The sequence below is a fragment of the Undibacterium sp. genome, assembly GCF_030683615.1.
GTDB classification, from domain to species: domain Bacteria; phylum Pseudomonadota; class Gammaproteobacteria; order Burkholderiales; family Burkholderiaceae_D; genus Undibacterium; species Undibacterium umbellatum.
In genome coordinates this window covers 170906-228576 of record NZ_JAUXQE010000005.1, presented here as the reverse complement: position 1 = coordinate 228576, position 57671 = coordinate 170906, and the positions used below count along the sequence as shown (strand labels likewise).

Below are 57671 nucleotides of genomic sequence, written 5' to 3'. Positions count from 1 at the left end.
AACCGGATCTACCGCCTCATCAAACGGTGCCAAATCAACAATATGCAAGAGCAAACCTGTGCGTTGCAAATGCTTCAAAAACTGTATGCCCAAGCCAGCACCGTCCGCGGCCCCCTCGATCAAGCCAGGAATATCGGCGATGACGAAGCTTTTTTCGTGGCTGACACGAACCATACCCAGGTTAGGGTGCAGGGTTGTGAAAGGATAATCAGCGATTTTCGGGCGCGCATTGGATACCGCAGTAATGAAAGTTGATTTACCGGCATTTGGCAAACCCAGCAGGCCCACGTCGGCCAACACTTTCAATTCCAGGCGCAATTCGCGGCGTTCGCCTTCTTTACCATCAGAGCGTTGACGTGGCGCACGATTGGTGGACGTTTTGAAGTGGATATTGCCCCAGCCGCCCTCGCCGCCTTTGACCAGTTCAACTTCCTGGCCATGTTCGGTCAGGTCAGCAATGACTTCATCGGTATTTCTGTCGCAAATCTGCGTACCAACTGGCATGCGCAGACGGATATCGTCAGCACCTTTGCCATAACAGTCTGCACCACGGCCATTTTCACCATCTTTGGCTTTGTGCAATTTGGAATAGCGATAATCAACCAGGGTGTTGATATTACGGTCAGCTACAGCCCAGATACTGCCGCCACGGCCACCATCACCACCATCGGGGCCGCCGAATGGGCGGAATTTTTCACGACAAAAAGACGCCACACCATTGCCACCGTCACCGGCGATTACTTCAATTCTGGCTTCATCAATAAATTTCATTTTTACCACCTAAAAAAGCTTGTATAAATTTTTGTAGCCTGATGGAACAATAAATTTATACAGGATTTCTTCAAATTAAAAGGGCTAACGCCAAACTGTTTACACAGGGTGTGTTGACTGAGAGGTGAGCTTACGGCAAGATAGTGCCGCAATAAGCTGGAACGGAGACTGATCCAACTAAAAAGGCCCTACCGATGGCAGAGCCTTTTTATCATACTGGCTTGCGCCCTGCTTTGAATTACTTCAATGCATTACGCCGCTGCTGCGTCTGCAACAACAATAGCGAACTGGTGACGTGCTGCACCTTTGATCGCGAATTGTACTTTGCCATTAACCAGAGCGAACAAAGTGTGATCTTTGCCCATACCAACGTTTTCACCAGCGTGTACGCGAGTACCGCGTTGACGAATGATGATACCGCCGGCGTTGATAGCCTGGCCGCCGTAGACTTTAACGCCAAGGCGTTTTGATTCTGAGTCACGACCATTGCGCGTGGTGCCGCCGCCTTTTTTGTGTGCCATTTTTAATTAGCTCCTTAAATACAGGTAGATTGATTGCTGATCTACAGATTAGCCGTTGATAGAAACGATTTGCAATTCAGTGTAGTTTTGGCGATGGCCTTGACGTTTCTGATAGTGCTTACGACGACGCATTTTGAAAATGCGCACTTTGTCGTGACGACCGTGATCTATAACCTTAGCCAGCACCGTAGCACCTGCGACCAATGGAGCACCAAACTTAATGGTCTCACCAGCGCCCAAAGCGAGCACTTGATCAATGGTGATTTCGGAGCCAATGTCTGCAGGTATCTGTTCTACTTTAAGTTTTTCACCAGCGACAACTTTGTATTGTTTGCCTCCGGTTTTTATGACCGCGTACATGTGAAACCTCATCAAATAAATATTAGGGATTTTCTCCCCGCCAGACAAAACTCACCTGGGAAGTCGGGAAAACCCCAAATTGTACATAATCCTGCCAAAAGCGTCAAAGACTATTTGCATATTTTTTCAGCACACCCATGGTAAACAGGGAATTGACCGATAATAACCGGTAATAAATAGAGGAAGCACAAGAGAACTGGTGCATTTCAAGCAAATACCAGCACTGCATCGTATAATCGCGGTCATCCCGGATTCTTATGCAGGTTCTCCCTTGTCTGCCACAAACAACCAAAACCCCATCACCGAACTGATCGCCGTCGATATGGACGCAGTGAATCAGGTAATCCGCAACAAATTGCATTCTGAAGTTGCTCTGGTCAATCAGATCGCCGAATACATTATCAGCGCTGGCGGCAAACGAATACGTCCAGTGCTGGTCTTGCTGGTAGCGAATGCCTTTCAATACCAGGGCAAGCACCATCATGAGCTTGCCGCCATCGTCGAATTCATCCATACAGCTACCCTGCTGCATGACGATGTGGTGGATGAATCGTCCATGCGCCGTGGCCGCAAGACTGCCAATGCCTTGTTTGGCAATGCTGCCTCAGTTCTGGTAGGTGACTTCCTGTATTCACGCGCCTTTCAGATGATGGTTTCCATCAATAGCATGCAAATCATGCAAATTCTGGCCGACGCCACCAATGTTATTGCTGAAGGCGAAGTCTTGCAATTGCTGAATATGCATGATCCTGACGTGACCGAGGAGCGTTATCTGCAAGTAATACGTTCCAAAACAGCCAAACTGTTTGAAGCCGCAGCAGAGATTGGTGCGCTTATCGCTGGTGCCAATCAGGCAGAAATCGAGGCTGCAGGCGAATATGGGCGCTCTTTGGGCACTGCTTTTCAGTTGATTGACGATGTGCTGGATTATTCCGGGAATGCCGAAGACATAGGTAAAAACGTCGGTGATGATTTGCGCGAAGGCAAACCTACCCTGCCGCTGATTTATCTGATGAAAAATGGCAGTGCGGAAGAACGCGATCTGGTACGGGCCTGCATAGAAAACGGCGACGAATCCAAATTTGATGCCATACTGGACGCGATCACCAAGTCCGGCGCACTGGCTTATACGCAAAGTGAAGCTGTCAAGGCAGCCGAGCGTGCGGCAACAGCCATCGCGGACTGGCCGGATAATCAGTACAAACAGGCCATGGTCAAACTGTGCGCCTTTGCCGTAGGCAGGAATCATTAAGTCACGAAATTCGTAGAATTAACAGACTGTTACAAAATCGGGCAGACAGGTAGTCTGCTCAAAATCTGCGCTCTGGCCAGCAAAAAAATGCCTGAAAAAAAATGGCATGGCTATTTGGCGGAAAACGATCTATACAGAGTAAAGAAGTAATGAATCAGTGTCGAAAATGACGGAAATGATTCATTGCCGGATGGCGGTGTAGCCGCAATGCAAATTTTGCCAGATCCAGTGTGGCTACACTATGGAACGACTTTACAAATAACAGGCTTAGTTGCATTATCACAAGGCAACTGATTGTATTGGCAAATTTACTCAAAAGATCCTATGTCCGCAGTCCTACCAAATTCAGCGCCCCAAATGGCAACTCCTGGCTTGGCGCGAGCCTTGATGCAAGCCAATTTATTGACGCCCGCTCAGGTTGAAACTGTGAGCAAAAAAGCACAGGCGGAAAAGATCGGCTTCATTGATGCACTGACGCAAAGTGGCACTGTCAGCGCACGTGATCTGGCGACTTTTTGCTCCGATGCTTTCGGCTACCCCTTACTGGATTTATCGGTCATCAATGAGTCACTGATCCCGGACAAACTGGTTGATCAAAAGCTCATGCAGGCCCAACGCCTGCTGGCGGTAGCGAAAAAAGGTAATAAAGTTTCTTTGGCGATTTCCGATCCGACCAATAATTCAGCTCTGGATCAGGTCAAATTTCAAACCGGTCTTGGTATAGACATTATTGTAGTGCAGCATGATGCCCTGGTTAAGCTGCTGGACAAGCTGGGCAAATCCTCTGAACAAAGCCTGAATGAAATTGGCGGCGATGACTTTGATCTCGAGTTCAAGGAAGATGATCTCGGTGCCGGTGCCGCTGCCGAAGCTCAGGCCACAGAGATTGATGATGCGCCAGTCGTCAAATTCCTGCAAAAAATGCTGATTGATGCCATCAATATGGGGGCATCCGATTTGCATTTTGAACCGTTTGAAAAATTCTACCGCATACGCTTTCGTGTCGATGGTGAACTCAGAGAGATTGCCCAGCCACCGCTGGCCATCAAGGACAAATTATCCTCGCGTATCAAGGTTATCTCCAAACTGGATATTTCTGAAAAACGCGTACCGCAAGACGGTCGCATGAAATTACAGTTATCGGCGAGTAAGTCCATCGATTTTCGTGTGAGCACTTTGCCTACTCTGTTTGGTGAAAAGATCGTTATGCGTATTCTGGATGGCTCTCAGGCGCAAATGGGTATTGATGCCTTGGGCTATGACCCTGATCACAAAGCCATCTTGATGGAAGCCATTCAACGACCTTATGGCATGGTACTGGTTACCGGGCCTACGGGTTCTGGTAAAACGGTGTCACTGTACACTTGCCTCAACGTCATTAATAAACCTGGCATCAATATATCTACGGCCGAAGATCCGGCTGAGATCAACTTGCCAGGTGTCAACCAGGTCAATGTCAATGACAAAGCGGGCCTGACCTTTGCTGCCGCGCTGAAGTCTTTCTTGCGTCAAGATCCTGACGTCATCATGGTGGGTGAAATTCGTGACCTGGAAACTGCCGATATTGCCATCAAGGCTGCGCAAACTGGTCACATGGTGTTTTCCACCCTGCATACCAATGATGCACCTGCTACCTTGACCCGTTTGATGAACATGGGTGTGGCACCTTTCAATATTGCCTCATCTGTCATTTTGATTACGGCACAAAGGCTGGCACGTCGCCTGTGCACCTGTAAAAAACCTGTCGAGATCCTCGACGAGGTCTTGCTGCAAGCCGGTTTCAAGGATGAAGACCTGGACGGCACCTGGAAACCTTACGGCCCTGTCGGTTGTGACCGTTGCAACGGTGGCGGCTATAAGGGTCGTGTCGGCATCTATCAATTGATGCCTATATCTGAAGCGCTGGAGCGCCTCATACTTGCCAGCGCCAGTGCACTGGATCTGGAAGAGCAGGCGCAAAAAGAAGGAATCAGAAATTTACGTCAATCCGGATTGATGAAGGTCAGACAGGGAATGACCAGCCTCGAGGAAGTCCTCGGATGTACCAACGAATAATAAGAGAATAATGATATGGCAACTAATCTGTCAAAATCCGCAAAATCAGGACAAATCAAAGAACATCTGTACGCCTGGGAAGGCAAAGACAAATACGGCAAAGTAGTCAGGGGGGAAACACGCGCCGGTGGTGAAGCGATCGTCAACGCCACCTTGCGTAGACAAGGCATCCTGGTTACCAAGTTAAAGAAGAAAAACTATACCTCTGGCCAAAAAATTACGGACAAGGATATCACCTTGTTTACCCGTCAACTGGCAACCATGATGAAGGCCGGTGTGCCTTTGTTGCAATCCTTTGATATCGTTTCCAAAGGCCACAGCAATCCGTCTGTTTCAAAATTATTGCAGGATATCCGTGGAGATGTCGAAACTGGTACCAGTCTGAATGCGGCTTTCCGTAAATTTCCACTGTATTTCGACCCGCTATTCTGCAACCTGGTGGGTGCTGGTGAACAAGCGGGTATTCTGGAAGAGTTGCTGACCCGCCTCGCCATTTACAAGGAAAAAACGCAGGCGATCAAGGCCAAGATCAAATCGGCATTGACTTATCCTATTGCCATTCTGTCCATCGCTTTTCTCGTTACCGCCGTCATCATGATTTGGGTGGTTCCTGCATTCAAGCAGGCTTTCAGCAGTTTTGGTGCAGAATTGCCAGGACCTACCCTTTTTGTCATGGCCATCTCAGACTTTTTCGTTGAATACTGGTATCTCATCTTTGGTATCACGTTTGGTAGTGTTTACTTCTTTTTCCAGACATGGAGGCGCTCATTAAGTATGCAGCGGGCCATGGATAGATTGTTATTACAAGCGCCTATTTTTGGTGCTGTGATTAGAAAAGCAACGATTGCCCGATGGACTCGTACACTCGCCACCATGTTTGCTGCTGGTGTCCCCCTGGTTGAGTCCCTGGATTCTGTAGGCGGCGCATCTGGTAATGCTGTCTACCTTGATGCCACCATCAAAATTCAAACAGAAGTCAGTACTGGTACGAGTTTGACTGTGGCAATGCAGAATGCCAATGTGTTTCCTCCCATGGTCACCCAGATGGTCGCCATTGGTGAAGAATCTGGTGCGCTTGATTCCATGCTAGGCAAAGTAGCTGATTTTTATGAAGACGAAGTTGATGAAGCAGTAGCGGCCATGTCCAGCCTGATGGAACCTATCATCATGGTGATCCTGGGTGTGGTCATTGGTGGCCTGGTGGTTGCCATGTACTTGCCTATCTTCAAAATGGGTTCGGTTGCGGGATGATGGACGTACTGCTTTTTGCAATGCCGCATGATTATTTGTCCACAATAGCCTTCGGGCTATTGGGACTTCTCATAGGCAGTTTTTTGAATGTAGTGATTTATCGTTTGCCCAAAATCTACTTGCGCGAAGTAGATAATTTTGTTGCTGAGCAACGTAAGGAAACATTGCCGCATCAGGATAAATTCAACCTCATGCTACCCAGATCTGCCTGTCCGCATTGCGGCCATCAGATCACGGCGATGGAAAACATTCCAGTCATCAGCTACCTCGTGATTGGTGGTAAATGCACGGGTTGCAAGGCAAAAATATCCATCCGCTATCCCCTTGTCGAAGCGCTGACTGCCCTGCTGTCAGCAGCCATGATCTGGCATTTTGGCAGTGGTGTGGCTGGCATGGGTGCCGTAATATTTGTCTGGCTCCTGATCGCCATGACCTTTATTGACCTGGATCACAAATTATTACTTGACGACCTGACCCTGAGTTTGCTGTGGATAGGTTTACTGCTCAATCTAAATGGTAACTTCGTCCCACTCAAGGATGCGGTTTTGGGTGCTTGCGCAGGCTACCTGTCGCTATGGTCGATATTTTGGGCTTATAAACTGTTGACGGGCAAAGAAGGATTTGGCTACGGCGATTTCAAATTACTGGCAGCCTTGGGTGCATGGATGGGCTGGACGGTGCTACCTGTCATTATTATGCTGTCTTGCTGCGTTGGTGCAGCCATAGGGATTACACAAATCGTGTTTTCGAAGATGGGTTGGGGCAAAGAAACGGGTTGGAGCTCAGAAATGTCTTTTGGCCCTTATTTGACAGGTGCGGGCCTGATTGCGCTGATTTGGGGCAAGGACATTGTGAATATTTATTTAAGCTCAAATCAATGGCTGGCAATTTCTCACTAGGCCTGACAGGCGGCATAGGCAGTGGAAAAACCACTATCGCCAATATGTTTGCCGAGCTGGGTGCGACGCTAATTGATACAGATCTGATTGCCCATCAACTGACAATACCAGGTGGATTGGCCATACCCGCAATCCGTGAGCTATTTGGTCCTAAATTTATCACTACACAAGGTGCAATGGACAGGGCCGCTATCCGTCAACTGGTGTTTGCCGACACTGAGCAAAAACATAAACTGGAAGCCATACTGCACCCGCTGATACGCACAGAAACCGAACGCGAAGCTGCACAGGCCAAAGGTGATTACCGTATTTTCGTGGTTCCACTTCTAGTTGAATCTGGCAACTGGAAACAACGGGTTGACCGCATTCTGGTGGTTGATTGCGATGAAGAGACGCAGATCAGTCGCGTCATGTCGCGCAATCAGTTAAACAGGGAAGAAGTAATAGCCATCATGCGCAATCAGGCCAGCAGGCAAGACAGACTGACAGCTGCCGACGATGTCATTAACAATGATGGTGATCTGAAAAAGATACAGGACGAGGTTTTGCGTCTGCATCAACGGTATCTGCAGCTTGCTGATTTCAGTAAATAAGTATTTGCGTGCCGAAAGCAACAATTCCCTACAAAAAAAATAATGGAAATCTGCACGCGGTGTTTGTATTTTCACACAGTATGGTTCAGAATCATGTGCAGCTTTGATTAGCACCAAATTTTGACAGGGAAACTATTTTGATTGTTTACGAATACCCTTTTAACGAGCGTATTCGCACGTTATTGCGGCTGGAAGACTTATACGAAAAATTCACGTTTTTCTTACATCAGTCTGACCCCATGCAGCATCACGTTGCCCTTGCCACCATTTTCGAAATGTTGGAAGTCGCTGGTCGTGCCGACCTCAAATCCGATCTCTTGCAAGAACTCGAAAGACAAAGACATACACTCATCAGTTTCAAATCCAATCCCAATGTGCAGGCAGAGATGCTTGACAAAGTATTGGACGATGTAGATCGCGCCAGCAGCGCCCTGGTTGCCAGCACAGGCAAGACTGGACAGAACGTGCGTGACAATGAATGGCTGATGAGTATACGCGGCCGCACCATCATCCCCGGTGGGGCCTGTGAATTTGATCTGCCTAGTTATCACGCCTGGCAAAAAAATACGGCAGAAAAACGCTTCGCCGATATCAGTGCCTGGTTTGCCCCTATCGCCCCCTTGTTTGATGCCATTAATGTAGTATTGCGCCTGTTGCGCGAATCTGGCTCGACATCGAAAGTCATTGCCCAGGCTGGCAGTTACCAGCAGATGCTGCAAGGCAAGGTTTATCAGTTGCTGCGCGTCAACGTCTTGCAAGAACTTGGTGCCATACCTGAAATCTCTGCGAATAAATATATGCTGTGGATACGTTTTATGTCCCAGGATGGCGACATGAAGCCAAAGGCCTATGAAAACGATATCCCGTTTGACCTGACTCTCTGTAATTTCTGAACATGGCTACTTTTGTTGATTGTCCCACCTGCAAAACCAAGGTGGAATGGAAAGAAGCGAACCGCTGGCGTCCTTTTTGCTCTGAACGCTGCAAGCAAATTGACTTGGGTGCCTGGGCTGAAGAGAAATACACTATTCCTGCAGTCAATTTACCTGAAGACCCAGAAGCACTGGTTGAATAAGCCAATTACTTTGGGGGAGTTGACTTGACTCAGCGTTTCTGCGGGATACCGTATTTGCGCAGCTTGGTGGCAATCATCGAGTGAGAAGTTGCCAGGCGCGTTGCCAGTTTGCGGCTGGACGGATATTGCGGATACAGGCTTTCCAGCAAACTGCGCTCGAAAGCGTTCACCGATATTTCCCAACTCTCGGTGGTATCGCTCTTCACCACCTCTGCCGTGATACTACCCTCTGCCCAATCAAGGTCGACAGCATCCAAAATCCGCTGGTCCGACATGGTAATGGCGCGAAACACCACATTCTGCAATTGCCTGACATTGCCAGGCCAATGGTTAGACACCAAAGCCGCACAGGCTGATGAATTCAAACGACACACTGGCTTTTGCGCCTGGGTACAGGCGCGTTCTATGAAATGCCTGGCCAGCGGCAGAATATCGTCAGGCCGCTCGCGCAGGGCTGGCATTTCCAGATGCAAGACATTCAGGCGGTAAAACAGGTCTTCGCGAAAACTGCCTTCCTGCACCATCTTGCGCAAGTTCCTGTGAGTGGCGCTAATGATGCGCACATTCACCTTGACCTCTTTATCACTACCGATGCGACGGAACTTGCCATCATTCAGGAAGCGCAGGAGCTTGGCTTGCAGGTACAGCGACATCTCGCCTATCTCATCGAGAAAGACTGTGCCACCATCCGCCATTTCAAACAGGCCAGGTTTGCCGCCCCGCTGAGCACCTGTGAAGGCACCGGACATATAACCGAATAACTCGCTCTCTGCCAGGCTCTCTGGTAAAGCTGCACAATTCAGCTCCAGGAAGGCGGCAGTGCTGCGGCCACTTACACCGTGGCAGGCCTGTGCCAGCAATTCCTTGCCGGTGCCGGTTTCGCCAGTGATCAACAAAGGGGCATCGACCACGGCCACACGCGCTGCCCTGGTTTTCAGACTGCGGATTTGTTCTGATTCACCGATGATGAAATGAAAGCCACTGCCTTCCGAATGTTGCAGGGCATGCAGGCGCCCACCTATGCGGGTGGGCGCATGAAAGGTCAACACAGCACCTACCGAGCGGCCATGTGCAATATCGACGCCCTGAGGCTCTGATACCGGCGTCACATCCATGAAATAAGGCTCGCCGTTCAGGCTGACTTCACGACTGGGCAGGCGGAAACCGCAACTGACCAGTTCTTCCTGTATTCCGGCATCATCAAGCACCTGATTCAGGCTGCGCTGGCACAGGCTGGCTTCGCTCATGCGGGCTGCCGTAGCAGCCGCGAAATTGGCAATCACGATATGACCGCTGGCATCTATCGCCAGCACCGGGTCTTCCATGACGGCCATCATGGTGTCGAGATTGAGACGCCTGCGTATGCCGGGCAAGACATCCAGCACCTTGATTTCACCCACCCCACGCACAGACTGGCAATCTGCCTGCAATGAGGGGAGCATGAACTCCAGCAGTTCAGGGCTGTCGATATAGATATTGGGTGGATCAACTTCAACCGCCACCACATTGAGCCCTCGACGCGCCAATACTGCCAGTATTTCGTGGGCAATACCTACTCTGTCCTTGAACTGGATATTGATGCGCATGCGTTGCTTTGTGATGAAACGATGAAAGTCTGACTAGACCGAATTAAGCCTGATTAATACGGTTCCGGGATATAACCACGTGGGCGGGCATGCTGGCGACGGAAGGCACTATTGGAAGCCAGGCCACGCAAACGGCCAAGGTCAAATTGCTCCAGTTGCTGCAAGACTGCACGATTGAGCGTCATTTTAACTTGCATCATCAACAAGTCCACGCTTTGCTGGCTGGAAGTACGGGTATTGCGTCTTTCCTGTTGCACTTCTGTCTCTTCTTCCTGAACCGCTTTTTCGATTGCCTTGGCGGCAGCGCGTTCTTCTGCATTCACGAAGCAGCGATAAACATCTGCCAGGGTGATGATGCCATTGCAGTCGCGGCAGTGCCAGGCGTCTTTTTCCTTGCTGTCGCGGCTGACCAGGGCGTCCTTGCTCAGGGTTGCCAATATCGAGCGTATCAGACGTGGGGTCTTGCCTGTGGCCTGTGCCAGCGTGGTGATATTCGCAGTACGCGGCATCACCATCATAATTTGCGCCAGTAATTCTATGGCGGTGTAAAACCGCGCATTCAGGTTGGCATCAGAAAAGACCTGGGTTGATGACAGTAATTCTTCAATTGGATTCATGCCAACTCCTTATGGATAAAAATTGGACTGTTGACGCTGCCGTAACGGTCCATGAATAAACCTTCAGTAGAAATAGCCGGGCGCTTGCCAGAAACCACATCAGCAATGAACTGACCAGAACCACAAGCCATGGTCCAGCCCAGCGTGCCGTGGCCAGTGTTCAGGTACAGGTTGCGATAAGGTGTAGGGCCAATGACAGGGGTGCCGTCCGGCGTCATTGGACGCAGACCAGTCCAGAATTCGGCTTTGCTGACGTCGCCACCACCAGGGAACAAATCCGTCACGGAATGTTCCAGTGTGGCACGTCGGTCTGCACGCAAGTCGAGGTTATAGCCGGTGATTTCGGCCGTACCACCGACACGTATGCGGTCGCCCAGGCGGGTAATTGCGACTTTATAGGTCTCATCCATGACCGTCGATTCCGGCGCTTTTTGTGCGTCGGTAATCGGGACGGTGATTGAATAGCCCTTGATAGGGTAAACAGGAATCTTGATGCCCAATTCTTTCAAGAGAATCGGGGAATAACTGCCAAGTGCCAATACGAAACAGTCTGCCTTGATCTCACCTTCCGAGGTGATGACAGAAGTGATCGTATCGCCGCTCTTGACCAATCTTTGTATAGTGACGCCGTACTTGAACTGAACACCCAGCTCTTGCGCGAATTTGGACAGGCTTTGGGTGAACTTGAAGCAGTCGCCGGTTTCATCACCCGGCAGGCGCAAGGCACCGACAAATTTTTCCTGCACGTTGATCAGTGCGGGCTCCACTTTCAGGCAACCAGCTTTATCGAGCTTCTCAAACGGCACATCATAACGCTTGAGGATGGCGATATCTGCCTCGGCGCCATCCAGTTGTTGCTGATTGCGGAAGAGTTGCAGCGTACCCTGGGTACGCTCGTCATAGCTGATACCTGTATCGCTGCGCAATTGTTGCAAGACATCGCGACTGTATTCAGCCATACGCAACATGCGACCCTTATTGATTTCATAGCGCGTGCTGGTACAGTTCATCAGCATTTGCGTAACCCAGCGCCACATGCTTGGATCAAAGCTGGGCCGGATTGCCAGCGGGCTGTGCTGCATCATCAACCATTTGATGGCCTTCATCGGCACACCTGGGCCTGCCCATGGAGCAGAATAACCAGGCGAAACTTCGCCTGCATTGGCATAACTGGTTTCCAGGCCAGCGGCAGGCTGACGCTCAATAACGGTTACTTCATGGCCTGCTTTGGCGAGGTAATACGCTGACGCTGTTCCGATAACACCTGCACCCAATATAACTATTTTCATTTTTTTCTCCCGGCTTACTGCTGGCTCACTGATGGATTGATCTGTTTGTCTGTTGTGTTCTTAGTTTGTTCTGGCTACTTGCTCAGGCAAGTAGCCAGGCATGCGGAGGCTTAATTGCTATAAGTACGCTCATAGCGGCCTCCCAGACTGGTCAGAATTTCATAGCCTATGGTGTTGGCACGCGCTGCCACCTGGTCCACTGTATTGTCAGCAGAAATCAGTTCTACCAGTGCGCCTGGCTGCAGATGTTCTGCTGCAATGCCAGTCACATCCAGTGTGATGGTATCCATGGAGACATTGCCCACCATGGGCACGGCCTGGCCGGCAATATGAGCAATACCGCGATTGCTGAGGCTGCGCATCCAGCCATCGGCATAGCCGACACCGACGGTGGCTATGCGGGTCGTTTGGCTGCTGCGCCAGGTCGATCCATAGCCGACACCAGTGCCAGCCGGAATTTCACGGGTTTGTATGATGCGGCCTTGCAGATAGGCTACGGCACGCATGGGGTTGGCTTGTCCAGCCACAGGGGCTACGCCATACAAGGCAGCACCAGGGCGAGCAAGATCAAAATGGAAATCTTTACCCAGGAAAATGCCGGAAGAATTGGACAGACTTGCCTTGCAAGCTGGCATGCGCGCGCGCAAGGTGTTGAAGGTAGTTAATTGCTTTTGATTAAAGGGATTTGCCTGGTCTTCTGCACTGACCAAATGACTCATCATGTATTGCACATTGATGCCATCCAGAAGCTGTGGTGTGGCAAATAATGCTTCTGACTCAATAACAGACAAGCCCATGCGCGCCATGCCGGTGTCAAATTGCAAGATGGCGGGCAAGGCACGTTGTGCTTTCGCAACGAGTTGCTGCCAGGATTTTATCTGCTCAAGACTGTTTAGTACTGGTATGCATTGATTTTCCAGAAATTCTTCTTCATAACCAACCGGAGAACCATGCATGACGTAGATCGTGGCATCTTTTGGCAAATGTGGCCGCAAGACAATTGCCTCTTGCAGATGCGCTACAAAAAAATGCCGGCAAGATGCGGCCAATAATGCCTGTGCGACAGGCACCACGCCCAAGCCATAAGCGTCTGCCTTGACAGCCGCACCACATTGCACTGTCCCTAATAATTCTTGCAAAAGGCGATAGTTATCCTGTATTGCCCTAAGATCAATACGAAGAACTGCACCTGCTTTTCCAGCTACTTGCATCATATTTCACCACTCCATCACAAAAGCTAACGTGATTAGTTGAAGCAATCCTTGTGCCAAAAAAAATTATTGAATAAATTCAATTACTTGCAAAGATATCTTAGAGAAAATACGCATAACTGTATCGAAATCAATACAATCAGAACGACTGCCCACTGCCAGTGTAGAGTATGGCCTCGGTATTGTACAAAAAATGACACGGTGTATTCATTTAAATACACTGTATCAGAATAAATACAAGCAATCATTTGCGAAACAGAGACGCATAATTAACGCCCCCAGAAATTCAGGCAATTGTGGAAACTACGCAATAGAAAACAGTTGAAAACTGATGAAATAAGCCTTCGTGTTTTGAAACTGTCATAAATCCATGTGCATAATGTCAGTGTAATAAATTAATATGCCGAGAATATTACCTAATGGAAATTAAACGTGTACTTGGACCACTGCTTGCTGTGGTCTTGCTATTGGGCATAGGTGCTGCAACTTATACCTCCTATCAAAAAAACCATGCGGTAGAAGCTGCGAAACTGGCTTCTGCCGCCATACTCGACATCAAGGGTATGGTAGGTTCAGAGAAAGAATCTTATTTCAGTGATCCCCGGGTCATAGAAATCCTGGCAAAAAAAGGCTTTCGCGTCAAAGTCGAAAAAGTGGGCTCAACAGAAATTATTTCACGCGATTTCAGCAGCTATGACTTTGCCTTCCCCGCTGGCGCACCAGCTGCGTTGGCCCTGCAAAACAAGGCCAGGGCAAAACAGGTCTACCCGACTTTCTTTACACCCATGACCATCGCCTCATGGGGGCAACTGATCCCAACACTGGAAAGCGAGGGCATCGTCAAAAAAGTGAATGACGCCTACTTCATCATAGACATGAAGAAATTGCTCAGCCTCAGCGAAAAAGGCACGCGCTGGCGCGAACTAAAGGACAATGCTGCCTATGCCACAGGAAAAAGTATCCTGATCAGCTCTACCGATGTCAGGAAATCCAATTCCGCAGCGATGTACCTGTCACTGGCCAGCTATGTCGTCAACGACAATAATGTGGTCGACAATAATGAGCAAGTTAACAGAATCCTGCCATTTGTGTCTTCCCTGTTTTTGCGCCAGGGCTTGCAGGAATCCAGCAGTGCGGGGCCATTTGAAGACTACACAACCATGGGTATGGGCAAGGCACCTTTGGTCATGATCTATGAAAGCCAGTTTCTCGAATATCAATCGAAGCGCCCCAAGCCAAATGCCGACATGGTGTTGTTGTACCCTCAACCGACTATCTACACCAAGCACATACTTGTCCCCTTCAATGAAAACGGCCGTCGTCTTGGTGAGTTTCTGGCGAATGACGTGGAATTGCAAAAACTGGCTGCTGAATATGGTTACCGCACGGCCAGCACAGAACATTTTGGTGAATTCTTGAAGCGTAAGAATTTACTGGCCCCCACGTCCCTGGTGGATGTCATCGACCCACCCAGCTTTGAAATCCTGGAACGCATGATCCAGGCCATAGAAAAAAAATTCCAGTAATGCTCACTTCCTTATCGAGGACAAGAAATGACTGACACCACGACACAAGAAAGTACGATGACTTTGACGCCACCGGAAGTCTTGAGCCCGGTTGCAGAAAAAAAAGCACCGGAAATGGTGCCACTGAAAGCTGAAGTGCAAGAAAAGATCGATGTCCAGGTCCTTGCTTACATAGATAGCATTTTAAAAGAAGATGTGCACAGCAGCGACTTTCAGGCCAGGCTGGATTCTGCCTTTCGCCTGGGCAAGGAAGAAATTTCAAATGCAGCATCCTTGATGACTGGCCGCTTCATGGAGCGCAATTTTGTTGGCATAGAAGATTCGGCAGCCTTCAAATCAATACAAGACATGCGCAGCATGCTGGACGAGCTTAATCCTGGCAAACAAGGGGACTTGTTAAGCCAGAATAAAATTCTCGGACTCATCCCTTTTGGTAACAAACTACAGGCCTACTTTCGCAAATTTCAGACTGCAGGATCGCAGTTGCAAGCGCTGATGACGCAATTGTATGCCGCACGTGACGACATGCAACGGGATGCGAATGAAATCGAAATGGTAAAGACCAAACTCTGGGATGCCATGCAAAAGCTCAAGGGGGCCATCTATTTCGCCGAACAACTGGACGGCCATGTGGCCACTCACATTGCGACGATCAAAGACAGCGACCCGCTACGCGCCAAAGCTTTGGAGCAGGAAGTGTTGTTCTATGCCCGACAAAATCTGCAAGACATGCAAACCCAGATGGCGGTCAACGTCAACGGCTACCTATCCATGGATTTGTTGAAGAAAACTGCAAGGGAAATGATGAACGGCTGCAATCGCGTCGCCACCACAGGCATGTCAGCAATGGCCACGGCACAGACCGTGGCACGCGCTACCGGGAATCAAATACAAGTCATGGAAATGCTCACCGGAGTCAGTGAAACCATAGGTGAACTGGTCACTGAAACAACACGGCAGTTAGGCCGCCATGTTGAGAAAACAGGGGAATTTGCCGCCAACCCTTTGATAGGCGTCCAAAAGATACAGGAAATGTTCGACAACACCTTCAAGGCAATGGATGCGATGGACAATTTCCGCTCAGTAGCGATTGGCAATATGGAGAAGAACAATCATATGCTGAAAGAGCAAATTGCACGTACTGAACAATACATGGACAAAACCCGGGCTGAACAAGTACGCACATCCAATCTGACCGTGGCAAGCGATGGCCCCGTCAAACTCTAGGAGTGCTACATGAGATTTTTGTCGACCTGGATCACACTGCTGGCTTTCCTGTCCATGGTTGCCTGCAAGGATAGCAAAAATACGCCAGCCGCAGCAGCCAATACCTTAACTGTCATGGCAGGGTCTGAACTCAAGGATATAGAACCCTTGCTACCTGCCATTACCAAGGCCACCGGCATACAGTTGCAGCTTCAATATACAGGTACGCTGGAGGCTGTAGAGAAATTGCAGTCTGGCCAGCAAACCGATCTCGCCTGGCTGTCCAGCAATAAATATGCAATGCTGATACCTGCCGCCAAGACACGTTTACTGGCATCCGAGAGAACCATGTTAACCCCGGTGGTGCTAGGTTTAAAGGAAAGCAAGGCGAACGAGCTGGCCTGGAATAATAATCCTAAAGTCAGCTGGAAAGAGATTGCCGAAGCCGCAAAAAAAGGGAAATTTACTTTTGGCATGACTAGCCCCTCATCCTCGAACACAGGCTTTTCCGGCTTGCTGGGACTGGCTGCAGCACTCTCTGGTCAGGGCGACGCACTGGAAGAAAAAGACATCGACGCAAAGAGCCTGAGTTCTTTTTTTCAGGCGCAAAGATTGACCGCTGGCAGCTCAGGCTGGCTGGCCGAAGCATTTTTACGAGAACAAGATAAAGTCGACGGCATCATCAATTATGCCTCCACCTTACAAACACTGAACCGCAATCCCTCACTCAAAGAAAAGCTGATACTCATCTATCCGCAAGATGGCATCGTGACGGCAGACTATCCATTGATGTTGATTAATCCAGCCAAGCGTGCATCCTACGACAAACTAATCAGTTATTTGCGCGGGACAGAGTTTCAGCAAGCCATGTATGACTCAACCTTGCGTCGCCCGGTCAATCCGGACGTGGTCGTCACTGACGTCCCGAAACAAGCCCTGGTGGAACTCTCTTTTCCAGCCAAGCTGAGTGTCGTTGATGCCATACTGACAGCCTTTGACAACCATTTGCGCTTACCCACGGACAGCAGTTTTGTCCTCGACACCAGTGGCTCCATGCAAGGCGACAGGATCAGGGATTTGAAAGCAGCTATGCATGGCCTGTCAGGCTCAGATACATCCATCAGTGGCCGGTTTGCCAGGTTTCGCAATCGTGAGCGAATCATCATCCTGCCCTTCAACGGCGTGGTTGAAACTCCGGCAAGTTTTGACATGGGGAATCAGGAAAAAGAAAATCAGTCAACACTGACTGCCTTGAATGCACGCATACAAGAGTTGCGGGCCAAAGGTGGTACGGCTATTTTTTCAGCCACCCAACATGCATACACAGATGCACTTGCCCGCAAGCGTGCAGATCCTGGCCGCTTTTATTCCATCATCGTCATGACTGATGGATTGAATAATAATGGCATGGACTATCAGCAGTTTGCCCAGTGGTACAAGTCGCTGCCTGAAGAAGAAAAAGGTATCAAGATTTTTACTGTTCTGTTTGGCGAAGCCGCGCCTGAAGAATTGAAAAATCTGGCCGATCTGTCGGGAGGTAGAATGTTTGACAGTCGCAAAACCAGTCTTCAATCCATCTTTAAAGAAATTCGTGGTTACCAATGATGCAGTCACTGAGCTTCAAAATGCGCGTAATGCTGTTTTTATACAGCACCCAGAATTTACTGGGATGTTGCCTGGCCCTCATGGGGCTTGCCATGTTTTTTACTGGCATCATCTCGGACTGGTGGCTACCTATCGTTGCAGGTTTGTATGCAGTGGCCTGGCTGGCGATACCCGCAGATAAGGAACTGGAACTGCAAATCAAGAGTGAAAACTCACAAAACAATCTAACCGAGAGTATCGATGCCTTGATACGAGAGTCCAGTACACGCTTGCCTCATGAAGCAGTAGTAAAATTGCACAGGATACAAAGTACCTTGCAAGAACTGGCACCCAGGATTTTCTCTGGCGAGGTAGCGATGAACTATGTCAGCTTGCTTATCAATGCTGTCAATCGCGACTTGCCTCAAACCATAAAAAACTATGTGCTTTTGCCTACTGCCTTTGCCAGCATGCATGCGATAGAAAATGGCAAGACCTGCAAGCAATTACTGATTGAGCAACTGGATTTATTGGAAACCCAACTGGCAAAAATCGCCACCGACATTTATAAGAATAATGCTGAGTCCTTATTGATTAATGGCGAGTTTTTGAAAGAAAAATTCCACACCATGAGCTTCATTCATTGAGCACTGTGGTACTCAAATATCAGACAGATTTTGCTCTTCGCTGCGCCAAAGATCCAGCCATTCCAGCAAGGGTATGGTGGCAGGCAATAAAGGCGTGAGACCGACGCTGCCCTGCCATGCAAAGGCTTGCCCTTCCAGGCTCTGCGGTTCGCCCTGCCAATCGCGGCTGATATAGAAGTGCAGCCTGACATGGGCATGCGGGTAGATGTGTTCAACGCCGCACCAGGGTTCGGCCGTCAACACTTGTATGCCCAGTTCTTCGACAAATTCGCGTTTGAGTGCATCGAGTATGGATTCATCAGGCTCAACCTTACCGCCTGGAAATTCCCAATAACCTTCATACGGTTTGCCAGCGGGACGCTGCCCCAGCAAGACATCGCCATTGGCTTTCATCAGAATGCCGACGGCGACATCCACAGGTTTTGCAGCCATCTCAGGACTCCGCCAGCTTGCCAGCATAATCGCGGGCAAATTGCCAGGCCACGCGACCAGAACGTGATCCGCGCTGCAAAGCCCAGCGCAAGGCATCGCCACGCGCTTCTTCAACTTTTTCAGCATTACAGCCCATGCTACCCAGCCAGTAAGCGACGATGTCGAGGTAATCGTCCTGCTTGAAAGGATAGAAAGATACCCAGAGACCAAAGCGTTCGGACAAAGAAATTTTTTCTTCTACCGTTTCGCCCGGATGCAGGTCACCATCATCACTATATTTATAACTGGCATTGTCTGACATTTTCTCAGGCAGCAGATGGCGGCGGTTAGAAGTCGCGTAGATCAGCACATTGTCAGACTGGGCAGAAATACTGCCGTCGAGCGCGACTTTCAACGCCTTGTAACCGGCTTCACCTTCTTCAAAGGAAAGGTCGTCGCAGAAGACAATGAAGCGCTCAGGACGTTCTGCGATCAGGTCGACAATATCCGGCAAATCAGCGAGGTCAGCTTTATCGACTTCGATCAGGCGCAAACCCTGGTCCGAAAACTGGTTCAGGCAAGCCTTGATCAACGACGATTTTCCTGTACCACGGGCACCCGTCAGCAAGACATTATTGGCAGGTTTTCCGTGGACGAATTGTCTGGTGTTTTGTTCTATCTGCGCTTTTTGTGCGGCAACATTGCGCAAATCATCCAGCACAATAGTCGAGGCATGACGCACGACTTGCAAATAACCCTGTCCGCCACGCCCACCACGCACTCTCCAGCGGTAGGCAAAACCCAGATTCCAGTCTGGTGCAGGTGTGCTGGCTGGCAATATGTTTTCCAGCCTGCCAAGCAAATGCTCGGCACGCAATAGAAACTGATCAAGCTGCGTCATTGTCTATCCAGATCAGGAGCGGTAGTCGGCATTGATAGATACATAGTCATGCGACAAGTCGCATGTCCAGACCGTCGCTTCTGCATCGCCACGTGCCAATTTGACGCGTATGGTAATCTCGCTCTGCTTCATGATGCGCTGACCATCTTCTTCACGGTACTCAGGATTACGTCCACCGTTTTTGGCAACCCAGACATCATCCAGATACAGGTTCAGCTTACCGACATCCAAATCATTCACACCGGCATAACCGATGGCTGCCAGGATGCGGCCCAGATTTGGGTCAGAGGCAAAGAAAGCGGTTTTCACCAGCGGGGAATGGGCAATAGAGTAAGCGATCTTGCGGCATTCTTCTACATCACGGCCTTCTTCCACCGCAATCGTCATGAACTTGGTCGCGCCTTCGCCATCACGGATAATCATGTGTGCGAGTTTTTGCGACAGCGCAGTCACGGCTTCTGCCAGCGCTGCATATTCAGGTGTCTCGACATCATTGACTTCAACTTCACCCGCACCAGTAGCGATGAGCATGAAGGAATCATTGGTGGAAGTGTCACCATCTATCGTGATGCAATTAAAAGACTTGTCAGCCGCTTGCTTGACCATATGATCAAGCACATTTTGCGCAACCCTGGCATCAATCGCCAAATAACCAAGCATGGTCGCCATATTGGGTTTGATCATGCCCGCACCTTTGCTGATGCCTGTCATGGTTACGGTTTTGCCGCCAATTTCTACTGTCGCCGATGCCGCCTTGGGCTGGGTATCGGTCGTCATGATGGCAGTCGCGGCATTAAACCAGTTATCGGCTTGCAGGTTTGCTATCGCTGCTGGCAACCCGGCAACCAGCCTGTCAACAGGCAATTGTTCGAGGATCACGCCAGTCGAAAATGGCAGAATTTGAGAAGCTTCGCAGCCCAGCAATTCTGCCAGTGCCGCACATGTTGCATTCGCTGCAGCCAGGCCAGCATCGCCCGTACCGGCATTCGCATTACCAGTATTCACCACCAGCGCCCGGATAGGGCTCGATGCCATGTGCAAGCCTTCCAGATGGGCCTTGCAAACTTGCACGGGTGCCGCGCAAAACCGGTTGGTCGTAAATACGCCGGATACAGTTGCCGTAGGGGCCAGTTCCATGACCAGTACGTCTTTGCGATTGGGCTTGCGTATGCCAGCTTCGGCATAGCCCAGACGCATGCCAGCTACGGGTTTCAAATCTGCAGCCACAGGGATGGGGGAATTAACGGCCATGGTTTTTCCTTGCGTTGAAATCAAGCCGATATTGTAGGGCATTTTGTTGCACTGCGAAGCATGTTTGCGCTGAGGAAATTTCGCGCACATTAGACAGATCAGTCATATTGCTGTCACGGCCCGCAGTCAAAGCCCCATGATCATTTGTGCAATGATATTTTTTTGAACTTCATTTGAGCCACCATAGATGGAGAGCTTGCGCATGTTCAGGTAATTGATGGCAAGCGGGCTGGCGAGCTCCCTTGTTTCCTGTCGATCACGCAGGGGCAAGGCCTGCTCACCTACTGCCATTACCAGCAATTCAGTGATTGCCTGTTGTATTTCCGTACCCTTGATCTTGAGTATCGATGCTTCCGGACCCGGCGCATGGCTTTGCTCTTCTGCAGACAAGACGCGCAGATTGGTCATTTCCAGCGCCATCAAATCGATCTCTACTTGCGCCAGACGCATGGAAAAGACTGCATCTTCCACGAGCGGCTTGCCATTCTTGAATTCACACGCGGCTACTCTTTTTAACCTGGCCAGTTCACGCTTGGCTATGCCTATGCCCGCGATATTTGTGCGCTCATGCCCCAGCAAGAACTTGGCATAAGTCCAGCCCTTGTTTTCTTCACCCACCAGATTGGCAAGCGGCACTTTGACGTCATCAAGCCAGACCTCATTGACCTCATGCGCACCATCCATGGTGATGATGGGCCTGACGGTAACGCCGGGTGACTTCATGTCTATGAGCAAAAATGAAATGCCACGTTGGGCCTTGGCTTCGCGGTCTGTGCGAACCAGGCAAAATATCCAGTCGGCATAATGTGCCAGTGTGGTCCAGGTTTTTTGACCATTCACCACATAGTATTCACCTTCGCTGTCACGCTTGCGTTCAGCCGTGGCCTTGACGGAAGCCAGGTCAGAGCCAGAACCCGGTTCAGAATACCCCTGGCACCACCATTCATCGGCGGAGAGTATCTTCGGCAAAAATCTCTGCTGTTGCTCAGGCGAGCCAAATTCCATGATGACGGGCGCCACCATCTTGATGCCAAAAGGTGGCAGGCGGGGCGCACCAGCAGCTGCACTCTCTTCTTCAAATATATAGCGCTGGACAGCAGACCAGCCAGTGCCGCCATGAACTGCAGGCCAGGATGAAGCTCCCCAGCCTTGGGCGTGGAGTATCTTTTGCCATTGCTGATAATCGTTTTTTTTCAGTGCTATGCCATGTTGCACTTTATGGCTGATGGCCCGAGGTAATGATGTTTGCAGAAATTGACGGACCAGTTGACGAAAACCAAGCTCTGCATCGTTAAAGTTCAAATCCATAACCCCCCTCAGGTCTGATCATCGCAGCTTGCGATTCCAGAATATAGAATGAATGCCAAAATAAGCACGATCGTTCACTTTAGCCCTAGACCTTGCTTGCGTCAAGTGAAGGAATGAGAAATCTAGAAACTGATGCTGGATGACGAAAAACAAAAGGCGACCTATGGTCGCCTTTTGTTTCTGTGCTACTCAATGATCAGGCAAGTTTGCCATGGCATTGCTTGAACTTCTTGCCACTGCCGCAAGGGCAAGGGTCGTTACGGCCTACCTTCAGGGCGTAGTTGATTTCTGGCTGATCTGTAGCAAAGTCCGTAGCTGGTGCCAGCATTTCTTCCGGTGTCGCATCTGCATCAAAATCGGCGTGCTGATAATGGACGTTCTCGATATGGGACTGTGCCAGTCTTTCCTCTGCCGCGTCGATCTCTTCACGGGATTTTATGGGCACTGTCACTACGGTCCTGACCACTTCGCTCTTGATGGCTCCCAGCATTTGACCAAACAACTCAAACGCTTCGCGCTTGTATTCCTGCTTAGGATTTTTCTGTGCATAACCGCGCAGATGTATGCCTTGACGCAAGTGGTCCAGCGCCGCCAAATGTTCGCGCCAGTGCGTGTCTATACTTTGCAACATGATACTGCGCTCGAAACCGGCAAAAGATTCTTTGCCGACGATGGCGATCTTGGCTTCATAGGTTTCATTGGCGGCTTTTTGCACGCGCACCAGGATGTCTTCATCCGTGATGTTGGAATCATCTTTGAGAATTTGCGTCAGCGGCAAATCCAGCGCCCACTCATCGCGCAAGACTGCTTCCAAACCTGGAATATCCCACTGCTCTTCGACTGATTCTGCTGGCACATATTCACGCACGATATCTTCGAACATGCCATGACGCAGGGAAGAAATCAGATCTGCCATGTCGTGTGCTTCCAGCAATTCATTACGCTGCTGGTAAATTACTTTACGCTGATCATTGGCGACGTCATCGTATTCCAGCAACTGCTTGCGAATATCAAAGTTACGTGCTTCCACCTTACGCTGTGCTGACTCTATGGAGCGCGAAACGATGCCTGCTTCGATAGGCTCGCCTTCAGGCATTTTCAGCCTGTCCATGATGGCACGGACACGGTCACCAGCAAAAATGCGCAGCAAAGTGTCGTCTAGCGACAGATAGAAACGGGAAGAACCTGGATCACCCTGACGGCCAGAACGGCCACGCAGTTGATTATCAACGCGGCGGGATTCATGGCGCTCAGTACCGACGATGTGCAAACCACCAGCATTCACGACGGCCTGATGCAATGACTGCCATTCATCACGCAGTTTTTGCGATTGCGTCTGCTTGTCTGCATCAGACAAAGCTGCATTGGCTTCTATCATTTGCACTTGTTTGGCGACATTACCACCCAGCACGATATCCGTACCACGGCCCGCCATATTGGTGGCAATGGTAATGGCTTTTGGACGACCGGCCTGGGCAATGATCTCCGCTTCACGGGCATGCTGCTTGGCGTTCAAGACATTGTGAGGCAGACCGGCCTTGGTCAGTATGTCAGACAAGAGTTCAGAATTCTCAATCGAGGTCGTACCCACCAGCACTGGCTGACCGCGCTCGTAGCAATCCTTGATATCAACCAGCATGGCATTGTATTTTTCCTGCGCAGACTTGTAGACCTGGTCTTGCCTGTCCTTACGTTGTGAAGGACGGTTTGGCGGAATGACCACGGTTTCCAGACCGTAGATTTCCTGGAATTCATAAGCTTCAGTATCGGCAGTACCTGTCATGCCTGACAGTTTGGTGTACATACGGAAGTAATTCTGGAAAGTGATCGATGCCAGTGTCTGGTTTTCGTTCTGGATGCGCACACCTTCTTTGGCTTCAATCGCCTGGTGCAAACCTTCAGACCAGCGGCGACCTGTCATCATGCGGCCAGTGAATTCATCAACGATGACAATTTCATCGTTCTGCACTACATAGTGCTGATCCTTGAAATACAGGGCGTGCGCGCGCAAGGCAGCATACAAATGATGGATCAGGGTGATATTGGCGGCATCATACACAGATGCCCCTTCAGGCAGCAAACCCATTTGCATCAGGATGCGCTCTACCTTGTCGTGACCAGCTTCAGTCAGCAAGACCTGATGGGCTTTTTCATCCTTGGTGTAATCACCTGGCACTTCGATCTTGCCTTTGCCATCCGGTGTTTCTTCACCAATTTGCCGGGTCAGCAGTTTGGGTACTTCATTGATTTTGTAGTACAGCTCAGTATGATTTTCAGCCTGGCCGGAGATGATCAAAGGTGTACGTGCCTCATCAATAAGGATGGAATCAACTTCATCGACGACAGCAAAATTCAGGCTGCGCTGCACACGGTCCTTGGCTTCATAGACCATGTTATCGCGCAGGTAATCGAAACCATATTCGTTATTCGTGCCGTAAGTAATGTCAGAGCCATAGGCTGCTTGCTTGGCATCATGATCAAGCTGCGACAGATTGATACCGGTAGTCAGGCCCAGCCAACCATACAGTTGACCCATCCATTCAGCATCGCGCTGCGCCAGGTAATCATTGACGGTAACAACGTGAACGCCTTTGCCTGACAGGGCGTTCAGGTAAATCGGCAGGGTCGCCATCAGGGTTTTACCCTCACCAGTGCCCATTTCCGCGATTTTTCCGTAGTGCAAAACCATGCCGCCTATCATTTGCACGTCAAAGTGGCGCATTTTCAGAACGCGTTTGCTAGCCTCGCGACACACTGCGAAGGCTTCCGGGAGGATGGCATCAAGTGTCTCTCCGTTCGCAACACGTGCCTTGAACTCGGCAGTCTTGGCTTGCAAAGCCTCGTCCGACAAGGCTTCCAGCTTGGGTTCCAATGCGTTGATCTCACGCACCGTCTTTTGGTATTGCTTCAAAAGCCGCTGATTGCGGCTGCCGAATATCTTGGTCAGGAATGACATGCTATGAACGGAAAGTTAAATTCTTAAAAAAGCAGCTGAAAAGTGATTAATTTAACAGCAACAATAGGCTAACCTGTGATTTTACCATGCGACACTCAATTAACCAGTAATTGCGCGTTTTTGCCTGACAATTAAGCAAGGACGAGCGAAAAATGATCAACAATCCGGCAAACAAATCGCAGATGCAGAGTCGCAGTTGGTGCCTGAATCTGCAAACTCAAGTTATTTTTGATTTAATGCAGCAAGATTAGCTTGATTGGCACCTGCAGACAAAAATTTATGGGGATTTTGTGGCACGCCTTTGACATGTACTTCAAAGTGCAAATGTGCGCCAGTGGAACGGCCGGTAGAACCTATATCAGCGATATGCTGACCGCGCTTCACAATATCGCCCAACTTGACATGGATCCTGGAAGAGTGAGCATAGCGTGTCATGATTTCACCACCATGATCGATTTCTACCATATTGCCAAATTGCGGATGATATTCTGCCACCACCACCACGCCACCTGCCGCCGCAACAATAGGGGTGCCGCTGGGACCTGAGAAATCTATTCCTTCGTGAAAAGCACTACGACCAGAGAAAGGGTCTAGTCGCCAGCCAAAACCGGATGCATTATAAGCAACATTAACGGGTTGTATCGTGGGCAAGAGCTTGGATTGCACCTTGAAACCCATGAGCTTGGTTTCCACCACATTCATATAATCTGAGCGGTGTTCTATATCTACTGACATCGCTGCCAGTGCCGCCTGGAATTCCGCCAGGTTCAACTCCTGGGCAGGCTGGGTGGATACTTCAGGACCACCACGGCCTGGCATTTCCTTGAAATTGAATTCTTCCGGTTTGACGCCAGCCAGACCCTGCACCCTTTCACCGAGCGCGTCGAGGCGTATCAGTTGCGCCTGCATTTCGCCTAACTTGGCCGCCATCGCAGCCAGGTTTTCTTTCATGAATTTGTCTTTATTACCAGTATCACTGGTTGCCGCCACTGGCACCAGATCGCGCAAAAACGGCAAGTCGGCACTGGCCAGCTTGAGGGTCATGGCTGCCATCAGGGCGGCACAGAAAGTGATGACAAGCAGGAAAGCAAATGCGCCAAGAATGACATGACGGGAAGACAAGGTCACCGACTTTGCCTGAGTAAAACGGGAGTGCATCAAAATGATTTGCATCAATATGCTCCTCTGAAAACGATAGACTGCTCGGTAGTCTTTGCGACAGCCTGGTCGTCGTGTTTGTGGTAAGGTAATGCGCATGTCCACATTCTCACGCCCTACCTATCCGATTAACATTAAACGCGGTCGCAAAGTGCCTGGTGCCAGCGAAGCCGCTGACTTTTTGCGCAGTAACGAGAAAATCTCGCAACTACTGCCCACAGTACAGCGCAATCTGAAGCTGCAAAAAGACTGTGGACTCATACTGCCGCCGATATTTGCCTCATGTGAGGTCATGCAAGTAACGGAAGGTCAGTTGACGCTCTCTGCGCCAAATGCCGCACTGGCGACCAAATTGAAACAGCAATGTCCGAAACTGCAAGCTTTTTTACAAGAACGGGGATGGCAGATTAACGCAATCCGCATCAAAGTACAAGTCAGGCGTGTCGTGGAGAAACCTATTGCCGTTAAGCAAATAGCTTTTTCAGGCAAGGCCTTGCAGGCTTTTGATCAATTGGAACATGCACTGGAAGACACTCCCCAGAATGCTGATTTGCGCGCAGCACTAAGCCGTTTGATAGAGCGTCATCGTTCTGGCGGCTGATATCAGCAGAGACGGCCACTGGGCTAAATCCAGCCTCAAGCGAGCGCCCACTCTCTATCCACTTGCGTAGCATAAGTCGGTGGTGCAGTGCCCAGATCGTCAAAGCTGACGATTTCATAAGCATCGGGTTGGGCCAGCAAGGCACGCAATAACTGATTATTCAAACCATGTCCAGACTTGTGGGCCGTATAACTGGCCAGGAAAGGATGGCCGATCAGGTATAAATCGCCAATCGCATCCAGGATTTTGTGGCGGACGAATTCATCATCAAAGCGCAGACCGTCTGAATTCAGGATACGGTATTCATCCATGACGATGGCATTTTCCATGGAGCCACCACGCGCCAGCCCTATGCCCCTGAGCATTTCCACATCCTGCATAAAGCCAAAAGTGCGCGCCCTGGCAACGTCCTGCACAAAGGTGGCGCTGGCAAAATCAACTTCTGCCGTTTGCACCGTACCATCGACTGCCGGGTGATTGAACTCGATAAAGAAATGCAGCTTGAAGCCATTAAAGGGCTCCAGCCTGGCCCATTTCTCGGACTTGCCGCTACCTTCGCGGATTTCTACCGGTTTCAAGACGCGGATAAATTTCTTGGCGGCGTTTTGTTCCTGCATGCCAGCCTGCTGCAATAAATACACGAAAGATGAGGCCGAACCATCCATGATGGGGATTTCTTCTGCACTGACATCAATGTACAGATTATCTATACCCAGGCCTGCGCAGGCAGACAGCAAATGCTCTACCGTTGATACTTTGCCATGCTCATTCGACAAGGTCGAAGCCATGCGGGTATCACCCACGGCCAAAGCCTGGGCGGGCAATACCACTGGTGGATTCAAATCGGTACGCGTGAAAATAATGCCGGTATCTACTGGTGCCGGGCGCATGACGAGTTCAACCTTGGTGCCTGAATGCAGGCCAACTCCAACGGTCTTCACGACTTGTTTGATGGTTCTTTGCTTTAACATCGCACTATTATAGCGTTTCAGGCAATTTCCCATGCAGGCACGAGGAAAATTAGCCGTTTCACATCTTAAAAATGAATACAAAAACAACAATTCAAATTTGCCGCGCTACCGTCACTGATCTGGATGCCATGTGCGATCTCAGCGATCAAATCAATGCCCAACACCACGCCGCTGCCCCCGATGTTTTCGTACAAAAAACAAATCGCGAACTTGACCGCCAATTCTGGCACAGCACTTTTGAAAACCCTGCGGGCTGTGCATTGCTGGCTTGCGATGGTGAGCAAGTCCTGGGTTTTATCACCATGAGCTGGAATGAAAACACGACTATTCCCTTCTTGTACCGTCGTCGTATCTGCCGCATAGGCACGATCGTGGTATCTGATGCGCATCAAAAGCGGGGAATAGGGAAATTATTGATGGACGGCGCGACGAACTGGGCGCGCGAGCATGATGCAGTAGAAATCAGGCTGGAAGTCTTTGACTTCAACCGCAATGCCATGGATTTTTATGCCGCTCAGGGTTATGGCGTGCAGTCACACATCATGAGCAAGTCGCTTGAATAAAAATATCGTATAGAAAAAAATGGCGCCCGGTTCAAAAACTGGCCGCCATTTTTTATGCGAGTCAGAAGACCTGATTAGCCTAATTGTGCCAACAGTGTTTCTGCGTTCGACACTTCAAACTTGCCGCCTTCTTCGATATTCAATTGCTTGACGACACCATCGACAGCCAGCAGAGAATAACGCTGGGAACGAGTACCCATACCGAATTTGCTGAAATCTGCATCCAGGCCCAATGCTTTGCTGAAATCTGCATTGCCGTCAGCCATCATGCGGACGATGCCAGTGGATTTTTGGTCACGGCCCCATGCGCCCATGACGAATGCATCATTCACGGAGATGCACCAGATTTCATCAACGCCCTTGGCTTTCAAATCTGCTGCCAGTGCAACATAGCCAGGCACATGCTTGGCTGAGCAAGTTGGCGTGTACGCGCCAGGCAGGCCAAAAATCGCAATGGTTTTACCTTTGGTCAGGTCTGCGACTTTGAAGGTATTTGGTCCGAGTGAACATCCTTCAGATTCCACTTCAATAAATTCTGCCAGGCTGCCTTCAGGCAGGGTATCGCCAATCTTGATTGTCATTTTATGCTCCCTAGATAAGTATTCGGATATTCAATGCCTTGCTGTATGTTGCCCCCGCATAAAATGCTGGGAATTTGAGCCATATCAACACCGACAGTGAAGGACGCAAGTATGCCTGAGCTAGAATTTTCTTGCAGAAGTTAACTCAAGACCTCTAACCACAGAGGCACAGAGGGGGAAAGTCTGCTTGCAAGCAGACTTCGTTACGCAGGCGCGCGGCATGCCGCACGAATTCCCTGCTACACCACAGAGGAAAAAAAGAGAGAGAAAGTAAAATTGAATTCATGCGAATGTGAAAGATAGGGGAAACATATATCAGCAATGCTTCCACTCTTATGACGTAGCAGGAAAAAGGGCTTTCGGTTTCTTCTGCCTTTCTCTGTGCCTCTGTGGTGAGGTTTTTGGTCTGAATTTTCGATCACTAAATAAAAAACGCCAGCCTCTTTCGAAGCTGGCATTCTTCAGAAAAGCTAGTTAAATCAGTCTGCCTGTTTGCGCAGGAAAGCTGGAATATCGTAAGTTTCCATGCCATTTTTTTCCAGTGCACGTACTGTCTCTGACGCAGATTCACGGCGCCATACTGCAGGTTTGCTCAAGCCATCGAAGCCTGCTGATCCGGTTACGGAACCAGTGCTGATGGTGGCAGATGTCATGACAGGGCTGGCCATCACTGTTTCATTGTGCGTACCGGTACGCAGCATTGGTGTTTGCACCAGCTGAATATTTTTCTTGCCACGGCCAAGGCCAGTTGCCACTACCGTTACACGGATATCGTCACCCATGTTGTCGTCGTAAGCGATACCCTGGGCAATCGATGCATCCGGTGCAGCGAAAGCGCGCACGGTAGACATGACTTCCTTGATCTCTTTACCTTTCAGACCACGGCTGGCTGTAACATTCACCAACACACCGCGGGCACCGGACAAATCGATACCGTCCAGCAGTGGTGATGCAACTGCCTGTTCAGCAGCGATACGTGCGCGGTCAACGCCAGAAGCTGTTGCCGTGCCCATCATGGCCTTGCCTTGTTCGCCCATGATGGTTTTCACGTCATTGAAGTCGACGTTGATATGGCCAGGCACATTGATGATCTCGGCAATACCGGCGACGGCATTGTTCAAGACATCATCTGCATGTTGCAGCCATTCGATCATGCTGTCGTCTTCATAAATCTCTTCGAGTTTTTCGTTGAGAATGATGATCAGTGAATCGACATGCTGGGACAAAGCTTCCAGACCTTCGTCGGCGATGTCCATGCATTTCTGACCTTCGTAAGAAAATGGTTTGGAAACCACCGCAACGGTCAGTGCACCCAATTCTTTGGCGACTTGCGCAACTACTGGGGCAGCACCTGTACCTGTACCACCGCCCATGCCTGCAGCGATAAATACCATGTGCGCGCCGCGCAATGCGTCTTCGATGCGGGCACGGGATTCTTCCGCCAGCTTGCGGCCGACTTCCGGTTTCATGCCTGCACCCAGACCAGTTTCGCCGATCTGTATCACATTGTTTGCTTTAGACTGCAACAGTGCTTGCGCATCTGTGTTTGCTGCTATGAACTCAACGCCGGACACGCCTTTGTTGATCATGTGCTGAACCGCATTGCCGCCTGCGCCACCTACGCCGACAACCTTGATTACGGTGCCTTGTGTGGCGTTATCAACCATATCGAACTCCATCATGACTCCTCCAGGTAGGCAGTTATCAGTCGCTAGGCATCACCGGAATGTGACGACTAGCGACTAATAACTGTATATCGAACTATTATAAAATGACTACACTAAATTAGATACAAAATACAAGCTAAAAATTCCCTAAAAACCACTCTTTCATGCGTTGCCAGACCGCTTTGGCTGAACCTTCTTGCCGAGTGACCAGATGACCGCGCAAATACTGCTTCTTCGCTTCCAACAACAACCCTAAAACCGTGGCATAACGGAGGCTGCGCACGACATCTGCCAACTGCCCGCTGTACGCCGGCATGCCTAATCTGGTCGGTTTCAAAAAGATGTCTTCTGCCATCTCCACCATGCCCGGCATGGCAGCAGATCCGCCTGTCAAAACGATGCCGGATGAGAGCACATCTTCATAACCAGATTCACGCACCACCTGATGCACGAGCGCAAACAATTCTTCTACGCGCGGCTCGATGACGGCGGCCAATGCCTGGCGCGACAAGGAGCGCGGACCACGGTCACCCAGACCAGGTACTTCCAGCGTATCGGACGGGTCAGCCAATACCTGCTTGGCGACACCAAAACGCACCTTGATTTCTTCTGCTTCTGAGGTCGGGGTGCGCAAAGCCATCGCGATATCATTGGTGATCTGATCGCCAGCAATCGGTATCACTGCGGTATGACGTATCGCGCCTTCGCTAAATACTGCCACGTCAGTCGTGCCACCACCGATATCGATGAGTACCACGCCCAGTTCCTTTTCATCCTTGGTCAGCACAGCTTCCGCCGATGCCATCGGTTGCAAAATCAGGTCAGATACTTCCAGGCCGCAGCGCCGTACACACTTGACGATATTCTGAACCGCAGACACAGCACCAGTGACGATATGCACTTTGACTTCCAGACGTATGCCGCTCATGCCTATCGGTTCGCGCACATCATCCTGGCTATCGACGATAAATTCTTGCGGCAAGGTATGCAGCAATTGCTGATCTGTCGGTATGTTGACGGCCTTGGCAGTTTCTATCACACGCGAAACGTCAGCTGCGGTGACCTCTTTGTCCTTGATCGCTACCATGCCGCTGGAATTAAAACTGCGGATATGGCTGCCAGCGATACCGGTATACACATTACGTATCTTGCAGTCGGCCATCAACTCGGCTTCTTCCAAAGCGCGCTGTATGGATTCGACTGTCGCCTCGATATTGACGACGACGCCTTTTTTCAAGCCCTTGGATTCGTGTTGACCCAGGCCTATGACTTCATGCCTGCCATCTGGCATGACTTCCGCCACGACAGCCACAATTTTTGAGGTGCCGATATCGAGACCAACGATCAGATTTTTAGCGTCTTTTGTCATGTCTTTCCACTTGCTTTTGTTTGCTTTTTTGATCCGAGATTGCTATGACTCGATTTGAGCGCCAGGCCATTCGGATAACGCATGTCCACACTTTCAATACTGTCCTGCAAACTGGCCAGCAGTTGCGGGTAAACTGTCATCAGTTTATCCACCCTGTTCTTGAGCGTTGTTGCATCCTGCACCCTGCCCAATTGCACCTGCATGCCATTATTCAGCTTCAGACTCCAGGCATAGCGGCTGGAATAATTCACCGATTCTGGTGCCAGGTTAATTTTGGCAAACCAGTTTTTAAATTCCAGATACTGTACCAATACTTCTTTTTCACTACCATCCGGCCCAGTCAGGGCAACCAGATCTGCATCATCTTCCGCTTCTGCCAGGTTGGCGGTAAACACGTCGCCCTTGGCAGAAATCAACTGACCGTTTTCACCCCAGGTACCCAATGCCACATGCTCTTCCAAAGTGACGACAAGCTTGTTGGGCCATTCTCTTTGTACACTGGCCTTGCGCACCCAGGGCACGGTTTCAAAGGCGGACCGTACTGCATCCAGGTTCGCGGTAAAAAAATTACCCTTGATCTTGGGTAAGGCTGTATTCCTGATCGTCAGTGTGTTCACATGCCGCAGTCCTGCACTACCCGCCGCACTGCTTGCCTCTACCCGTATCACCTGCAAAGTAAATAGCGGCCTTTGTATTACCCACCACACAGCGGATAACAACAGCATGAACAACACCAGCCCAAACAGGGCATTCGCGGTATTGTTCATCAGCTTGCTGTCATGCCACATTTTTTTACTCTTTACTGTTTACTTCTTTTGTTCAGATCTAATTTTCAAACTTGCTGTCTTTAAGATTTTCACACACAAATCTTCATAACTGATGCCTACTGCCTTGGCTGCCATTGGCACCAGAGAGTGGCCGGTCATGCCTGGCGAAGTATTAATCTCTATTAAAAACGGTTTGTTATCTGACTTGCGCAACAAGACATCGACCCTCGCCCAACCTTCGCAATCGAGTGCACGATAGGCATCGACTGCCATCTTGCGAATGGTATCGGTCAAATCCTGTTCCAGCACTGCCGGACATATATATTTGGTGTTATCAGTAAAATACTTGTTCTGGTAATCATAGTTACCATCAGGTGCAACGATCTCGGTAATCGGCAAGGCATAAGCCTGTTCGCCTTTCCCCAGGATCGCCACCGTCAATTCGCGGCCTTCGATAAATTCTTCTGCCAGTACCACTTCATCAAACTGGGCTGCCAGGGCATAGGCTTCCTGCATGTCGGAATATCCCACGACCTTGGTAATGCCTATGGTAGAACCTTCATGTGGCGGCTTGATGATGAGTGGCAAACCCAGATCATCTGGCACGCGGCGCAATTCAGTCTGCGCAGTCAGCACGGCATAAGCCGGGGTCGTCAGGCCATAAGTCTGCCAAATGCGCTTGGTAAAAATCTTGTCCATGGCAATCGCCGATGCCATGACGCCGCTACCGGTGTAAGGAATATTCAATTGTTCCAGCGCACCTTGCAGACTGCCATCTTCACCATAGCGGCCATGCAGGGCGATGAAGACGCGATCAAACTTTTCTGCTGCCAGCTCGGCGATGCTACGTTCTGCCGTGTCGAAAGGATGGGCATCTATGCCCTTGCTCAACAATGCTTGTAAAACACCCTTGCCAGACATAAGAGAGATTTCACGTTCAGCAGAACGCCCGCCAAACAGCACACCTACTTTGCCCAGAGATTTCAAATTCAATTCGCTCATGATGATCTGATCACTTGTTTTTGACATTTACACTGACTGTGCCAGTTTTGCCGGCACAGCATTGATGGAACCAGCGCCCATGACGATGACTACATCGCCATCTTTCAATATCCGCACGATGCTGTCGGGCATTTCCAGTATGTCTTCGACAAATACTGGCTCGACCTTGCCCATGACGCGCAAGGCGCGGGACAGGGATCGGCCATCTGCTGCCAGTATTGGTGCTTCACCTGCGGCATACACTTCTGCCAGCACGACTGCATCGGCATCAGAAATCACACGTACGAAATCTTCAAACAAATCGCGGGTGCGGGTATAGCGATGCGGCTGGAAAGCCAATACCAATCGGCGACCTGGATAAGCACCGCGAGCCGCTGCCAGGGTGGCGGCCATTTCAACAGGGTGATGACCATAATCATCAACCAGGGCGAAAGTTCCACCATTTGCCAGGGCGATTTCGCCATAACGGGTGAAGCGGCGACCCACGCCATTGAATTCGCTCAGGGCTTTTTGAGTCGCCTCATCACTGACACCGACTTCACGCGCAATCGCAATCGCTGCGCAGGCATTTTGCACATTGTGCATGCCGGGCTGGTTCAGGCTGACCTGCATATTCTCATAGCCATCTTGCACTACCGTGAAATGCATCTTGCCATTAGCGGCTGTAGCATCAACTGCGCGTACATCGGCATCTGCATGGAAGCCATAGGTAACGATGGGCTTGGAAACAAAGGGCATTATTTCACGCACATTCGCATCATCCAGGCACAAGACTGCGACACCGTAGAATGGCAAGCGCTGGGTAAATTCGATGAAAGCCTGCTTCAGGCGGGCGAAGTCATGACCATAGGTTTCCATATGGTCGGCATCGATATTGGTAATGACTTCGATCACCGGCAAAAGATTGAGGAAAGAAGCATCTGATTCATCGGCTTCTGCCACGATGAAATCGCCACTGCCCAGTTTGGCATTGGCACCTGCACTATTGAGCAAACCGCCAATCACGAAAGTCGGGTCCAGACCACCCTGCGCCAAAACACTGGCGACCAGGCTGGTAGTGGTGGTCTTGCCATGCGTTCCAGCAATCGCGATACCGCTTTTCAGGCGCATGAGTTCTGCCAGCATCATTGCGCGTGGCACGATAGGGATATGCTTGGCGCGCGCAGCGATGACTTCCGGGTTGTCGCCTTTTACAGCGGTCGAAGTCACGACGGCATCTGCACCTGCGATATTTTCAGCGGCATGACCCAGCATGACGTTTGCGCCCAGTTGCGCCAGGCGTTTTGAGGCGGCATTGCTGCCAAGGTCTGAACCTGATATGGTGTATCCTAGGTTCAGCAAGACTTCGGCGATGCCGCTCATGCCTGAGCCGCCTATACCTACAAAATGGATGTGTTTGACTTTGTGTTTCATGCTAATGCTTCCAGAATATGGGCGATGTTGGCACTGGCTTCGCGCTGCCCCAGGGCGTAGGCTGTTTCAGCCATCGCCAGGCATTGCGCTCTGTCCAGTACTTTTAATTTCTCTGCCAGCAAGGCTGGACTTAATTCAGTTTGTGGCAAATGGATGGCGGCTGTTTGCCCTGCCATCCAGATGGCGTTTTCTTTTTGGTGTGAAGTACTCGACGCCATGAAAGGCACGAGTATGCTGGCCACACCGGCAGCAGTTAATTCAGAGACCGTAATCGCACCGGCGCGGCAAATCACCAGATCAGCCTCGGCATAGCGCCGTGGCATGTCGTCGATAAAATCCAGTACCTCTGCCTGCACACCTGCCTGCGCATAACTCTGGCGCAAGGCTTCTATATGCTGTTTGCCAGACTGGTGTGTAATCAGTGGACGCTGGGCTTCTGGCAACAAAGCCACAGCTTGAGGTACCGCATCATTCAATACTTTTGCACCCAAACTGCCACCCACCACCAGTATGCGCAAAGGGCCAGTGCGTGCTGCATAACGTGTTGCTGGCGCGGGCAGTTCGCAAATTTCTTTGCGTATCGGGTTGCCGATGACAGTCGTTTTGCTATCCGCAGTCACTGTTGCCGATGGAAGGCCAAACAGCAATTTACTGGCAAAAGGACGCAAAGCCTTGTTCGACAACAACAATGCCGCATCGGCATTCATCAAGACCACCGGCTTACCACGCAAGGCAGCCATGATGCCGCCAGGTACAGTCACATAACCGCCCATGCCCAGGACCACATCTGGCTGACGACGGCCAATAATACTAAAGCAGCTAAAGAAACTCTTCACCAGCTTGAAAGCACCGCTGACCGTATGTTGCCAACCCTTGCCACGCAGGCCAGAGAAATCAATATTGTCCATGGCGATATTGTGCTTGGGCACGATTTGCCCTTCCATGCCTATCTGCGTGCCCAGCCAGCTGACTTGCCAGCCGCGTTCACGCATGATGTCGGCAATTGCCAGGCCAGGGAAAATATGCCCACCTGTACCAGCTGCCATGATCAGCAATTTCCTTGGCATTTTCTGAATATCCTGGCTCATGGGCGCCCCCCACGCATCAACATGCGGTTTTCATAATCGACACGCAACAAGATCGCTAAACCTACACAATTAATCATGACACCAGAACCACCATAACTCATCAATGGCAGGGTCAAACCTTTAGTTGGCAATAAGCCCAGGTTAACCCCCATATTAATAAACGCCTGTACACCTATCCAGATACCTATGCCCTTGGCCAGCAAACCGGCAAAGGTTTGATCCAGTGCTATCGCTTGTCTGCCAATTTCGAAAGCACGTTTCAGCAACCAGTAAAATAAAAGCACTACCACCATGACACCAACGAAGCCCAGCTCTTCTCCGATGACAGCCAGCAAGAAATCTGTATGTGCTTCTGGCAAATAATGCAGTTTTTGTACGCTGGCACCCAGACCTACGCCAAATAACTCACCACGGCCAAAGGCAATCAGGGAATGCGTCAACTGGTAAGCCTTGCCCAGCGCATGATCCTCTTCGAATGGATTCAAGTAAGCAAAAATACGCTCACGCCGCCAGGGTGATGCCAAAATCACAGCAGTAAAAATACCAATCAGGGTTGCTGCAATTCCACCGAACCAGACGCCATTGATGCCCCCCAAAAACAGGATACCCATAGCGATACAAACGATGACACCAAAAGCACCCAGGTCAGGCTCCAGCAAGAGCAACAAGCCCACCATGCCAACCGCTGCCAGCATGGGTACAAAACCCTTGGTCAGTTTATGCATGTATTCCTGCTTGCGCACGGTATAGTCAGCAGCATACAAAACCATGAACAACTTCATCAATTCTGATGGTTGCAAATTCAGGCCCTTGAAAGACAGCCAGCGCTTGGCACCATTCACGCCTTTACCCAGACCTGGTATCAGCACAGCCACCAGCAATACCAGAGTCGCCACAAACAAGTAAGGCGCATACTTTTGCAAGATCGCCACAGGTATGCGAAACACGATGGCACCAGCAGTCAGGGACACCACTACAAACATGGCCTGGCGCATGAGAAAATGCGAATTCTTGTAGTTGGCATACTTGGGCGAATCTGGCAAAGAGATCGATGCCGAATACACCATGACCATGCCAAACAGCATCAGAATGACTGTGACCCAAACCAAGTGCTGGTCATAATCCATCATCTTGGACCTGCTCACCAGATTGGTATCCACTGGCGGCTTGCCAAATGGAGACCATCTCTGCAGTGGGAGCAGGAGTTGACGCATCAGCAAATCTCCCCGCGTGCCAAGGCAACTTCACGTACCGCATCTACAAACACCTGGGCGCGATGCGCATAATTACGGAACATGTCCAGGCTGGCGCAAGCCGGCGACAGCAAAACGATATCGCCGTCTGCTGCCAGTTCAGCGGCGGCCTGTACTGCCGTTTCCAGTGTTGCCAAGTCGTGCAGCGGCACACCCGAAATGCTCAGTGCTTGTTGCAATTCTTGTTTGGCTTTACCGATGAGGATGACGGCCTTGGTATACCGTTCCACCGGATCAGCCAGCGGAGAAAAATCCTGTCCCTTGCCTTCGCCACCAGCAATCAAAATAATCCGCTTGTGCAATGCATCAGACTGTTGCCCCAGCCCCTTCAAAGCGGCGACCGTGGCACCAACATTCGTACCTTTGCTGTCGTCGATGTAATCAACCCCGGCTATATTAGCAACCTGCTCTACCCTGTGCGGCTCACCCTTGTAATCACGCAAGCCATGCAGCAAGGGAGCAAATGACAAACCTATGCCCCGGCACAAAGCCAAAGCAGCCAGTGCATTCACCGCATTATGCTGGCCACGGATTTGCAGGGCGTCGGTCGGCATCAGACGACTGACGATGACCGGCATTTCTTCCACTTCTTTTTTCTTGCGACGGCTATTCGTGACGACTGGTGCATCTTCTGCTGGATTTGCTACCACCAGCCAACCCATGCCATGTTCATTCAGCAAACCCAGATCAGCCAAATGTTTAGGCGCATCGACACCAAAGCTGACCGCATTGCCAAGTGGCTTTGCCATGGACATGACGAGCGAATCATCGCGGTTCAAGACTTGCAAAGTCTGTTCGCCAAAAATCCTTGCCTTGTCAGCGCAATATGCCTGCAGGCTGCCATGCCAGTCCAGATGATCCTGGGTGATATTCAATACCGTCGCCACATCTGCCTGCAGGCTATGTGTGGTATGCAACTGGAAGCTGGATAATTCCAGCACCCAGACTTGCGGCAGGCTGTCTTGCTCCAGACATTCACGCAATACATCAAGCACTGCCGGGCTGATATTGCCTGCAACTTTAACTGTCAAACCGGCGCGTTCTACCAGCAAACCAACCAGGCTGGTGACCGTGGTTTTTCCGTTCGTGCCAGTGATGGCGATGACTTTGGGTTGATATTCGCGCTCAGCTTTCAAAGCTAGCAGAGCTTGTGCAAATAATTCTATCTCGCCCCAGACAGGGATATTTTTTTCAGCCGCAACAGGTAACAGTTCCTGCAATTCGCGCAGTGGAGACAAACCAGGGCTAACTGCCATCAACTCGATATCATCCAGCAAAGCCTGTGTGAAAGCTCCACCTACAAATTCCACCTGATCTGACACTGCCTGCAATTGCGGCAATCTATCTGGCACTTCGCGAGTATCGGCAACACGCAGGCGCGCACCGGCGCGCAACAGCCATTGCGCCATCGCCAGCCCGGTTTCACCCAGGCCAAGAACCAGTACATGTTTGCCAGAAAAATCCATAAACTCTATATCTATCTTTTTAACGTAACTTCAGTGAAGACAAACCTATCAGCACCAGCAACATGGTGATGATCCAGAAACGCACAACAACCTGGGTTTCTTTCCAGCCTTTTTTCTCAAAGTGATGATGCAAAGGTGCCATCAACAACAAGCGGCGGCCTTCGCCATATTTTCTCTTGGTGTACTTGAAGTAAGTGACTTGCAGCATGACCGACACAGTCTCTGCCACAAAAATACCGCCCATGATGAACAACACTATCTCTTGCCTGACGATGACAGCCACCGTACCCAGCGCACCACCCAAGGCCAGCGCACCTACGTCACCCATGAACACCTGCGCAGGGTGGGCATTGAACCAGAGGAAAGCCAGACCAGCACCCGCCATCGCACCACAGAAAATCAGCAATTCACCGGCACCTGGTATATGCGGTATCAGCAGATATTTGGAATAACCCACATTACCCGTCAGGTACGCAAACAGACCCAGAGCAGAACCGACCATGATGGTAGGCATGATGGCCAGGCCATCCAGACCATCAGTAAAATTCACGGCATTGCTGGTACCGACGATGACACAATAAGTCAAAGCAATAAATCCCCAGACACCAAGGGGATAGCTGATACTTTTAAAGAAGGGCACGAGCAAATCTGCCTTGGGTGGCAGATCCATATTGAAACCGGACTGTACCCAGGCAATAAACAACTCCAGCACTTTTGAGTTACTCGGCGCCGAAACAGAAAATGCCAGATAAAAAGCAGCAATCAAACCGATCAACGATTGCCAGAAATATTTTTCCCTGGAGCGCATGCCTTCTGGGTCTTTATAAACCACCTTGCGATAATCATCGACCCAGCCCACTGCACCAAATCCAAGGGTGACTATCATCACGACCCAGATAAAGCGGTTACTCAGGTCACCCCACAACAAAGTGGAAATACCGATGGAGATCAAGACCAGCACGCCACCCATGGTAGGTGTGCCGGATTTGACCAGATGTGTTTCCATTCCGTAGCTGCGCACAGCCTGGCCTACCTTGAGCCGGGTCAGCATGCGTATGACCGCTGGACCTGCAAAAATACCGATGGAGATGGCCGTCATCGTGGCAAATACTGCGCGGAAGGTAATAAACCCGAATACGCGCAGCCAGCCTATATCCTGCTTTAACATTTCAGCCAACCAGAGCAACATACTAGTGATTCCCTATTATTTTTTGTTGTAATGTGTTTTTTTCTTTATCGTCTGCTGCCAGCAGATGGGCGACGACTCTTTCCATTTTCATGAAACGTGAGCCCTTGACCAGCACTACCGTATCAGCCACAGTTTGCGCATCGAGGTTCTGGCAAAGATTTTCCACACTGGCGAAATGCTGCGCACCTGCGCCATAGCCTTGCGCCGCATGAGCAACCAACTCACCCAGCAAGAAAAGCTTTTTGACGCCGCGCTGCTGCGCATATTCACCAATTTCATGGTGGAACTTAGCGCCGTTTTCACCAACCTCACCCATGTCACCAAGCACCAGCGTGGTGTCGCCACCAATTTGTGCCAGCACATCAATGGCAGCACGAACTGAATCTGGATTAGCGTTGTAGCTGTCATCAATGACAGTCGCACCACATTTGGCTTGCTTGCGTTGCAGCCGGCCATTGACGGGGGCGAAATTTTCCAGGCCCGCAACGATGGATTCTTTGCTGACACCAGCCGCATGGCAGCAAGCTGCAGCGGCAAGTGCATTCAAGACATTGTGCTGACCTGCGGCATTCAAGCGTACTGACAAGACCTGGCCAGCCAGGTTGATTTGCAGGTCACTGCCAAACACACTAGGCAGGTAAGTGGCATGCACATCGGCATCAGGCGTTAAGCCAAAAGTCAGGGTTTTACGCTGACCGCGTTCAGACGCAAAGGATTGCCATAAGGAACTGTAAGTATCGTTGGCAGGAAATACAGCTACGCCATCATCAGGCAGATACTGTATCGCCACACCGTTTTCGCGCGCAACGGCTTCCACGCTTTGCATGAATTCCTGGTGTTCTCGCTGGGCATTATTGACCAGTGCCACTGTAGGCATGGCAGCAGATGCCAGCAAGGCGATTTCGCCAGGATGGTTCATGCCCATTTCTATGACAGCCGCCTTGTGCCCAGCATGCAATTGCATGATGGTCAGGGGTACGCCGATTTCATTATTCAGATTACCAGCAGTCGCCAGACGATCTTCTGCACCATAGGCTGCAGCCAAGATCGAAGAAATCATTTCCTTGACGGTGGTCTTGCCATTACTGCCTGTCACACCGATGACAGGCAGGTCAAATTTTTGACGCCAGAATCTGCCAACTTGTGCCAGGGCCAGTTTGCTGTCTGTGACCACCAATGCAGGTAACTTGAAATCTGCTGGCAAACGTTCGGCGATTACTGCGGCTGCACCGGCAGCCGCTACTTGCGACAAAAAGTCGTGGGCATCAAAGTTTTCGCCACGCAGGGCGACGAATACATCGCCAGCACCGACTTTGCGGCTATCGGTAGTCAGGCCAGTGACATAGATGGCGGACCCAGTATCGCCAGTCAGGGACGCCGCAGGCAGAGCAGCCTGCAATTCCTGAAGAGAAAATTCCATCAACTTCCCCTCTTTATATTGCCGCTGGTTGCGACAGTAGCGAGAGAAAGCGCGGCATGTTCTTCGTCAGAGAAAGGCCATTTCTTGCCGTTGATGTCCTGATAGGTTTCATGGCCTTTGCCAGCCAGCAAAACCACATCATGATGACCGGCATGCTTGATCGCATACAAGATCGCATTGGCGCGGTCTTCGATGACTTGCGGCGTAGTCGTCATGCCTTTCAGGATATCCTCAATAATCTGGTTAGGGTTCTCGCTACGTGGATTATCGCTGGTGACAACGACATGTTGCGCCAGTTCAGCAATCTTGCCCATTTGTGGACGTTTGCCTGGGTCGCGGTCACCGCCGCAACCGAACACACACCACAAAGCCCCTGCTCTTTCTTGCGCTACTTGCTGCAAGGCCTCCAGGGTTTTTTCAAGGGCATCAGGGGTATGCGCATAATCAATGACGACCATGACATGACCAGCAGTACCCAGCAATTGCATGCGACCAGGAACAGGCGTCAGCTTTTCTATGATGCCCACAGCCTTGTTCAGCGCAATGCCCTTGCTCAGCAACACGGCGAGTACCGCCAGGATATTGCTGACATTGAACTTGCCTATCAACTGGGTCTTGACTTGTGCCGCACCAAATGGAGATTCAAGATGGAAGCTGGTACCAATATGGCTGGTTTTCAGATTGCTGGCAACCAGCGCAGCTATCTCAGGCATGATGGCTTTTTCCAGACTATAGCCCAGCAGTTTTGTATTGGGCTGACTGGCTTGCAGATGCTTCACCAATTCCAGCCCATAGGAATCATCCAGATTGATGACAGCCGCGCCCAAACCCTGCCAATCAAATAGTTTGGTTTTCGCCGCAGCATAGCCCTGCATATCACCGTGATAATCCAGATGATCACGCGTCAGATTGGTCAGCACCGCGACATCAAAATGCAGGCCATTCAAACGCCCTTGATGCAAACCTATGGAAGAAGCTTCTATCGCCAGCGCCTGCGCGCCACCGCGCTGTAAGTCTGCCAGTTTTTGCTGCAAGCCTATTGCGTCTGGTGTGGTGTAACCAGTTTCTGCCAATTGCCCGAGTATGCCATTGCGGTACTGGCCTATCCCCAGCGTGCCGATGACGGCAGCAGGTGTGCCACTCAGCGACAGGGCTTTGGCTATCCATTGCGTGCAGGAAGTCTTGCCATTCGTACCGGTCACGGCAACATTGAACCAGCCTTGATCAGGCTGGCCATGCCATGCATGAGCGACGTGACCAGCCACTTCCTGCAAATCTGGCACCGCCAGATGAGGGGTGTTTAGTGTCTCATCCCAAACAAAATTATCGGCCTCATACACGATAGCGACTGCGCCATTGGCAATGGCATGGGCTATATGCGCACGACTATCGGTGATAGAAGTGAGCAAGGCGAAAAAGACATCTCCGGTCTGTATGGAGCGGGAATCTGAGCGCAATTGCGCATTCGGCGCATGCAGCTTCAGCCAGTCCAGTATTTCTATCATAGTTGTATTTTTCTTTGTCATTACAAGCTTTCCTGTATACTTTCCTCAGGAATAATGCTGGTGACGGAAGAGTCCGGTGGCACATTCAGTGAACGCAAGACATTCGCCATAATCGAAGCAAAAACCGGTGCTGCTACAGGTCCGGCAAAGTGGCCTCCGGCTGTTGGTTCATCTACCATCACAGCCACGATGACACGCGGATTTGAAACAGGCGCGAAGCCTATGAAGTCAACCAGATATTTATTCACATAACGGCCACCCTCAAGCTTGTGGGCAGTTCCGGTTTTGCCAGCAACGCGATAACCAGCAATACGTGCCTGCGTGGCAGTGCCGCCTGGCTCAGTCACAGACTCCATCATCAGGCGCATTTGTTTTGCGGTCTTTTCAGAAATCACATGTGTGCCATGCGGCAGTTCAGCCGATTTTTGGAAAGTAAGAGGTATCAGGTCACCATTCCTGGCGAAAATCATATAGGCACGCGCCATCTGTATCAGCGATACCGAGATACCGTGGCCGTAGCTCATGGTTGCCTGTTCGACAGGACGCCAGTTTTTGTAATTACGCAAACGCCCGGCAACTGCGCCAGGAAAACCGAATTTGGGCTGCTGACCGAACCCTAAGGTGGTGAACATTTCCCACATTTCTTGTGGCGGCATTTGCAATGCCATTTTCACTGTACCTATATTCGATGATTTTTGTATAACTTGCGCAACGGTTAAAGAACCTTGTTTGTGCGCATCATGTATGAGTGCCGGACCAATTGACATGACACCAGGCGCAGTGTGAAATACAGTGTCAGGTGTGACCCTGCCAGTTTCCAGAGCCAGTGCCACGGTCACCGGTTTCATGGTGGACCCAGGCTCAAAGGTGTCGGTCATCACACGGTTGCGCAATTGCGCTCCGGTCAAGACTGAGCGGTCATTCGGGTTGTAAGTCGGCAGATTCACCAGGGCCAGCACTTCACCAGTTTGCACATCCAGCACGACTGCACCGCCAGCCTTGGCCTTATGCTTTTCGAGTGCTTCTTTCAGGTGCGTGAATGCGATGTATTGAATCTTGCTGTCTATCGACAGGGTCAGGTCTTTGCCATCATGCGGCGGGCGCACGGCTTGCAAGTCTTCCACGATGTGGCCCAGCCTGTCCTTGATGACACGGCGACTCCCGGTCTTACCCGCCAGGTTTTTTTCCGATGCCAGCTCTATGCCTTCTTGCCCTACATCTTCAACATTGGTAAAGCCGACCACATGGGCCATGACTTCACCTTCAGGATAATAGCGTTTGTATTCTTTCCGGGTTTCAATTCCGGGGATGCCAAGAGCAACGACTTGATCCGAAATGGCAGGCTCGACCTGACGTTTCAGATACACAAACTGACGGTCAGAGTCGAGCTTCTTGCGCAATTCAGCCTCTGTCATGCCCAGCAATTTAGCCAGTTGCTGTATTTTTTCTTTGGGTGCTTCCAGCACATCATCAGGAATAGCCCAGATGGCTTTCACAGGTACGGATGAGGCCAGCACCTGACCATTGCGGTCAGTGATCTTGCCGCGGGTGGCCGGTAATTCCAAGGTGCGGGCATAGCGATTCTCTCCCTGCCCAATCAAAAACTTCGTACTAAATCCCTGCAAATAAAGTGCTTTCGCAATCAGTGCGATAAAAGCGGCAAACAATAAAAACAGCACGAAGCGCGAACGCCAGGCAGGCAGCTTCACGTCCAGCACAGGGCTGGAAGAAAAGGCGACACCGCGTGCAGCGGCGGTACGGGATGTACTGGCTGATCTGCTCATTTTGTCTCCGCTGCCTTGAGATACTGGGTACGATCAGGCGTCACCGCCACCATATTCAATTCGCGTTCAGCAGTTGTTTCTATGCGTGCATGCTTGCCAAAAGTGGATTGATCGAGTTTCAGTTGCGTCCATTGCAATTCATACTGCTTGCTTAAACTTTGCTCACGCTCCAGCTCTATAAACAGGCGACGTGCCTGGTACTGAGAATTTATCAGCGACAAGGCACAGGCCACCAAGGCAACCACCAGCGTAATATTGAGACGGGTACTCATGCCCCCCCTCCAGGCAAACGCTCTGCCACCCGCAGGATTGCCGAGCGCGAACGCGGATTGGCACTGACCTCAGCCTCGGAAGGCTTGATGCGGTTCAACAAGCGCATCTGCGGCTGCGGCAAATCAATATGACGTATCGGCAGGCGACGATCAGGCTGCTCGACCTTGACCTTGGAAGCAAAGAACTGCTTCACAATACGGTCTTCCAGAGAGTGAAAACTGATCACCGACATGCGCCCATATGGAGCCAGGGCCTGATATGCTGCCGCCAGACCTATTTCGAGATCTTCAAGCTCCTTATTGATGAAAATCCGTATAGCCTGAAAGGTGCGAGTTGCCGGGTCTTTACCCTTCTCGCGAGTTTTGACGGCGTGTGCGACGATTTCTGCGAGCTGTCGTGTTCCACGAATGGCGTCTGTTTTCCTGCGAGCAACAATCGCCTTTGCAATCTGAAAAGCAAACCGTTCTTCCCCATAATTTTTTATAACCTCCGTAATTTGTTCTTCTTCGGCAGTTGCCAGCCATTCGGCTGCAGAAATGCCACGCGTGGTATCCATGCGCATGTCAAGCGGGCCATCCGACCTGAAGCTGAAACCCCGGCTGGCATCATCCACTTGCGGGGATGAAATACCTAAATCCATCAAGATGCCATCAACCTTGCTCACGCCAAGCTCAGGCAAGGCTTCACCGATAGCGGCAAAACTGTCATGTACGATATGAAAACGCGGGTCTTGTATTTCTGCTGCACTGGCGATTGCCTGGGTGTCCTTGTCAAAAGCAATCAGGCGGCCATTGCTGCCCAGTTGCGACAAAAGCAGGCGACTATGTCCGCCACGGCCAAAGGTGCCGTCTACATAAATCCCGCTGGCACGCTGATCAGTGATGCCGAGAGCGTCTACAGCCTCATGCAATAGCACAGTCTGGTGCGTAAAATCTGCCGCTTGCTGAATACCCATTGCCCGCGATCAGAAAGAAAAATTGTTTAATACATCAGGAGCGCCGCCAGCAATGGCTTTCGCTTCGTTTTCCGCCAGTTTGGCAGCATCCCATATCTCAAAATGGCTGCCCATTCCAAGCAACATGACATCGCGCTGCATGCCTACAGCACTACGCAATTCAGGCGCAACCAGGATACGGCCGGCGCTATCCATTTCCACATCAAAAGCGTTGCCCAGAAAAATACGTTTCCAGTCGCGCGCCTGTATCGGCCAGGCTGCGATTTGTTCACGATGGGATTCCCAGGTAGGACGCGGAAACAGTAATAGGCAACCGTCAGGGTGACGGGTCAGGGTAATCCGGCCTTCGCACTGTACATTGAGCGCGTCACGGTGCCGGGCAGGAATGGACATCCTGCCTTTTGCATCGAGATTAAGTGAGGACGCCCCCTGAAACACGCTATCTACCTTCTTCCTGAAAATCTGTATGTCCGACCAAGCATGGAATGTAAGCGAATTTGCTTATTCTGTTCCACAAAATTACACTTTTTCACACTAATGCCCACTTTAGAGGATGACTTGAGCGTGGTCAAGCGTATTTGCTCGGTAAATTTGGAAAATTTCTAATGAAGTCAATGACTTAGCGCGAACACTTGAGGTTGAGCGCGGACAACTCCCAACAATTTATCCTGATAAATTAGGCACTTACGCACCATAGTGAAAGTAGCGCCTTACATATAACCATGTGTTTATCCCTGATGTTGCGTTTTGGGATGGGAAACTTAGGAGAAATGCCTGCAGGAAAGAGAAGTTCGCCGCTTTTTAGCCGCTGAAGTGACAATTAATAAACGTTGATGTGCTGAGGAAAATAGACAAGGGGCCTGATTATCGCTGAATTTATAGCTACTCAGGCGATTTTTCGGCACAATTCATGGACCACGCTGCCTGACGATATGAAGAAGTCAAGCCCCTCTGTTCTGGCGCTGCAATAATTGCAAAAACTCCTTATCAGCGACGGCCTTGCTGAAGTAAAAACCCTGAAACTCGTCACACTTGCATTCACGCAAGGTTTCCAGTTGCGTGGCTGAATCGACACCCTCGGCAATCACCTTGATACCCAGCGTGTGTGCCATGGCAACGATGGCCAATACGATGGCAGTGTCATTCGGGTCATCAGGTATGTCCCTGATGAAGGAACGATCAACCTTGACACTATCGACAGGAAAACGCTTCAGGTAGGCCAGCGACGAATATCCAGTACCAAAATCATCGATGGACAGTGTAAATCCAGCTTCCTTGAGGCCATCCATGAGCAAGATTGCCTGCTCGCGGTTATGCATGACCATGCTTTCGGTAATCTCAAATTCAATGGAATTGGATGGGACACGCCAAAAATCCACGACGCTTTTTACTTCTTCCAACATATGTACATCATTGAACTGGGCGCCAGACAAATTGATGGCCACACGCCCAAAGTTTTTGTCGACATTGCGAAAACTCAGGATGTCACGGCAGGCAATGTCCAGCACCAACATCCCCAGACGGGCTATCAGCCCAGCTTCTTCGGCCAGAGAGATGAACTCTACTGGTGACAACAAGCCGCGCTCAGGATGGTTCCAGCGCACCAGAGCCTCGGCACCCACGATGCGCTCAGTCATCACGTCCAGTTTGGGCTGGTAGTGCACGACGAATTCCCGTCTTTCCAGCGCCCTGCGCAGCCTCGCCTCAAAGGCCAGTCTTTCCACGGTGTGGGTATTCATCTCGGAAGCATAGAACTGGTAATTATCCTTACCCTTGTTTTTCGCCTTGTACATGGCGATGTCGGCATTCTTCAGTAGGGTCTGGGCATCCCTGCCATCGGCGGGGAAAGTGGCAATACCAATGCTGGCACTGAGCTGGCATTCCTGCCCGTTTATTTCAAAAGGCTGGGCAGCAGCATATAAAAGCTTGTCAGCCACATCGCCGAGATCACGCGCTTCGCTGAACTGGTCGATCAGCAATATGAATTCATCACCACCTATCCTGGCGATAATGTCGGATTCGCGCAAACACTGCCGGAAACTGCGCGCCACCGTGCGCAAGACATGATCACCCTCATCATGACCAAAGGTGTCGTTGATATTCTTGAAGCGGTCCAAATCGAGGAAAAGCACCGCGAGCTGGCTGCGGTTACGCTCCGCAATGGCGAGTGAACGGGCCAGATGCTGGTTATACAAAAAGCGGTTAGGCAAACCAGTCAGCTCATCGTAATGGGCGAGCTGCATGATTTTCTTTTCAGAACGACGGCCCTCGATGGCAATCCCGGCAATATCCACAGTGATCCTGATCAAACCCTGGTCTTTTTCACTGAGTGGTTCGCGACTATAAGAAAACAGGCTGAAGCTACCCAGCAACTGACCATTCTTGCCTATGATTGGCCAGGCTGCGCAAGAAGAAAATTCGGTCAGGGTTTCTACACCATTCACAAATTGCATGGCGGGTGCACGCAAGAAATCATTCAGCCAGACTTGCTGCATGCCAAGTACCGCCTCGGACCAGATACCACTACCATGCGTGACTGTCATGCCCGGTATCTGGGCCAGCAGGATTTCGGGGAAGTGAATACCCGTAGCCTGGGCAAAGCTACGCTTGTCTTCGGCCAGCAACTGTATTCCGCAGCGCCAGTGAGGACAGAGATTTTCAACAAATTTGCTGATCGCTTCCAGTATCGAAGACAAGTCATCATCGCCACCGATGAGTTTCAACAGACGATTTTGTCCGGCGATCAACAACTCAGAGTATTTGCGCGCATTGATATCACGTTCCACGCAAAACAAGAGCATTTCGCCCTCGACCTCGACCCGGCTCAGCGATATTTCACTGTGCTGTATCTGGTCGTTGCGCATGGTGACCCATTCAAAGCGCTGCGCCTGCCCCTTGAAAGCCTGATCTATCAGGGTGGCCACCAGCACATCCTTGTCCTGCGTGGCATAACCGGCAACAGTCTGCACACTGGGAGAAAAGCTGCCAACCTTGCGGCCTATGACTTCATCCTGGCTAGTGACGCCAAAAAAAGCGACTGCGGCAGGGTTGCAATCTACATAGATATAATCACGACTAATGAGCAGGATGGCATCTTGCGCACCCTGATACAAGAGCCGATAACGGCTCTCACTGGCTTCCAGACGATTTTTGGAATCGCGCAAATGACGAATTTGCCATAGTAGCAATAATGCCAAAATAATAATAAGGCCGACAGTCACTGCTGTGACCATGATTTTTTGCGCAACCCTGATATTCCAGTCTGCGAGTATGGCGTTGGTTTCCCTGGCATACACCAGAATCAGTGGCAAGCCATTGATACGGCGATAGCTGATCAACCAGCCTTTACCATCCCCACGCTCATCGCGTAAAGCACCCTCATCCGATTTATTACGCACGATGCTATCGACCACAGACCGCGTGAATTCACGCTCGTTCTGTACCACTCCGGCCTGCGCCCCGGCCAGTTTTTTACCAGCTTCATCGTACAAGGCAATACTGGCACCACTACCAAGGGCGATGCGCTCATAGAAATCATAAAGATAGCGCAGTTGTATGTCAGCCTGTATCAAGCCAGCGCGCCGACCATCCTGATCAAAAAAATTCCTGGCCACAGGCAAAATCCACTGCCCGGTCCGTGGCAATTGATAAGCCTGGCCCAGCACGACTTTGCTGTCGTCAGGGCGGTCCAGCAAGAATTTGATGTGTTGCTGATCTTGTATCTGCCCAGGTCCGGTATTCATGGACAGGCTGGAAGCCTGTCGTTCACCCTTGAGATTGAATAGCGAAAGTGCATAAATGAATTCAGAATCCTGCCTTTGCATTGCCAGGATCTGTTGCAGTTGTTTTTCCTCGCTGGATGCCAGCCTGGTTTCCGAGAGCACTTCTTCACCAGCAACACTCATCACCTGCAAGGTGCCGCGCACCACCTCACTGACATGCTCGTCGAGTATGCGTACCGCCAGGAAATTATGCTCTTGCGCAGCATTGATGGTCAACGTCTTATCTTGGGCTATAGACCACCAGCTCTGCCCTATGATCGCGGCTGCAATCAGGCAGATGCAAAATGCGAGAGCCATCAGTGGCAAATCGCGCTCTTTTTTCAGACCGCCAGTCTCCATGCGTTTGCAATGTTGTAGATACAGCGTCGATGAGAACTCATTGCACCAGTGTACCACTGGTATTTTCAGAACAAGGACTTGCTTTCAAGGAATGATGCTTGACGGCGACAATCTGACACAGACTGCGGCATATTGAGAGGACGTTTGGGACGGAACCAAAGAAATGTGCAAATTAAATAGTAGGACTTACACAAAATTGTCCCAGCAAGGCCGTGCTTGAGGAAACCGCACAGTAAGGGCGGTTCGTTACGTCGGCAGACAATCTATTGTCTGAAACCCCGACACCACCTTAGCGGCCAAGACAGTATTTTGTACAAGGAAAGGTAAAGGGGGAGTTAAATAGTGAACTGAGCACAACTAAGGCGATTTTGTGCAAATCTAAATAAATTGAAGCAGGCCGATAGGCCGGATTTTGTTACGGCATAGACATTGCTGCCGTCTGCTATGACAATCATTCCTCTAGGCGACGGATTGCTCCGCCGCTCAAGCTTTCTACCCGCACGCTCCGCGAGCAACATCAACGCGTGCCTATTTGAAATTGCTCCGGGTGGAGGTTACCGCGTTTCACCGTAACTTAATACGCTCGTCTCTGTGGCCCTATTCCTCGTCTTATACCAAAGCTTTCGCCCTGGCTTTCAACGTACGGCCGTTAGCCGTCACCCTGCTCTATGGAGTCCGGACCTTCCTCCCGTCACCTTGATTACTCAAGGCAACCAGCGATTGTCTGGCCTGCTTCGAGCGCTATTCTACCTCATTCGGGGTTAGTTAATCTAACCTATTCAATGATAATTCCGTGCAAGAGGCTCAAATACGGTGCAAATTAAGCAGGCTTTCTGGTAGCGTACTGCTTTTACTTTTTTATCATTGTCTATCATGCTTAAATCACGTTCTGGCGGCCAGTTGATTGTGGATGCCTTGCAAGTCCACGGTGTCGACACCATTTTCGGTGTCCCTGGCGAAAGCTACTTGCCCGTCCTGGATGCGCTGCATGATAGTCCCATACGCTTCATCATCAACCGCCAGGAAGGCGGCGCAGCTTTCATGGCAGACGCCTATGGCAAGATGACAGGCAAACCTGGCATTTGCTTCGTCACCCGTGGCCCTGGTGCCACCAATGCCTCTATCGGAGTACATACGGCTTATCAGGACTCGACACCAATGATCCTGTTCATTGGGCAGGTCGGCAATGATTTTGTCGAACGCGAAGCCTTTCAAGAGATTGACTATCGCCGCATGTTTGGCCAGATGGCGAAATGGGTAGCCCAGATAGACCGCGCCGACCGTGTGCCTGAATACATCGCCCGCGCCTTCCAGGTCGCCACCAGCGGCCGCCCAGGCCCGGTCGTGCTGGCATTACCAGAAGACATGCTGGCCCAGGTGGCAGAAGTCGCCGATACCCGTCACTACACACCTGTACAGGCATCAGCCTCGCCGCAACAACTGGCACAACTGCGTAATATGCTGGCTGTGTCACAACGCCCAGTATTGTTGCTGGGCGGCAGCGGCTGGGATCAGACAGCTTGCCAGCACATCAGCGAATTCGCCACCAGCAACCACCTGCCTGTAGCTTGCGCCTTCCGCTTCCAGGATTTGATGGACAATACCCATCCCAACTACATAGGTGACGTAGGCATAGGCATCAACCCCAAACTCGCGCAAAGGCTAAAAGATGCCGACCTGATCATCGCCATCGGCCCGCGCCTGGGTGAAATGACCACTAGCGGCTATAGCGTGCTGGAAGCGCCGATACCTAAACAGAAGCTGGTACACATCCACAGCGATGCACTGGAATTGGGCCGTGTCTATCAGGCTGAACTGATGATCAATAGCGGCATGAAGGAAATTGCCGAAGCACTGGCTGAAATGGAAGGCCTGGATGCAGCCACCAAATGGCAGGCAACTGTTAGTGAAGCCAAAGCTGACTTGCTGGTCTGGCAAACCGAACCAGCGATTTTTGCCAAGGAGAACGCTCCCTTAAACTTGTGGCAAGTAGTACAGGACATCAAACGCCTGGCGCCAAAAGACACCATCATCACCAATGGTGCAGGCAATTACGCGACCTGGGCGCACCGTTACTTCCCTTACGGCGGCATGCGCACCCAGTTGGCGCCTACCTCCGGTGCCATGGGCTATAGCGTGCCATCTGGTGTTGCTGCCAAGATCATAGACCCTGAGCGCACCGTCATTACTTTCGCTGGCGACGGTGAATACCTGATGAATGGCCAGGAACTGGCAACTGCCGTGCAATACAAGGCAGGCGTGGTCATCATCGTCTTCAATAATGGCATGTATGGCACCATACGCATGCATCAGGAGAGAGAATTCCCGGCGCGTGTATCTGGTACAGAATTACACAACCCTGACTTTGCCGCCCTGGCCCGCGCCTTTGGTGGTAGTGGTGAGGTCGTCAATACCACGGCAGAATTTGCACCCGCGCTGGAAAGAGCATTGGCACACAGCCGCCAGCACAATCTGCCAGCCCTGATAGAACTGCGTTATGACGGCAACCTGATCACGCCAGGTGCAACACTGCAAACCCTGCGCCAGATTGCCCAAGACGCTGGCAAATAATATCTACATAAAACCTGCTTCGGGTCATTCCCGAAGCAGCCTTGCGCTGCAACAAGCAAGACAGCATTCCCACAATCCACAAATTAGGGCACACTCCCATCATTACCTCCACGGGAAGATGCCCACATGAGCAAACCTGCACTGCCTAAAAGTATCTGGGTACTTGGCTTTGTCAGCATGCTCATGGATATTTCTTCTGAAATGATACATAGCCTGCTGCCCATGTTCATGGTCGGCACGCTGGGTATCAGCGTGTTTGCCGTTGGCCTGATCGATGGCATCGCCGAATCAACCACCCTCATCGTCAAGGTATTTTCAGGCGCACTCAGTGACCGCCTGGGCAAGCGCAAGGCCCTGGCTGTGTTTGGCTATGGCTTGAGTGCCTTCACCAAACCCCTGTTTGCCATCGCCCAGGGCATGGGCATGCTGTTGACAGCCCGCATGATGGACAGGATAGGTAAAGGCATACGCGGCGCACCGCGTGACGCCCTGATCACAGACATTACACCAGCCGAAATACGCGGTGCGGCTTTCGGTCTGCGGCAATCTCTGGATACCATAGGTGCCGTGGTTGGCCCCTTGCTGGCAACCGCCCTGATGCTGCTGTGGATGAATGATTACCGACGCATATTCTGGCTAGCCGTGATCCCCGGCCTGGCTGCAATGGTCTTGCTCTTCGTCGGCGTAAAAGAGCCGGATAACAAAACTGCGCTGAGACCCGGCAACCCGATCAGCATGCATAATCTGCGCCGCATGGGTACGGCTTACTGGTGGGTGGTGGCACTGGGCAGCATATTTACCCTGGCCCGTTTCAGCGAAGCTTTTTTGATACTGCGCGCCCAGCAAATGCAGATACCCATAGCTTATGTACCCCTCATCATGGTCACGATGAACCTGGTGTATGCAGCGACAGCCTACCCTTTCGGCAAACTGTCTGACAGGGTATCGCACCCTCTATTACTTGCCTGTGGCTTGCTGGTACTGATCGCCTCGGATGTAGTACTGGGGTATAGCCAGAACTGGTATGGACTGGCAGCGGGAATTGCCCTATGGGGCGTTCACATGGGAATGACCCAGGGTTTGTTGTCCAGCATGGTTGCCGGCAGTGCCCCGGCTGATTTACGTGGCACTGCCTTTGGTTTTTTCAATCTCGCCAGTGGTGTCAGTCTTTTACTAGCAAGCGTCGTCGCAGGCTTGCTATGGCAGGAGTTTGGATCTGCCTTTACCTTTTATGCTGGTGCCGTTTTTGCATGTATCAGCTTGCTGGGACTTATATTGCATCCATCGACCAGGAAAAAAATGCAGCCCTAGGCCGTGTCTGATGTCACCACTGCTCGCGGCTTGTGTGCCAGCCACAGTTTGGTCAGTCCCCACATCAAAGTCAAAGCAAACAACCAGGCCAAATAGCAGACTAGGAGCGAAGCCTCATACGCTGGCGTCGCCTCTGGTTTGCGAAAATCAACGATCTGACCGTAACGCAACTGCATATAAATCCAGCCCAGCGCATGGATGAGCGCGATATGCACCAGATAAAAAAACATCGGTGTCTTGCCAAACAACATCAATAGCGGCAAAGGTTTTTGCACATATTTATCCATCAAGGCCAGCGTGCTCAAACCTATGCTGAGCGTGATGCACAGATAGAGCAAAGAAGGCGGATACTTATGCACCTTGACGAAAGACATGAGGTCATAAAACCAGCCCTTGCCCTGTGCCGACCAAAAATCAGGGTCGCCATAATAATTTCCGCTGCGCAAAATCACGAAACTCACAAACAGGATGGCCGCCGCTGATAGCATGAAACGCTGGCGCTTGTCAGCTTCCCACAACATCACCGGCCCCAGCGCATAACCAGCCGCCATCAAACCTATCCATGGCATGAGCGGGTAGGCAAAGACGATGCCCAACTTGTCAGTCAGGGGATAATAACCACCCTGATGCCAGGCCATGAACAAGACATGGCTACCTTTGCCATGCATGCCATCGAGCAGGTTATGCGGCAATATTAAGGCAGCGGCGGCCAGTGCGATCGACCAGTGCGGCAACCAGATCAGCAAGCCCAGCGCCATCATCGCCATCCCTATCGCCCAGATCACCTGCAAGATGAACACATTGAAACCAAATTGCCAACTGAAGCTGACCCAGGTGCATTCCAACAACACCAGCAAAGCACCGCGGCTAAGCAGATAGCGCGTCACATCCCTTTTATCACGCTGCTGCGAGCGCAAGAAAGCAGACATGCCAGCCAGGGTCACAAAGATCGGTGCACATAAATGCGTAATCCAGCGTGTCCAGAACCAGCCTGGCGAGCCTTGTTGTAAATCCAGAGGATCGAATGGAGTGACAGCAAAAAAGTCGCGGGTATGATCCAGTGCCATCAGCACGATGACCAGACCACGCAAGAGGTCTATGGCTTGTAGCCGGTTTTGCCGCATCATGGTGTATCCCCATCTGCGACCAGGCGCAGTTTTATTTTAATGCAGCAATTCTATCCAGCACCCGTTGCTGGCAGCAAAGCATTTCAAGCCAGGGAAATAAAAAAGCGCCCATTTGTTGCCAAATGAGCGCCTTGATTTAAATAAATTCAAACAAGTTAACACAAGCTGCTTGCTTACTCTTCATCCTTGAGTCGCCCACCTTTGATTTGTTGCAAACGCTGCTTCTCTTGCCTGCGTTCAGTACGCTTGGGATTGAGTGCGCCATGAACACCGGCATTGCGTTGTTTTGCCACTACTGCCAGTGGATTGCGTGGCTTGGGCAATTTGATTGTGAGCTTCATCTCTTATCCTTTCACGCAAACGACCTGGCGCAAGGTATGCACAACTTCAACCAGATCATGCTGATGCGCCATGACTGCATCGATATCCTTATATGCTGCCGGAATTTCATCCACAACACCCTTATCTTTGCGACATTCTATACCCTGAGTCTGTGCTGCCAGGTCATCAGCATCATATGTCTCCCTGGCCTCACCCCGGCTCATCCTGCGCCCTGCACCGTGAGAGCAGGAACAGAATGATTCAGGATTACCCTTGCCCCTGACGATATAACTACGTGCGCCCATGCTGCCAGGAATAATCCCCATCTCACCCATGCGGGCAGAAATTGCTCCCTTGCGGGTAATAAAGAGATTTTCATTATTGTGGGTTTCTTGCGACACATAATTGTGATGGCAATTGATGGCTTCCCCATCAAGCTTGAAACTGGTTACTTCTTTTTCCAGCACAGCCAGTGCCCGACGCATCATTTCACTCCGGTTAGCCAGCGCATAATCCTGCGCCCACTGCACTGCTTCGATATAGTCGTCAAACAATTCCGAACCTTCAGTGAAGTAAGACAAGTCCTTGTCCGGCAAATGTATCTGGTGCCGCCACATTTCTTTCCTAGCGGCCCAGATAAAATGCTTGCCGATGACACTGCCCACGCCACGTGAACCGGAATGCAGCATGATCCAAACGCGCTGTTCTTCATCGATACACACTTCAATAAAGTGATTGCCACCACCCAGGGTACCCAACTGGCATATCCAGGTCTGGTAAAACTTCGGCAGCATTTTCATGATGCTCTTGTGCTTGGCGACTATCTTGTCCAGCCTGTCATTCAAGGGTTTGCCCACCCTGACCAGCGCAGACCCGCGCATTCTGTTCCAGGCATGCTGGCGAAAACCGACAGGTATTTCGGCTTCCAGGGCACTTCGCAGTTTCGCAAGGTTGTCAGGCAACTGGCTGGCCGTCAAGGTCGTGCGCACAGCATTCATGCCACAGCCTATGTCCACACCCACAGCGCCAGGGATAATGGCTGAGCGGGTAGGTATCACACTGCCTACCGTGGCACCCACACCTGCATGCACATCAGGCATGGCCGCTACGTAGGGATGGACGATGTTTAAATTAGCGATATTGAGCAACTGCTGTATCGCAGTGTGATCAATATCATCGGTAAATATATGCACAGGCACTTTGGCCTTGTGCAAGCTTTGAGCTATAGGCATACAATTTTCCTTCTTGTAATGCCGGTGTTTTTTTCAGCGAATCTTTCCTGCCGTTGCAGCAAATCCTGCTGCTGGCATGAGATATATCTGGCTGCTTTTCTTCGTCAATAAGACTGCGTATTTTTTGGCGAACACCATCCCTGCCTGCATGGCGCAAGGCTATGCAAGTTCTGGCGCTCCAACAAAAATCAGCGTTTTGAAAAGTAAAAAACCCCGACGAGTTTCCTCACCGGGGCTTTCAAAAAAACGACCGGCTCGGGTTGGCGATTTGCCTTAACCCCGAGCGTCGTGCACGGGGCTAAAAGTATTGATTGTTCTTGCTAGCCGTATTCCGTGGCATGGCCGTTCCTTTCTTGAATTGGGTGTTGATGAAAAATCGAAATGCAGCGAAGTTTTAAATTGATGCATATCGAAGAGACTCGATTCTGCACGAGATTAAATTACTGTGTCAATAGAATTCAAAAAAAATTGACACTCAGGTCAGCAAAAGCTTGGCTATCAGGGATTATAGATAAATATCAGACGCGCATCGCATCAAGAAAATTCTCTGATCAATGGTGGATTCACAGCTAGAACATTAACGCAATTGTATTCAGTGCAAATAAACCATTCCCTGAAATCGCCTACCGCTTCTGTAATTGCCAACATCCCTGGAAATTGCCTTTCTTGTTCTAGCCAACCACCAGACTTGAT

General features: G+C 50.7%; 50 protein-coding genes and 1 other RNA gene (2 of these 51 running past the window's edge). 15 read left to right on the top strand and 36 right to left on the bottom strand.

Annotated elements, in window-relative coordinates; translation table 11 throughout:
* From obgE to rplU, 3 genes are all read right to left on the bottom strand, one after another.
* Positions 1 to 771, bottom strand: partial view of a GTPase ObgE gene (obgE, locus tag Q8K39_RS02335; protein ID WP_305258138.1) — the 5' portion only. It extends 342 nt beyond the left edge of the window; 771 of the gene's 1113 nt are visible here — the first part of the coding sequence; it begins with the start codon at positions 769 to 771; the stop codon falls past the left edge of the window.
* A gap of 251 nt (positions 772 to 1022) precedes the next feature.
* Complete coding sequence (rpmA, locus tag Q8K39_RS02330) at positions 1023 to 1292, bottom strand: 50S ribosomal protein L27 (protein ID WP_186952092.1); 270 nt, start codon at positions 1290 to 1292, stop codon at positions 1023 to 1025.
* Between the two features lie 48 nt (positions 1293 to 1340).
* Positions 1341 to 1652: a 50S ribosomal protein L21 gene (gene rplU / locus Q8K39_RS02325; protein WP_110255243.1), complete on the bottom strand. Its 312-nt coding sequence runs from the start codon at positions 1650 to 1652 to the stop codon at positions 1341 to 1343.
* Positions 1653 to 1923: 271 nt separating this feature from the next.
* Between rplU and ispB the strand changes: the two genes are divergently transcribed.
* The 7 genes from ispB (at position 1924) to Q8K39_RS02290 (ending at position 8777) form a co-directional block, all read left to right on the top strand.
* Complete coding sequence (gene ispB, locus Q8K39_RS02320) at positions 1924 to 2904, top strand: octaprenyl diphosphate synthase (RefSeq protein WP_305258137.1); 981 nt, start codon at positions 1924 to 1926, stop codon at positions 2902 to 2904.
* A gap of 324 nt (positions 2905 to 3228) precedes the next feature.
* Positions 3229 to 4959, top strand: a complete 1731-nt coding sequence (gene pilB / locus Q8K39_RS02315) for a type IV-A pilus assembly ATPase PilB (protein WP_186952091.1) — start codon at positions 3229 to 3231, stop codon at positions 4957 to 4959.
* 15 nt (positions 4960 to 4974) lie between these two features.
* A complete protein-coding gene (locus tag Q8K39_RS02310) occupies positions 4975 to 6210 on the top strand; it encodes a type II secretion system F family protein (protein WP_186952090.1) in 1236 nt (411 codons plus the stop codon).
* Positions 6207 to 7109 (top strand): A24 family peptidase, encoded by a 903-nt coding sequence (locus tag Q8K39_RS02305; RefSeq protein WP_305258136.1) that lies wholly within the window; start codon positions 6207 to 6209, stop codon positions 7107 to 7109. The genes Q8K39_RS02310 and Q8K39_RS02305 overlap by 4 nt, the downstream gene beginning before the upstream one ends.
* Positions 7088 to 7702: a dephospho-CoA kinase gene (gene coaE, locus Q8K39_RS02300; RefSeq protein WP_305258135.1), complete on the top strand. Its 615-nt coding sequence runs from the start codon at positions 7088 to 7090 to the stop codon at positions 7700 to 7702. Before Q8K39_RS02305 ends, coaE begins: the two co-directional genes overlap by 22 nt.
* A gap of 137 nt (positions 7703 to 7839) precedes the next feature.
* A complete protein-coding gene (gene zapD / locus Q8K39_RS02295; protein WP_305258134.1) occupies positions 7840 to 8595 on the top strand; it encodes a cell division protein ZapD in 756 nt (251 codons plus the stop codon).
* A gap of 2 nt (positions 8596 to 8597) precedes the next feature.
* Positions 8598 to 8777, top strand: coding sequence for a DNA gyrase inhibitor YacG (locus Q8K39_RS02290; protein WP_186952086.1), 180 nt, complete (start codon positions 8598 to 8600; stop codon positions 8775 to 8777).
* 29 nt (positions 8778 to 8806) lie between these two features.
* Here the strand turns inward: Q8K39_RS02290 and Q8K39_RS02285 are convergent, their stop codons facing one another.
* The 4 genes from Q8K39_RS02285 to alr all read right to left on the bottom strand — a co-directional run bounded on the left by Q8K39_RS02285 (position 8807) and on the right by alr (position 13483).
* Positions 8807 to 10363, bottom strand: coding sequence for a sigma-54-dependent transcriptional regulator (locus Q8K39_RS02285; RefSeq protein WP_186952085.1), 1557 nt, complete (start codon positions 10361 to 10363; stop codon positions 8807 to 8809).
* Positions 10364 to 10416: 53 nt separating this feature from the next.
* A complete protein-coding gene (locus Q8K39_RS02280) occupies positions 10417 to 10980 on the bottom strand; it encodes a hypothetical protein (RefSeq protein ID WP_305258133.1) in 564 nt (187 codons plus the stop codon).
* Entirely contained in the window at positions 10977 to 12269 is a 1293-nt protein-coding gene (locus Q8K39_RS02275; RefSeq protein WP_305258132.1) for a D-amino acid dehydrogenase, read from the bottom strand. Before Q8K39_RS02275 ends, Q8K39_RS02280 begins: the two co-directional genes overlap by 4 nt.
* 110 nt (positions 12270 to 12379) lie before the next feature.
* Positions 12380 to 13483, bottom strand: coding sequence for an alanine racemase (gene alr, locus Q8K39_RS02270; RefSeq protein ID WP_186952082.1), 1104 nt, complete (start codon positions 13481 to 13483; stop codon positions 12380 to 12382).
* A gap of 416 nt (positions 13484 to 13899) precedes the next feature.
* Between alr and Q8K39_RS02265 the strand changes: the two genes are divergently transcribed.
* The 4 genes from Q8K39_RS02265 to Q8K39_RS02250 are packed head-to-tail and all read left to right on the top strand — an operon-like array spanning position 13900 to position 18443.
* Entirely contained in the window at positions 13900 to 15006 is a 1107-nt protein-coding gene (locus Q8K39_RS02265; RefSeq protein WP_305258131.1) for a hypothetical protein, read from the top strand.
* A 27-nt stretch (positions 15007 to 15033) separates the two neighbouring features.
* Positions 15034 to 16233, top strand: coding sequence for a toxic anion resistance protein (locus Q8K39_RS02260; protein ID WP_305258130.1), 1200 nt, complete (start codon positions 15034 to 15036; stop codon positions 16231 to 16233).
* 9 nt (positions 16234 to 16242) lie between these two features.
* On the top strand, positions 16243 to 17817 hold the full coding sequence (locus tag Q8K39_RS02255) for a VWA domain-containing protein (protein ID WP_305258129.1): 1575 nt from the start codon (positions 16243 to 16245) through the stop codon (positions 17815 to 17817).
* A gap of 20 nt (positions 17818 to 17837) precedes the next feature.
* The gene (locus tag Q8K39_RS02250; RefSeq protein WP_305258128.1) at positions 17838 to 18443 is read left to right on the top strand and encodes a hypothetical protein; all 606 of its coding nucleotides are present in this window, start codon (positions 17838 to 17840) and stop codon (positions 18441 to 18443) included.
* Between the two features lie 12 nt (positions 18444 to 18455).
* Here the strand turns inward: Q8K39_RS02250 and Q8K39_RS02245 are convergent, their stop codons facing one another.
* The 6 genes from Q8K39_RS02245 to Q8K39_RS02220 form a co-directional block, all read right to left on the bottom strand.
* Positions 18456 to 18875 carry an NUDIX domain-containing protein gene (locus Q8K39_RS02245; protein WP_186952078.1) on the bottom strand — a complete coding sequence of 140 codons (420 nt, stop codon included), beginning with the start codon at positions 18873 to 18875 and terminating at the stop codon, positions 18456 to 18458.
* 1 nt (position 18876) lies between these two features.
* On the bottom strand, positions 18877 to 19755 hold the full coding sequence (locus tag Q8K39_RS02240; protein WP_305258127.1) for an ATP-binding protein: 879 nt from the start codon (positions 19753 to 19755) through the stop codon (positions 18877 to 18879).
* Between the two features lie 12 nt (positions 19756 to 19767).
* Entirely contained in the window at positions 19768 to 21006 is a 1239-nt protein-coding gene (gene argJ / locus Q8K39_RS02235; RefSeq protein WP_305258126.1) for a bifunctional glutamate N-acetyltransferase/amino-acid acetyltransferase ArgJ, read from the bottom strand.
* A 126-nt stretch (positions 21007 to 21132) separates the two neighbouring features.
* Complete coding sequence (locus Q8K39_RS02230) at positions 21133 to 22314, bottom strand: acyl-CoA dehydrogenase family protein (protein ID WP_305258125.1); 1182 nt, start codon at positions 22312 to 22314, stop codon at positions 21133 to 21135.
* A gap of 196 nt (positions 22315 to 22510) precedes the next feature.
* Entirely contained in the window at positions 22511 to 25270 is a 2760-nt protein-coding gene (gene secA, locus Q8K39_RS02225; protein ID WP_305258124.1) for a preprotein translocase subunit SecA, read from the bottom strand.
* Between the two features lie 222 nt (positions 25271 to 25492).
* The gene (locus Q8K39_RS02220; protein ID WP_305258123.1) at positions 25493 to 26443 is read right to left on the bottom strand and encodes a M23 family metallopeptidase; all 951 of its coding nucleotides are present in this window, start codon (positions 26441 to 26443) and stop codon (positions 25493 to 25495) included.
* Between the two features lie 82 nt (positions 26444 to 26525).
* Here Q8K39_RS02220 and Q8K39_RS02215 point away from each other — a divergent pair, with 82 nt between their 5' ends.
* Positions 26526 to 27029 carry a DciA family protein gene (locus Q8K39_RS02215; RefSeq protein ID WP_186952072.1) on the top strand — a complete coding sequence of 168 codons (504 nt, stop codon included), beginning with the start codon at positions 26526 to 26528 and terminating at the stop codon, positions 27027 to 27029.
* 35 nt (positions 27030 to 27064) lie between these two features.
* Here Q8K39_RS02215 and lpxC read toward each other — a convergent pair whose 3' ends face one another.
* A complete protein-coding gene (gene lpxC, locus Q8K39_RS02210) occupies positions 27065 to 28000 on the bottom strand; it encodes a UDP-3-O-acyl-N-acetylglucosamine deacetylase (protein ID WP_186952071.1) in 936 nt (311 codons plus the stop codon).
* 71 nt (positions 28001 to 28071) lie between these two features.
* Here lpxC and Q8K39_RS02205 point away from each other — a divergent pair, with 71 nt between their 5' ends.
* The gene (locus Q8K39_RS02205; RefSeq protein ID WP_305258122.1) at positions 28072 to 28563 is read left to right on the top strand and encodes a GNAT family N-acetyltransferase; all 492 of its coding nucleotides are present in this window, start codon (positions 28072 to 28074) and stop codon (positions 28561 to 28563) included.
* Positions 28564 to 28637: 74 nt separating this feature from the next.
* On the opposite strand, the gene Q8K39_RS02200 is transcribed toward Q8K39_RS02205, so the two are convergent.
* From Q8K39_RS02200 to rnpB, 18 genes are all read right to left on the bottom strand, one after another.
* A complete protein-coding gene (locus tag Q8K39_RS02200) occupies positions 28638 to 29144 on the bottom strand; it encodes a peroxiredoxin (protein ID WP_110255260.1) in 507 nt (168 codons plus the stop codon).
* A gap of 479 nt (positions 29145 to 29623) precedes the next feature.
* Positions 29624 to 30823, bottom strand: a complete 1200-nt coding sequence (ftsZ, locus tag Q8K39_RS02195) for a cell division protein FtsZ (RefSeq protein WP_186953062.1) — start codon at positions 30821 to 30823, stop codon at positions 29624 to 29626.
* Positions 30824 to 30947: 124 nt separating this feature from the next.
* Positions 30948 to 32180 (bottom strand): cell division protein FtsA, encoded by a 1233-nt coding sequence (gene ftsA / locus Q8K39_RS02190; RefSeq protein WP_110255262.1) that lies wholly within the window; start codon positions 32178 to 32180, stop codon positions 30948 to 30950.
* Complete coding sequence (locus tag Q8K39_RS02185; RefSeq protein WP_305258121.1) at positions 32177 to 32968, bottom strand: cell division protein FtsQ/DivIB; 792 nt, start codon at positions 32966 to 32968, stop codon at positions 32177 to 32179. Before Q8K39_RS02185 ends, ftsA begins: the two co-directional genes overlap by 4 nt.
* An 18-nt stretch (positions 32969 to 32986) precedes the next feature.
* A complete protein-coding gene (locus Q8K39_RS02180) occupies positions 32987 to 33952 on the bottom strand; it encodes a D-alanine--D-alanine ligase (RefSeq protein ID WP_305258222.1) in 966 nt (321 codons plus the stop codon).
* Between the two features lie 24 nt (positions 33953 to 33976).
* On the bottom strand, positions 33977 to 35362 hold the full coding sequence (gene murC, locus Q8K39_RS02175; RefSeq protein WP_186952066.1) for a UDP-N-acetylmuramate--L-alanine ligase: 1386 nt from the start codon (positions 35360 to 35362) through the stop codon (positions 33977 to 33979).
* On the bottom strand, positions 35359 to 36429 hold the full coding sequence (gene murG, locus Q8K39_RS02170) for an undecaprenyldiphospho-muramoylpentapeptide beta-N-acetylglucosaminyltransferase (RefSeq protein ID WP_305258120.1): 1071 nt from the start codon (positions 36427 to 36429) through the stop codon (positions 35359 to 35361). The genes murC and murG overlap by 4 nt, the downstream gene beginning before the upstream one ends.
* A 17-nt stretch (positions 36430 to 36446) precedes the next feature.
* Positions 36447 to 37580, bottom strand: coding sequence for a putative lipid II flippase FtsW (ftsW, locus tag Q8K39_RS02165; RefSeq protein ID WP_370868544.1), 1134 nt, complete (start codon positions 37578 to 37580; stop codon positions 36447 to 36449).
* 83 nt (positions 37581 to 37663) lie between these two features.
* The gene (gene murD, locus Q8K39_RS02160) at positions 37664 to 39169 is read right to left on the bottom strand and encodes a UDP-N-acetylmuramoyl-L-alanine--D-glutamate ligase (protein WP_305258119.1); all 1506 of its coding nucleotides are present in this window, start codon (positions 39167 to 39169) and stop codon (positions 37664 to 37666) included.
* Positions 39170 to 39188: 19 nt separating this feature from the next.
* Complete coding sequence (mraY, locus tag Q8K39_RS02155; protein ID WP_186952063.1) at positions 39189 to 40358, bottom strand: phospho-N-acetylmuramoyl-pentapeptide-transferase; 1170 nt, start codon at positions 40356 to 40358, stop codon at positions 39189 to 39191.
* Between the two features lies 1 nt (position 40359).
* Complete coding sequence (gene murF / locus Q8K39_RS02150) at positions 40360 to 41778, bottom strand: UDP-N-acetylmuramoyl-tripeptide--D-alanyl-D-alanine ligase (RefSeq protein WP_305258118.1); 1419 nt, start codon at positions 41776 to 41778, stop codon at positions 40360 to 40362.
* Positions 41778 to 43304: a UDP-N-acetylmuramoyl-L-alanyl-D-glutamate--2,6-diaminopimelate ligase gene (locus Q8K39_RS02145; protein WP_305258117.1), complete on the bottom strand. Its 1527-nt coding sequence runs from the start codon at positions 43302 to 43304 to the stop codon at positions 41778 to 41780. Before Q8K39_RS02145 ends, murF begins: the two co-directional genes overlap by 1 nt.
* A complete protein-coding gene (locus Q8K39_RS02140; RefSeq protein ID WP_186952060.1) occupies positions 43304 to 45067 on the bottom strand; it encodes a penicillin-binding protein 2 in 1764 nt (587 codons plus the stop codon). The genes Q8K39_RS02145 and Q8K39_RS02140 overlap by 1 nt, the downstream gene beginning before the upstream one ends.
* Entirely contained in the window at positions 45064 to 45339 is a 276-nt protein-coding gene (ftsL, locus tag Q8K39_RS02135) for a cell division protein FtsL (protein ID WP_186952059.1), read from the bottom strand. Before ftsL ends, Q8K39_RS02140 begins: the two co-directional genes overlap by 4 nt.
* A complete protein-coding gene (rsmH, locus tag Q8K39_RS02130; RefSeq protein WP_186952058.1) occupies positions 45336 to 46295 on the bottom strand; it encodes a 16S rRNA (cytosine(1402)-N(4))-methyltransferase RsmH in 960 nt (319 codons plus the stop codon). The genes ftsL and rsmH overlap by 4 nt, the downstream gene beginning before the upstream one ends.
* Before the next feature lie 9 nt (positions 46296 to 46304).
* Complete coding sequence (gene mraZ / locus Q8K39_RS02125; RefSeq protein WP_186952057.1) at positions 46305 to 46733, bottom strand: division/cell wall cluster transcriptional repressor MraZ; 429 nt, start codon at positions 46731 to 46733, stop codon at positions 46305 to 46307.
* Between the two features lie 503 nt (positions 46734 to 47236).
* Entirely contained in the window at positions 47237 to 50416 is a 3180-nt protein-coding gene (locus tag Q8K39_RS02120) for an EAL domain-containing protein (protein WP_305258116.1), read from the bottom strand.
* A 385-nt stretch (positions 50417 to 50801) separates the two neighbouring features.
* Positions 50802 to 51152: RNase P RNA component class A (rnpB, locus tag Q8K39_RS02115), an RNA gene on the bottom strand.
* A gap of 137 nt (positions 51153 to 51289) precedes the next feature.
* Here rnpB and Q8K39_RS02110 point away from each other — a divergent pair.
* Both Q8K39_RS02110 and Q8K39_RS02105 read left to right on the top strand, forming a co-directional pair.
* Entirely contained in the window at positions 51290 to 52987 is a 1698-nt protein-coding gene (locus Q8K39_RS02110) for a thiamine pyrophosphate-binding protein (RefSeq protein ID WP_305258115.1), read from the top strand.
* 126 nt (positions 52988 to 53113) lie between these two features.
* Positions 53114 to 54298 carry an MFS transporter gene (locus tag Q8K39_RS02105; RefSeq protein WP_186952054.1) on the top strand — a complete coding sequence of 395 codons (1185 nt, stop codon included), beginning with the start codon at positions 53114 to 53116 and terminating at the stop codon, positions 54296 to 54298.
* On the opposite strand, the gene Q8K39_RS02100 is transcribed toward Q8K39_RS02105, so the two are convergent.
* The 4 genes from Q8K39_RS02100 to Q8K39_RS02085 form a co-directional block, all read right to left on the bottom strand.
* Entirely contained in the window at positions 54295 to 55425 is a 1131-nt protein-coding gene (locus tag Q8K39_RS02100) for a DUF1624 domain-containing protein (protein ID WP_305258114.1), read from the bottom strand. The genes Q8K39_RS02105 and Q8K39_RS02100 overlap by 4 nt on opposite strands.
* Before the next feature lie 173 nt (positions 55426 to 55598).
* On the bottom strand, positions 55599 to 55766 hold the full coding sequence (locus Q8K39_RS02095; protein WP_305258113.1) for a hypothetical protein: 168 nt from the start codon (positions 55764 to 55766) through the stop codon (positions 55599 to 55601).
* Between the two features lie 3 nt (positions 55767 to 55769).
* Complete coding sequence (locus Q8K39_RS02090) at positions 55770 to 56978, bottom strand: RtcB family protein (RefSeq protein WP_305258112.1); 1209 nt, start codon at positions 56976 to 56978, stop codon at positions 55770 to 55772.
* Positions 56979 to 57512: 534 nt separating this feature from the next.
* Positions 57513 to 57671 carry the 3' portion of a hypothetical protein gene (locus Q8K39_RS02085; protein WP_305258111.1) on the bottom strand. Its footprint extends 246 nt past the window's final position, so 159 of the gene's 405 nt are visible here — the last part of the coding sequence; the start codon falls outside the window, past its right edge; the stop codon is at positions 57513 to 57515.

Coding starts and splice junctions, on each gene's coding strand:
- rpmA (WP_186952092.1), bottom strand. CDS start 1,292: ATGGCACACAAAAAAGGCGGCGGCACCACGCGCAATGGTCGTGACTCA.
- rplU (WP_110255243.1), bottom strand. CDS start 1,652: ATGTACGCGGTCATAAAAACCGGAGGCAAACAATACAAAGTTGTCGCT.
- pilB (WP_186952091.1), top strand. CDS start 3,229: ATGTCCGCAGTCCTACCAAATTCAGCGCCCCAAATGGCAACTCCTGGC.
- Q8K39_RS02310 (WP_186952090.1), top strand. CDS start 4,975: ATGGCAACTAATCTGTCAAAATCCGCAAAATCAGGACAAATCAAAGAA.
- Q8K39_RS02305 (WP_305258136.1), top strand. CDS start 6,207: ATGATGGACGTACTGCTTTTTGCAATGCCGCATGATTATTTGTCCACA.
- coaE (WP_305258135.1), top strand. CDS start 7,088: ATGGCTGGCAATTTCTCACTAGGCCTGACAGGCGGCATAGGCAGTGGA.
- Q8K39_RS02290 (WP_186952086.1), top strand. CDS start 8,598: ATGGCTACTTTTGTTGATTGTCCCACCTGCAAAACCAAGGTGGAATGG.
- Q8K39_RS02285 (WP_186952085.1), bottom strand. CDS start 10,363: ATGCGCATCAATATCCAGTTCAAGGACAGAGTAGGTATTGCCCACGAA.
- Q8K39_RS02280 (WP_305258133.1), bottom strand. CDS start 10,980: ATGAATCCAATTGAAGAATTACTGTCATCAACCCAGGTCTTTTCTGAT.
- Q8K39_RS02275 (WP_305258132.1), bottom strand. CDS start 12,269: ATGAAAATAGTTATATTGGGTGCAGGTGTTATCGGAACAGCGTCAGCG.
- alr (WP_186952082.1), bottom strand. CDS start 13,483: ATGATGCAAGTAGCTGGAAAAGCAGGTGCAGTTCTTCGTATTGATCTT.
- Q8K39_RS02265 (WP_305258131.1), top strand. CDS start 13,900: ATGGAAATTAAACGTGTACTTGGACCACTGCTTGCTGTGGTCTTGCTA.
- Q8K39_RS02260 (WP_305258130.1), top strand. CDS start 15,034: ATGACTGACACCACGACACAAGAAAGTACGATGACTTTGACGCCACCG.
- Q8K39_RS02255 (WP_305258129.1), top strand. CDS start 16,243: ATGAGATTTTTGTCGACCTGGATCACACTGCTGGCTTTCCTGTCCATG.
- Q8K39_RS02250 (WP_305258128.1), top strand. CDS start 17,838: ATGCGCGTAATGCTGTTTTTATACAGCACCCAGAATTTACTGGGATGT.
- Q8K39_RS02245 (WP_186952078.1), bottom strand. CDS start 18,875: ATGGCTGCAAAACCTGTGGATGTCGCCGTCGGCATTCTGATGAAAGCC.
- Q8K39_RS02240 (WP_305258127.1), bottom strand. CDS start 19,755: ATGACGCAGCTTGATCAGTTTCTATTGCGTGCCGAGCATTTGCTTGGC.
- argJ (WP_305258126.1), bottom strand. CDS start 21,006: ATGGCCGTTAATTCCCCCATCCCTGTGGCTGCAGATTTGAAACCCGTA.
- Q8K39_RS02230 (WP_305258125.1), bottom strand. CDS start 22,314: ATGGATTTGAACTTTAACGATGCAGAGCTTGGTTTTCGTCAACTGGTC.
- secA (WP_305258124.1), bottom strand. CDS start 25,270: ATGTCATTCCTGACCAAGATATTCGGCAGCCGCAATCAGCGGCTTTTG.
- Q8K39_RS02220 (WP_305258123.1), bottom strand. CDS start 26,443: ATGCAAATCATTTTGATGCACTCCCGTTTTACTCAGGCAAAGTCGGTG.
- Q8K39_RS02215 (WP_186952072.1), top strand. CDS start 26,526: ATGTCCACATTCTCACGCCCTACCTATCCGATTAACATTAAACGCGGT.
- lpxC (WP_186952071.1), bottom strand. CDS start 28,000: ATGTTAAAGCAAAGAACCATCAAACAAGTCGTGAAGACCGTTGGAGTT.
- Q8K39_RS02205 (WP_305258122.1), top strand. CDS start 28,072: ATGAATACAAAAACAACAATTCAAATTTGCCGCGCTACCGTCACTGAT.
- Q8K39_RS02200 (WP_110255260.1), bottom strand. CDS start 29,144: ATGACAATCAAGATTGGCGATACCCTGCCTGAAGGCAGCCTGGCAGAA.
- ftsZ (WP_186953062.1), bottom strand. CDS start 30,823: ATGGAGTTCGATATGGTTGATAACGCCACACAAGGCACCGTAATCAAG.
- ftsA (WP_110255262.1), bottom strand. CDS start 32,180: ATGACAAAAGACGCTAAAAATCTGATCGTTGGTCTCGATATCGGCACC.
- Q8K39_RS02185 (WP_305258121.1), bottom strand. CDS start 32,968: ATGTGGCATGACAGCAAGCTGATGAACAATACCGCGAATGCCCTGTTT.
- murC (WP_186952066.1), bottom strand. CDS start 35,362: ATGAAACACAAAGTCAAACACATCCATTTTGTAGGTATAGGCGGCTCA.
- murG (WP_305258120.1), bottom strand. CDS start 36,429: ATGCCAAGGAAATTGCTGATCATGGCAGCTGGTACAGGTGGGCATATT.
- ftsW (WP_370868544.1), bottom strand. CDS start 37,580: ATGATGGATTATGACCAGCACTTGGTTTGGGTCACAGTCATTCTGATG.
- murD (WP_305258119.1), bottom strand. CDS start 39,169: ATGGATTTTTCTGGCAAACATGTACTGGTTCTTGGCCTGGGTGAAACC.
- mraY (WP_186952063.1), bottom strand. CDS start 40,358: ATGTTGCTCTGGTTGGCTGAAATGTTAAAGCAGGATATAGGCTGGCTG.
- murF (WP_305258118.1), bottom strand. CDS start 41,778: ATGGAATTTTCTCTTCAGGAATTGCAGGCTGCTCTGCCTGCGGCGTCC.
- Q8K39_RS02145 (WP_305258117.1), bottom strand. CDS start 43,304: ATGACAAAGAAAAATACAACTATGATAGAAATACTGGACTGGCTGAAG.
- Q8K39_RS02140 (WP_186952060.1), bottom strand. CDS start 45,067: ATGAGCAGATCAGCCAGTACATCCCGTACCGCCGCTGCACGCGGTGTC.
- ftsL (WP_186952059.1), bottom strand. CDS start 45,339: ATGAGTACCCGTCTCAATATTACGCTGGTGGTTGCCTTGGTGGCCTGT.
- rsmH (WP_186952058.1), bottom strand. CDS start 46,295: ATGGGTATTCAGCAAGCGGCAGATTTTACGCACCAGACTGTGCTATTG.
- Q8K39_RS02120 (WP_305258116.1), bottom strand. CDS start 50,416: ATGGAGACTGGCGGTCTGAAAAAAGAGCGCGATTTGCCACTGATGGCT.
- Q8K39_RS02110 (WP_305258115.1), top strand. CDS start 51,290: ATGCTTAAATCACGTTCTGGCGGCCAGTTGATTGTGGATGCCTTGCAA.
- Q8K39_RS02105 (WP_186952054.1), top strand. CDS start 53,114: ATGAGCAAACCTGCACTGCCTAAAAGTATCTGGGTACTTGGCTTTGTC.
- Q8K39_RS02100 (WP_305258114.1), bottom strand. CDS start 55,425: ATGATGCGGCAAAACCGGCTACAAGCCATAGACCTCTTGCGTGGTCTG.
- Q8K39_RS02095 (WP_305258113.1), bottom strand. CDS start 55,766: ATGAAGCTCACAATCAAATTGCCCAAGCCACGCAATCCACTGGCAGTA.
- Q8K39_RS02090 (WP_305258112.1), bottom strand. CDS start 56,978: ATGCCTATAGCTCAAAGCTTGCACAAGGCCAAAGTGCCTGTGCATATA.